This is a genomic window from Paenibacillus sp. JT31N17, assembly GCF_056269255.1.
Genome location: NZ_JBWDNP010000010.1, coordinates 115,343 through 173,013, shown reverse-complemented (window position 1 = coordinate 173,013; position 57,671 = coordinate 115,343). Strand labels below are relative to the sequence as shown.

Below are 57,671 nucleotides of genomic sequence, written 5' to 3'. Positions count from 1 at the left end.
GTTGCGAATGTAGCCGCTGTCCGTGATGGACTCCCAGCTGTGACTGCCTGACAAGGATGCGTCCTGAAGCAGCAGCGAGGTCATTGAACCGATTAACTGGCCGTCCGCCTCCGCACATATCGCTCCTTCGGGAAAACGAGTCACATGCTCTCTTAGCTGCTCTTCATTCCACCACAGCTCCGAAGGAAACGGAGGAGGAAAACAAGCCTTCTGGATAGCGATCATGCCGTCTGTGTCATCCAGCGTATAATTGCGGATCACGACTTTTACCGGACGCCCCGAAGCAAATACGATCAATTCTTTATACATGGCCTCTCCCCCATATATATTAAGGAATTCTAATGATTTTTTAATAAATTCACTGCAACCTTTGGTAACTCTATCCTTTTTCTCTCAATGGTAAAATTTGAGATGTTTTTCATCTGCTATAGTAAGCAAGTGACTTTCAACCAGAGAGATTCGAGAGGTGCAACCAACAAAATGATAAAAGCTATTCTGTTTCGCAAATTGGCTGTAGTAGGTATCAGTGCAGTTATAGGTATTTCTTCTCTGGCAGCGGGTCATGTCCCCAAAGCAGAGGCGGCAACGGCTTCCACCGGAAGCAAAGTAATCAAATTGGGCGACAATTACTTGGGCGTCAAATATAAACTGGGCGCTGCCAGCGGAATCAGCACTGCATTCGATTGTTCATCCTTCACCCAATATGTATTCAAGAAAGTCGGCATTACACTGCCCCGCACTTCATCGGCCCAGTCCAAAAAAGGAACGTATGTTGCGCGCAAGAACTTGAAAGTTGGCGATCTTGTTTTCTTCTCCACTCCCAGCTCCGGTAAAAAAGTGGGACATGCGGCTATTTACGCCGGCAACAACAAAGTACTTCATACATACGGCACTGGAGGCGTGAAATTTACAAGTCTCAGCAATTCCTACTGGAACTCCCATTATGTAACCGCTAGACGCGTTCTTTAGCTCTACTGCAGTACGTACAAGTGAAAAATAATGCCGGTCAAAACGGGAACAGCTTCGCATTCAGTACATTGAATTTGCGAGGCGGTTGCCGCTTAAAGACCGGCTTATTTTTTTTGCGGTAAAATTATGGTAATCGTGGTCCCCTGCTCATGCTTGCTGGAGACGTCGATTTGACCGTCGTGCAGCTCTACAATCCGCTTGGCAATGGATAGCCCGAGTCCGACTCCGCCGGTGGAACGGCTTCTTGCTCCATCAACCCGGAAGAAGCGTTCAAATAAATATGGCATTTCTTCCTCGGGTATACCGATCCCTTTGTCGGAAACCGCGATGCGGACGGAGGATTTGGTTAACGTGAAGGTTATGTCTATCGGCTCTTTGCTGTATTTGATGGCATTGTCCAGCAGGATGACCATCAGCTGACGGACTTTCTCCTTATCCGCTGTAATCCTAAGCTCCGGCTTGGGCGAATGCACGCGTATCAGTCGCTGGAAGGTCATATACAGCATATCGGCCGTTTCATCGGCCAGCTGAACCACATTGAAGGTCTCCATGTTCAGCCAGGCCTCCTGCTCCGCCTGTGCCAGCATCAGCATGGATTTTGTCAGGTTTTGCAGCCGCTGGGATTCTTTGCTGATCGCTTCAATCGCTTCGTCGCGGATTTTCTCGTCATCCCTTCCCCACCGCTTCAGCATGTTTGCATAGCTGCTGATCACCGTAATCGGGGTTTTCAATTCATGGGAGGCATCCGCCACAAACTGCTTCTGATGCTCGAAGGTCCGGTCCAGCCTGTTAATCATCTGGTTAAAGGCTCTGGCAAGCTGCAGCAGCTCCGCCGATTGATCCTTCTGATTCAGTTCAATCAGACGAAGCTTGCCGCTGCGGTCGATCTCCCGCATCGTCTGGACCATATGCTGAATCGGCGAAGTCAGCCTGGAGGTAAACCAGTAGGTTCCCAATATAGCAAACAAAACCGCACCGATGCTGGTAATCGAAAGCGCGATAACCAGAACCTGCAGGTAGCTGTCCAACAATGTAAGCTTGCGGTAAAGCTCGAGTGTCCCGATTACCTGAGTTTCCTGGTAGAGCGGAACCTTCATATACAGCGCTCTGCGCCCATCGATAAAAATCATGCCGGTGTCATGCTGTGTGGTAAACACCGGCTTCAAATCCAAAAGCTGCGGGTCGGAGCCCTGTACATTAATGACCTTGCCCTGCGGGTCGACAATGCGGATCAATTCGCTTACATTGTAATAGTCCCGCAGCAGATCATATTCCTTCAGTCTCAGCGGGTCGTTGATCCGCTTGTCCTCCAGCAGAATATTCACTTTGTTCGTCAGCAGCTGATCTTCACTGCGCATCGATATCTTGATCACAAACAAATAGACGAAAATGTTAAACAAAATCAGGATGAAAATTAACCAGAAAATCGTAAAGAATGTGAACCTTCTCCGTAAGGTCATGCGTCCGGCTCCTTAAGCATATAGCCTACCCCGCGGACCGTGTGTATCAGCTTATGCCGGTAGCCCTTATCGATTTTCTGGCGCAGATATCGGATATACACGTCGACAAGGTTGGTCTCTCCGATGAAATCATATCCCCAAACCTCGGATAGTATGTCCTCCCGCGACTTCTCTTCATTCTTATGCTCGGCCAAATAAACCAGCAGCTCAAACTCCCGCGGTGTCAGTTCAATCGGGATATCTTTGCGGAAGACCTTCCTGGAGCGCAGCTCAATGGAAAGATCCGCAGTCTTGAGAATATCCGGACTTTCCGTCTCCTTCGGCTGCTGCTGAAATATGCGAAGCAAATTACGAACCCGCGCAAGCAATTCCTCCATTGCAAACGGCTTCGTAATATAGTCATTGGCGCCATGCTCGAAGCCGCTGACTTTATCCGGTATCGTGTCCCGTGCGGTCAGCAGGATGATCGGTATCGGATTACCCGCGTTCCGCAGACGGCGCAATACCTCAATGCCGTTGAGCTCCGGCAGCATGACATCCAGCAGGACCAGGTCCCACTCATTCGATTCCGCTTGTGTTATTCCGCTTCTGCCGTCTGCGGCACGGCCTACGGAATAGCCTTCGTGCTCAAGCTCAAGCTGCAGAATACGGGCGATGCCATCTTCATCTTCTATAACAAGGATGCGTTCGTTCATCTGGTTGTCCTCCTACTTCTTTGCGATCAATTAGAGGCCATTATTTCCCCTATCATAATGAAGCAAAGCGTTGAATGCAAGTGGGAGTCCATGGTGACCGCAAGCAGCAGTTTACTTGTATATGCAGCGAACAGCATCGCCGGCCGGAGAGCTTCCTGGAATGGAAGGTCCGAAACATTGATTTATCATCATCAAATTGTGGATAGTAGAACATTATCGTTGACTGCTGCTCTGCATGGACCATGCCTCGACATCCCACACTTTTGTGACCCAATCCTCATAGAATTCCGGCTCATGAGAGACCAGGATGATCGTGCCTTTGAATGCTTTAAGGGCCCGTTTGAGCTCTTCTTTGGCTACTACGTCCAAATGGTTGGTCGGCTCATCAAATGCGATCCAGTTGCTCTCGCGCATCATCAGCTTGCACAGGCGGACTTTCGCCTGCTCGCCGCCGCTAAGATGACTCAGCGCCCGTGTAATATGCTCATTCTTCAGTCCGCAGCGGGCCAGCGCGCCCCGGACTTCGCTCTGGGTCATATGGGAAAACTCGTTCCAGACATCATCCAGCGGAGTCAGGCTAGGCGCTTTGGCCTCCTGTTCAAAATAAGCGGGAAAGAGGAAATCCCCGCGGTAGGTCTTCCCGTCAAGCGGTGGAATGACCCCAAGTATCGTCTTGAGAAGCGTGGATTTGCCGACACCGTTGCAGCCGACAATCGCAATCTTGTCTCCTCGCTCAATCAGCATGTTCATCTCCGGCAGCAGCGGCTTGGAGTATCCGATGGCAAGTCCTGTCGCCTCAAATACGGTTTTGCCGCTTGAACGGGATTCCTTGAAGCTGAAGGTCGGTTTCATGGCTTCATCCGGACGGTCGATCCGGTCTATGCGGTCAAGCTGCTTCTCGCGGCTTTTGGCCCGTCCGCTTGTCGAAGCGCGCGCTTTATTGCGTTGAATGAAATCTTCCTGCTTCTTGATGTATTCCTGCTGCTTCTCATAAGCATCTATATGCTGCGCTTTATTCAGATCCGCCATCTGCAGAAACTTCTCGTAGTTCGCCGTGTAGCGGGTGAGCTTGGCAAACTCAAGATGGTAAATGATATTGACGACTTCATTCATAAAGCCCGTTTCGTGGGATATGAGCACAAAGGCGTACGGGTAGTTTTTCAAATAATTCGTCAACCAGGTAATATGCTCTTCGTCCAAATAGTTCGTAGGCTCATCCAATAATAAGACCGTCGGTTTCTCCAGCAGCAGCTTGGCAAGAAGCACCTTCGTACGCTGGCCTCCGCTTAATGAGGAAACGTCGCGGTCCAGACCTATGGCATTCAGCCCCAGACCATTTGCCATCTCCTCCACCTTGACATCCAGCAGGTAGAAATCGCCGATTTCCAGCTCCTCCTGAATCTCGCCCATCCGGACAAGCAGCTCTTCCAATTTGTCCGCGTCCGCGTCCGCCATTTGAGCGGCGATTTCATTGAGCTCCTTCTCGAGCTCCAGCAGAGGGAGATATGCGTCCTTCAGCACATCGCGAATGGTTTTGCCCGGCGTCAGCTGGGTGTGCTGATCCAGGTAACCGTAACGCACCCGCGGCGTCCATTCCACTTTGCCGCTATCCTTCAACAGCTTGCCTGTCAAAATATTCATCATGGTTGATTTGCCGGTACCATTGGCGCCGACAAGTCCGACATGCTCTCCTGCGAGCAGACGGAAGGAAACGTTTCTGAATAAGGTGCGGTCACCAAAATTATGGGATAAATCTTCAACTGTCAGTAAACTCATGTTCATGTGCTCCGTTTCTGTATGGTCGTTTAACGATCGGCATGCTTCCCGCATCCGTAGAAATAAGCACTGAGCCAAATTGCGGCATTAGTGCGCTAACCGGCAGAATATCCATACCGCTCGCGTACCATTGTATCACAGGAGCTTGTCAATTGTGTCAACTTCAAGCAAAAAGGTTGCTTATAAAGGGCTGAAAGGCCTTCTCAAGCGCTTTCATCCATGACTTGCGGGTGGTTGCCCACCCACCGCTCCACATCAGCTCTGCCCATGCTTCTGCCGGCAGCAGCGGGATGGATAATGCAGGCTTGCCTGGAATCATCGACAGCCACTCTGTACGGTAATTGAATTTCATATCCTTGTTGGCAATCCACTTCGTCGCAAGACCCAGCTTATCGCGCTCGAAGCACAGGACTTGCGCCGCCTTAATCCGCGAAGGCGTCCATTTGAAGGGAAGAGGGTCCACCACGAACAATAATATATCGGCGCCCAGAAGCTGCTCCTCCGCTTCCCGCTCAGTCCATTTGCTGGATATATCGGTTATGACCACTGACTGATTGAGAGATTCCATCATCAATCTGAATTTCAGCGCATGATCCGCACTTTCCCGTGGAAGCTCAGGGAGAAGCGTGTGCCAGACGATATGATTCTCGCTGCTTGTACGCGTCCGCGTAAAGCGTGAATCCAGTGGCCTGTCCGAATCCGGGATGGATGAGGCTGCCTCCAAATTCAACAAGGCATGCCATTCAGGCTCAAGCAGCGGATGCTCCACCGCCGCGCAGTCAATACCATGCTGCTGCATCAAACGGGCAAGCGTGATGGACGTGAAGGTGGATCCGGCACCGGGTGACAACGAGGCAACGGAGATATGCAGGACAGCTTTGCCTGCTTTAAGACTATACCGCTGTCCAGCGCGTGCAGACGGTCCATGATCACTCATGGCCTGCGCGCCGGCCATGCCGTTCTTCAGGCAGTCTTCCAGTGCGCTCCGCGCTTCGAGCATGGAGGGATAACGGCAGTTGGGCCGCGGATCGACCATCTGACCGATCACACCCCGGACCGAAGCTGAGATATGCGCAAGCATACCGCTTCCCGTCATTCCGCCGCTTTGCAGTTTTGTCCCCCCGCTGAGGAGATAGAACAGCAGCGCTCCAAGCCCGAACACATCCGTTCGCGCATCGCTTTGCCGCTCCCCTTCCTGCTCCGGAGCTGCGAAGCCAGGCGTTCCCAGCTTGACTGTATCGTGCTCCTGACCGGATTTATACCTTCTGGCGATTCCGAAATCAATCAGACGCACGTATCCGCTATGGTCAAGCATCACATTGGTCGGCTTGAGATCGCGGTGAATAATAGGCGGATTTTGCATATGCAGATAGTGAAGGGCGTCACTAAGCTGAATGCCTGTCTCGAGCGCATCTTCTTCAGACATAATCCCCGTTCTGCTGCTTCTTAAACGCGATTGCAGCGTATCGCCGTCAATATAATCCATGACCAGTATTTCCCTCCCTTCATTATCAGGAGGGAAATAATCGACGATCAGCGGAAGTCGCGGATGATTGAGCCTCATCAATAAGGCAGCCTCTTCAGCGCTGTATAAACCATCCGCAGTAGGAGGCTTATTCACTTTCAGGGCGCGCAGCTTTCCCTGCAGCCGGAGATCCTCTGCCGCATACACCTCCCCCATCCCTCCCTGACCGATCAATCCTGCAATCCGATACCGCTCCCCGATTACAGCTCCAATTTCATACCCGTAATTCCCTTCTATGTCCATCTTCCGGTCCCCCCGCTGCTATCATTTATACAAACCCACCTAACTAAAAAACAAGAAGAAACAGCTCCCTCCATCCCTGGCGGCAAAAGCAACGCTTCTCCCTTTGGACCTTAAAGACATCAACAGGAGCAAGCTTGATTGATAAGATCAAAAAAAGCACCCCGAAAATACAGACTCTTGGTCTGTACGATCGGGATGCTTTCCCAAACATTAGCATATAGGTTTGTTTACCGTTTAATCAAATATAACGTAATTTCATCACGGTTGTGAAACAATTGTTTTGCTTTGATCAGCACGAATGCGGACTCCAGCTTGGCAATAACGTCACGGATCGTTTGAAGCGGTTTTTTGTGCATCAGCTTGAGGGTAATGATCGCTGTTGCACCAGGTGAAAGGGCATCGATCTGCTCCAGCACCAGCTTCGCCATTTGCATGGGGCTCCAGCTCATGTCGCAGACCAGCAAATCAAATGTTTCCGGGTTGAACTTCACATCCGAAGCATTTTTCTTCAAATAGGTCAGCCGGTGATAGCTGGCCAGTGAAGGATGCAGATCGGCGGGATCGACAGAAGTGACACGAAGACCGCGGTCAAGCAGCAAATGGGTCCACCCTCCGGGGGCCGCACCGATGTCGAGAGCTTCGCCATATTCGGCAAAATCAAGCTTGAAGGTCCGCTCCGCTTCCAGCAGCTTGAACTTTGCCCTGGAGATCTGGCCATCTTCACGCTGAAATCGGACCGCTCCGCCCGGCCAGTCCGACAGCTGCTCCTCGGGTGTGCCCCAGCCGACATAGAACTCCTCCGAGCCAGCATAAATGGATAGAATCAAATCCGGCGACTGCATTGCCGGCTCGCTGCCAAGCTCTGTCAGCACCGCATCCAGAACAGCCTTCGTATCGGCTGCCGAATAAATAAAAGGCGTGCGCTCGGCACGCCGCAGATGCACGGCAGCCGAGCAGCCTTCACAGCGAATGCGCGCACTGCGCACCAGACCGGACAGAGCCTCCAGATCATCGGCATTCCCATGAATGGGAAGCGCACGATCGATCGGCTGGATATGGCGCAGGAAAATCGGCTCCTTGGCTTGCAATACGGCCAATACCTCTTCACGGCTTTGCGGGAGCTCCATGCGAAAAATCTCCCCGGCAGCCAGCTGGGTAAATTTAATCCCATCAAATAAACGCCGCAGCTCTTCCATTGCATAACTGGCAAAGCCATGATTAGCCGTTCCGATCCACTGCGTCAACGCTCCATTCCTCCCTGCCTTGCGACAGCCCGAATCCACGGCCTGCCATCTACCCACTCCACTTCAACCGGCCAGTCATAAGCCTGACTAAGCGCCTCCGCGCTCAATACCTGTTCTTTGGGACCCGCTGCCGTCAGCCGTCCTTCATGCAGAAGGGCAACATGGGTGAACAACGGGATAATCTCCTCCAGATGATGGGTCACATAAACCACCATCAACCCCCGGTCGCTCAATCTGCCCAGATCAACCAGAAGCTTCTCCCGTTCATGCAGATCAAGACCCGCACATGGCTCGTCCATAATGAGAAGCTTGGGATTCGACATCAGAGATCGCGCAAGGAGTATTTTTTTGCGTTCCCCTTGGGATAGCGTTCCAAGCGGCTGATAGGCCATATGGCCGAGCCCTACTTCTTCAACGAGGCGTATCGCCTTCAGGCGGACTTCCTCATCAATAGCCTGATAGAAACGCAAAAATGCGTATTCTCCTGTTGCAACAATTTCCCAAACCGGATCGGTTAGCGAAAGCTTCTCGATAACGGATTGGCTGATATATCCGATTTCCTTGCGCACCTCGCGCACGTCGCAAGCGCCGTAACGGTTGCCCAGCACATCGACCGTACCGGAGGATGGAAACATATAACCGGTCATCATTTCCATCAGTGTCGTTTTGCCCGAGCCGTTGCGCCCCAGAATAACCCAGTGCTGGCCTTTCTCCATATGTAAATTAACACCGGTCAAGATATCACGCTCTTCACGGCGCAGTGTTATTTCATTCAAATGAATCATTTCGTATTCCCCCTGTTATTACACCAGCATTGGTCCATTATGAATTACAATATGGGATGGCGCATGCTGAAGCAGTAATTCCATCATCTGCGCCCGGCCTGCAGGACTGGATGTATGAAAATAAATCGTAAGCGGGTATCGGCCGCTTTCCACGATGTACCTGGCTACTTCAAGACCTGTGGGCTGACCCCATCCCAGATCGTAGTCAAGCGATAGAATATTCACTTCTTCCTGCCCCAGAAGCTGCTTGCAATCCTCGGCATTTTTGACAAGTGTGAAGCCCGCCGGACAAGCCCGGTAATCATCGAGATACACATTAATCATCGACTTCCTCCCATACTCCGAACAAGCTTGAGCTGTTCCATGTGTGTACCGTCCGCGCCGGACGGCGTCTCCAAAATAAAGGGAATCTGTGCAAGTGCAGGGTGGCTGAGCAGCCATCTGAAACCTGCTTCGGCGATGTACCCTTCGCCGATAACGGCATGGCGATCACGCTTCTCGCCGGAAGGGTATACCGAATCATTCAAATGGATGGCAATCAGATGCGGGAGAACACCGAGCTGCTCCGCCTTCTCCATCCATGGCGCATCTGGACTTCCATTCCACACTCCGCTCGCAAACAAATGACAGGTATCGAGGCAAAAGCCGATTTTCTCCTTATCCGCACATAAGCTTCGCACCTGGGCAAGCTCCTCAATCGTCGTTCCCATAAACGTATGGTCGCCCGCCTGATTCTCGATGAGCAGCTTGGCACGGCCGCTCCATTGCGTCGTTACGCTGCTTAATGTATGAACGGCATTGCGGTACCCTTCCAGAGGCTCCTTGCCTTTATATACGCCAAAATGAACCACCACGCCAAGTGATCCGCACGCCTCCGCAATGTCAAGGTCATTCAGCAGCGACAGGACCGTACGCTTCCTCTGGTCCTCGCTCTCCGCCGCCACATTCGTGGGATAAGGAGTATGTCCGATAGAGACGATTCCCTGCTTCCGGCAAAATTCCGCACAGCGGGCGCCGTCGCCGGCATCAAATGCCTTGATGCTCAAGCTTCTCGGATTCTTCGGAAAATATTGAAAGGCATTGGCACCCAGCGCTGCGGCGCGCTTGGCCGCTTCAAGGTAACCGCCCCTTGTCGATACATGAGAGCCGGCGAGCATAGGCTTACCTATCCTTTTGGCATGATGGGCAATAAAACATTTTGCGGGAGTTGATCTCCCCCTGCTCAATCGTCCCATCGCACCGAATGCAAGGCTCCCCGCCACGGTCATACACGAGGCAGTGGTCATTATAGCCGCCGGTTAATGTATCGTCAGCCGTCAAAGGCATTTCCATATATCCGCCGAGGGAAGCTGCATTCAGCAGCACTTTATGCATGGAATGATAGAGATTCTCCCAGGTTGCGGGCTCCAGATCGGATATGTGGGCGTCCGGTCGGACACCGGCGTCGAATACAATTTCGTCGGCATAGCAGTTGCCAATACCGGATACGACCTGCTGATTCACAAGCGCAGTCTTCAGCGATCCTCTTTTTCCGGCAAAACGCTTCTTGAACTGCTCGAGCGTCAATCGTTTATCCAGCGGGTCTGGTCCTAATTTGGCCAGATGAGCTTCCACTTCCTTGACCTTGTATAGGTGGATATAACCGAGCCGGAGACCGATAAAACATAATTCTCCGTTCGGAAATTCAAGCGCCACCTGGACACTGCGGTCCGGACGCTCTGCCGGCGGTCCAAAATGAATCAGGCCCCCAAGCATCAAATGAAGCAGCAGCCGCTTGCCGTTGTCCAGATGAAACAGCAGCATTTTGCCCCTTCGCTCGACAAACAGCACCGTTGCGCCAACCAGCTCCTGGGTAAAAACCTCAACGGGCACATTGATTGATTTCTCGCGGGTGACTTCAACTTTCGTAATCGGCTGCCCCGAGATGCGTTCAGCCAGCATTTTGCGATAGTTTTCCATTTCCGGCCATTCAGGCATCGGGTTCTCTTCCTTTCTCATATGCGGTGCTTTAGGATTCTAGTTTGTCAGAAATGTAAGCCATTAGGGTATGTAAATCTTCAATTACAGCGCCAGCTTCACAGCCGGCTGCTTGCAGAAGTGCAGCGTAATTCTCCTGAGTGGCAAGTCCCGTGAGAACCAGAATGGTCGGGCAGCCGGCCGCATGACCAGCCGCGATATCCGTTGCCGGGTTATCTCCAATCACCCAGGTCTCTTCGGCTGAAAGCGCCAATCGCTCCATCGCCACATTCATTAATACATCGGACGGCTTGCCGATAAGCACCGGCTCAATTCCCGTCGCAGTTCTCAGCATGGCCGCGATCGTGCCGGCACCCGGCAGGAGCTCGCCATCAGAAGGAAGCAGCACATCCGGATTAGTCAGCACGTAGCCGGCTCCGCTCCGGATATGACGGACAGCCGCAGACAATCGGGCATAAGTAAGCTTGCGGTCGATTCCCTGAACCACAAAATCCGGATTATCCTCCACAACTTGCAGACCTGCCTCGGCAGCAGCCGACTGAAGACCCTCTTCTCCAAGCACAAATACGCGCGCACCCTGCTGCCGCTCCGCAATATAAGATGCAGCCGCCTGGGCAGAGGTGCATACCTCGGAGGATTCTGCAGGAATTCCCATGCCGGTCAGACGGCTGGCCACCACATCAGGCGCTGCTGTTGAATTGTTGGTCACAAAAAGATAAGGAACCTGATTTTCACGCAGCATGCGAATGAGGGCATCAGCACCTTCAATCATCTTCTGGCCGTTATAAAGGGTTCCATCCAGATCAATCAGAAAACCCCGCATGGGGCTCACCGTTCCGGGCATTCAGGTCAACCCCTTATTCTCGGCAAGTACCCGATCTATCCAGTATTCCGCACGCACCCCATCCTCAATCGTCGGAGCCAGACCATTCCAGTTATCTTCTCCTGCATAACGCCGGATATAGTGATGAAGCGCGGCAAAATGGGTATCAACAGAGATGCCCATGGTCGCTTTTTCATCCGGAAGCAGACTTAAGGAATCAGGTGAAGGCAAAGCGGAGCGGCTGCCGCTGAGCAAATGAACGACGGGGACGGAATCGCGTTCCAGATCGCAGGTGATGGAACCCCTCGTACCGACGATCTGAATATCATAGGCATCGGATCCAAGAGCAATGCGGGATACCTCCGCCGTTCCGCTTACGCCCGAGGCTGTCGAATACGTCATCATGGCCCAGTCATCCACATCCACGGTCACAATTTCGCCGGTATCCGCGCTTGGACGCTTCCGTACATAAGTATTCGTTCGGCCGCTTACATCCGTAAGCTCGCCAAACCAGTGATGCAGCAGATCGATTACATGCACGCCAAGATCGCTGATAGCGCCGCCGCCGGACATGCCGCTCTGCAGACGCCAGCTTACAGGGCGCTCCGGATTCAGATAGCCCGAGCGGCGGTAGGAGATTTTGCATTGCAGCACATTGCCGATAATCTCCTCTGACAGCCAGTGTTTGATCCGCATGACGGCAGGATGATAACGAAACGTAAAGGCGAGCTGCTGCCTGAGATCCGGCTTCCCTCTCACTTCAGTGAGCAGAGCCCGGGACCGGCTGTAGGATTCTGTTACCGGTTTCTCGCAGTAGATGGATTTGCCGCCCTTGAGGGCAGTCAGAACATCGTCGTAATGGTTCGCATTAGGCGTACAAATATCAAAGATGTCCACTCTATCGTCAGCCGCCGCTTCGGCAGAAGATGCAGTCACATGGCGGAACCCAATGGCTTGCGCCTGGGCAAGGTGGAGATCAGGACGTCTGGTTACCAGTGTGTCGAGCACCGGTATCAGCGGCGGGTTCTTGATTATAGGCATCGCACGAAGTGCGGTCATATGCGTTTTTGCGATATTTCCAAAGCCAAGCATGGCAAATCGCAGTTCTTTCATCCGTAAAGCCTCCCTGTCTTATTCCTGAGCCGTTCAATACGTTTGCGGATATTGTCGATCTCGGCGCGGCGTTTCGCGTCCAACCGCAGTCCCGAATACCGGTGCTGAACCAGCGATAAAGCCTCTTCGGCCAGAAACAACGCTTCATCAAGCTGCCTGGTCTTATGCTCAAAGTACATGGCAAGCTCGATATGGGCATTCCAATCCGGCCAGTCGGAGCGCCGAGCCCCTTGGACAGCCTTCTGCCACAATAACACAGCACGCGGCCAATTTCCACATTTCTTGTCACGCTCTGCCAGCATGCACAGACAGGATGCGGGAGTATGCGATTCCTCTGAAAGCCGGACATACAGCGCTTCGGCATGATGCAAAGCTCCCATTTTCTCAAGCCATAAGCCGGTTCGGAGAATCTCCTCCGGCTCGGTTGGATGTACAACGTATGTTCCGATCCGCCCTTCCAGGAGGTGGCCAAAGCGGACAGCAAGACAAGTCAGAGAAAGCATATCCGATTCATTATGAAGAAACACGCCAAGCAGAGGCTGCGGATCTGCATCAGCGAGGAATTGAAAATAAATGGCCGGGGCCAGAGAGCCTGGAACATCATCTGTCCGCTGTATGCCGAGCCGCTCTTCTTCGACATGGCTAAGCTTGCAAGATACCAGGGTGTTTCGCCAGATGCTCCGCGACGGGTGAAGCAAATCGATATGCACGGGCTCCCATTTGAAGTGCCGGTAACCGTTCAGGATAAATCTGTTCTGCAGAACAGGCCAGTCGAACGTCCGTCCGTTGTAGGTGACCAGATGGGTAAAGCGCGGCAGCAGCTCCTGCAAATAAGCCAGCATCGCCCGCTCTTCAGCAGGATGGCGAATCAGCATTTGTTCAACGACATAAGCTCCCGCTTCCATGTAACCGAGTCCGACCATAAAAGGCACATTTCCCGCTCCGACTCCAAGACCGGTCGTCTCCAAATCGAGAAACAGGAGCCTTTCCGGATCTACAAAGGACGGCTCTGCGCCGCCAAGCGGTATCGTCCCTGGCTTCCCGGCCTTCGCTGCAGCCCTGGATTCCCGCTTGACTTTCACACTGTCAGCCAGCCGTTCAAAAGCGCTCAGACCTGCAGCCGTGTCCTGCAGCTCCGATAAATGGTGCAAACCATGACGATGGGATAGGGGATAACGGACCTTGCGGATCAGGAAGAAACCCTCTGATGACTCCTGAAGCACGACACCCATGCCATCCCAATCGCCCGTGAGCGAATCGGTATCGAGGGAATCATCAGACGCAGAAGACAGCTCGTCTAATTCCCCTTGATGGATGGTAGGCGAATCCGGCTGCGCCGTGTGTGCTGGTTCCCCTAATTCAGCCGCTATTTCCCGATTATATTCTTCAGATGAGACGGAGCCCGCTTCATCGCCGCCGGCAATCGAAGCTCCGGCTGCACCAGTGCCTCTAAGACGCATGATCCGGTCCCGAAGTCCGCTCATGAGCGGACTCCCGTTTCTTCAATCAAATCCAGAGCCAGCGATTTGCCGAGCAAGCCGACCTCCTCGATCGGTCCAACGCAGGCTGGACAGCCGCTAATACAGGTACAGGAGCGGATAAGCGACTTGGCATGCTGGAGCAATTCGTCGTGAACCTCATACAATCGCTCACTCAGACCGATACCGCCGGGATAGCGGTCATAGAAGTAGATGGTGGGTCTTTTGGTATGTACGGCCTTGACCTGCGGCACGACGCGAATATCGAGCGGGTCGCACATCAGATATAGCGGAGCCAGATGGACCAGCACATTGGCTAGGCCCAGCAGCGCCTGCTGCATGTCATTGCTGCTCTTGCGCGCAGCCGCTTCTTCGCTGAAGGAGAACCAGTATCCGCTCGTATGGAGCTCCTCCTCCGGTAAATGGATCGGTCCGGAGCCGATGTTCTCATGGGTGCGCAGACGGATTTTTTTGAATATGGTCGCTTTGGCGTTGATCGTAACCTCCCCGTACTGGCGCAGCAGCTCTCCGCTTTGGCGCTCTTTGTCAACATGGAGCACCTTCAGCTCCACCGCCATATTGGCATCGGTATAATAGTCGACATCAATTTCGCGTACAAAAGCCTTCTTCTCCGGATAATCGAGCTTCTCCACCTGGTACTGGACACCCTCATGAATGTATATGGCTTCCTCATGAATAAGCGTAGGCGCACTAAAACGATCCACCTCGCCAAGCACGCGGCTGCCATTGGTCATATCGATAATGATAAAATTCTCTTGCGCCGCTGACCGGAGCGATATGCCATGTGCCGGGAACGACTGCTCCATCCAGTACCAGCGGTCCTTCACCCGGTGCAGCACCTTCTCCTCCGTCAGAAATTCAAGCATATGCTCGAGCGGCTCTTCCCCGAATTTCTCGCCGGCTTCGAATGGCAGCTCATAGGCGGCGCATTTGACATGATCAATCAATATCAATAAATTATCGGGATGAATGAGTGCCCGCTCCGGCGGCCGGTTGAAGAAAAAATCCGGATTCTGAATCATATATTGATCCAACGGATTGCTGCTTGCCACGAGGAAGGTTACCGACGTGCCCTGCCGTCTGCCTGCGCGTCCGGATTGCTGCCATGTACTGGCGATCGTCCCGGGATAGCCGTTCATGACACAGGCTTGCAGCTGTCCGATGTCGATGCCGAGCTCCAGCGCATTGGTGCTGACAACGCCGCGGATCTCGCCGCTGCGCAGCCCATGCTCGATCTCTCTTCTGAGCTTGGGCAAATAGCCTCCGCGATATCCCCTGATGGTCTTAGGCCCGAGCTCATCCTTTACGAGCTCCTGCAAATAAGTCAGCAGAAGCTCGACTCTAACCCGGCTGCGCGCAAACACAATGGTTTGCACACCCTGACGCAGCAATGAGGCGGCCAGCTTGCGCGATTCCAGCACGCTGCTGCGGCGGATGCCAAGCTGTTTATTCACGATAGGCGGATTGTAGCAGATAAAATGCTTCTCCCCCATCGGCGCACCGTTGTTGTTAACCAGCCGCACACGCTCCCCGATCAGCCGCTCGGCATGCTCGCCAGGGTTATCGATCGTCGCCGAAGCGCAGATAAACTGCGGATTTGAGCCATAGAACCGGCAGATCCGCTTCAATCGGCGGATCACATTCGATACATGGCTTCCGAACACACCGCGGTAGGAATGCAGCTCATCAATTACAATATATTTGACATTTTCAAACAATTTCACCCATTTGGTATGATGAGGCAGTATGGCCGAATGAAGCATATCCGGATTCGTGACCACGATATGTCCGGCATTGCGGATAACCTGTCTGACAGTCGGCGGCGTATCGCCATCATAGGTGTGTGTCTTCAAATCCACATCCATCGCCGCTGCCAGCTCCTGAAGCTCCGCCACCTGATCCTGCGCCAGGGCCTTTGTCGGGAACAGGTACAGCGCTCTGCCGCTGTCATTCTCAAGCAGCGACTGCAGCACCGGCAGGTTGTAGCATAAAGTCTTGCCGGATGCCGTCGGCGTGACCGTAACGACGTTCTGACCCTCGCGCACCGCGTGGTACGCCTCGGCCTGATGAATAAACAGCTGGCTGATCCCCCGCCCGCCCAGCGCTTCCGCAAGCTTGGGATGAATATCCGCCGGCATGGCAGTAGACCGCGCTTCCTTGGGCGGTATGGTATGCCAATGCGTCACATTATCCATGATTTCCGGTTGCTGCGTGAGCAGCTGCAGCCATTCGTCCAAGCTTGAAGCCTTCCCCGTCCACCGGTTCATGTGGAGTTCCCCCTTAGTGTTTCTTAAATATGAATCTATGAAAATGTAATATTATACGGACATTCCTTATTAATATGATAAAGATTTGCAGAACGTAAATTCATGCCATCACTTATATTGTACAGAATGCATGTTCGGTCCGCAATCGCAAATGGCAAAGAACCGCCCTATCCCCGAGCGGGTTGAAGGGCGGCTCTATGGAATGCCGGAGCCAGGAAATTTTATGCTAGCCGGCCATTCGTATCAGGTCTTGGCACAAGAATTTCCAGATAGTCGTAAGCGGCAGCGGAGGCTGGAAATATCGACTGCGCATCGGCAATCAGCCCTTCGACAGCCTCGTCGTCAAAGCGGGAGCTGAAATGAGTCAGCACCAGCTTCCTGGCCCCTGCCCGGGAGGCGATCTGTGCGGCCTGAACCACTGTAGAGTGTCCATACGCCGCAGCTTTCTCTTCCATTCCTGCTGCAAATGTGGCTTCATGCACGAGCAGGTCAGCCCCCTCTGCCAGATGTACCGCATTCTCACAAGGCCGCGTGTCCCCAAGTATCGTGATGATTCTTCCAGGGAGGCTCGCGCCGACCACATCCGAGGAGCGGATCACTTCTCCATTCTCAAGCGTAATATCCTCACCATTCTTGAGTCTTCCGTACAGGGGACCGGGAGGAACGCCCAATTGAGTCAATTTCGCGATATCCAGATGCCCCTGCTGTGCCAGCTCCGTTATCCGGTAACCATAAGAAGGGAGACGATGCTCCAGCTCTTCCGTTTCGACCGAGAACCTTTCATCCTCCGCTACCAGCCCTGCCTCAGCTATCTCAATAATGTCCAGCTCATATTCAAGATGAACGCCGCTATGCTCGAAGACATTTTCCAGATATGCGCGCAGCCCGCTCGGCCCATAGATTTGCAGCGGCCCCGCCCCATCAAAATAGGAGCGGCTGGTAAGAAGTCCGGGCAGCCCGTAGATATGATCCCCATGCAGATGGGTAATCAGAATACGCTCCAGACGGTTGAGCTTGAGCTTGCTCCCAAGCAAACGGTGCTGGGTGCCTTCTCCGCAATCAATGAGCCAAAACCCGTTTGAAGGTTCAGGCAGCTTGAGCGCTATCGATGTGACATTGCGTGCCTTGGTCGGTCTTCCTGCGCTTGTTCCCAGAAATACGATCTGCATAGCTGCTTTCCTCCTAGTCCTATGGCAAGAAGAAACTGCCCCCGTCCATTTCACGGCTCAAGCAAGTTCCTTCCCAATTGAACTTATAGAAAAATTTATTTGGTTCGTGAAGATATAAATCCTATAAGTTTAACAATACCCTTAGCAGGACCGGTATAATACCGTTCTGCCAAGGGTATTTCTTGGGAAGCCGGGGATACTGCTCTGACCAGTTGCGACGCATTCCATTTCGCTTCGTAATGAGCTTTTGGCACAACAGTATCCATTCATATCCAGCCTTCATCCATTACGATTTACAGCTTTTCGACGTTAAAATACTGCGCTTCCGGATGGGCGAATACCATAGCGGAAACGGACGCCTCCGGCTCCATCATAAAGCCTTCCGTCAACTCGACCCCTATATCCTGCGGTTTCATCAGGTCGAACAGCGGCTCCTGGTCCTCCAGGTTCGGACATGCCGGATAGCCGAACGAAACACGAATCCCTTGATAACGCGCCCCATGGCGCTGCTTCATCGTGAAATCATGCGGATCCGGAAAGCCCCATGTATCGCGCATCATATGATGTACGCGCTCGGCAAGCCCTTCCGCCACTTCAAGCGCAACGGATTGGTAAGCATGGGAACGCAGATAATCGCCGTTGTCCTTGAGCTGACCGGCCAATTCGCGCACCCCTTCACCGGCGGTCACGACGAGGAAGCCGACATAATCCATAATGCCGCTGTCCACCGATTTCAGGAAATCCGCCAGACAGAGAAACGGCGCCACCTGCTGACGCGGGAACGAGAAGCGTTTGATTTCACGGCCAGGCTCCGCAGGGTCATAGATAATAATATCGTTGCCGGACGACTGTGCCGGGAAGAACCGGTACATGCCATGGGCATGAAGAGTCCCTTTTGCGGCGGCTTCCATCAGAATGGAATCGACCGTTTCCTTAAGCTGGACCGCTTTGCTGTTCTTCTCCGCCAGCAGCTGCTCTACACTGCCCTTGAGGCCCAGATGATGGCCCAGCAGCATCTGCATGTTCACATAAGGAACAATCTGCGGAATCGGGACATTACGCAGCACATGACGATCCAGATCCGGCGGAATGAAGACCGGTTTGTCTGTCGATACGTTGGAGCGGGTTGCCCGCGTAAGCTCCGGCAGCGGTTTCTTGACTTCTTCCTCGACGCTTCCGGCTGCCTTGAATGCGGCGAGATCGTCCTCATAAGCCTGCCTGAATTCCGGATTCATCAATTTATTGGCGATGTCCAGACCATCCATGGCGTCCTTCGCATACAGCACGAGTCCGTCATATTCCGGGCTGATCCGCGTTCTAGTGAACTTGCGGGTCAATGCTGCGCCTCCGACAAGGATAGGGGCATCAATACCGGCATTGCGCATATCCTGAGCGGTAATCACCATCTGCTGGGCGGATTTGACGAGCAGGCCGGATAATCCGATGGCATCCGCTTTTTCATTCCGGTAAGCTTCGATCAGCTTCTCCGGCGGCACCTTGATACCAAGGTTTATGATTTTGTACCCGTTATTGGACAAAATGATCTCAACCAGATTCTTCCCGATATCGTGGACGTCGCCTTTAACGGTAGCCAAAATGATCTTGCCCTTGACTGCCGTTTCATTCTTCTCCATATGCGGCTCCAGATGGGCAACCGAGGCTTTCATCACTTCGGCGCTTTGCAGCACCTCGGCCACGATGAGCTCATTGTTGTTGAACAGCCGCCCAACCTCTTCCATCCCTTTCATCAAAGGACCGTTGATCACTTCCAGCGGCGAATATTTGCTCAGCGCCTCATCCAGATCAGGAATCAGCCCTTCCTTCGTTCCCTCTACCACATACGAGCCCAGTCGCTCTTCAAGCGGCAAGCTCGACAATTTTTCTTTCTTTTCCACCTTCTTGTTGCGGAAAGCGGCCACGAATTCGGCTAATGTATCATCGTTCGTATTATAAATCAATTCCTCCGCCAATCGGCGCTCTTCTTCCGGAATGGACGCGTAGCGCTCCAGCTTCTCTGTGTTTACAATGGCGTAATCCAGGCCCGCTTTGGTGGAATGATACAGATAAACAGAGTTGAGCACCTCGCGGCCCGCATCGGGAAGACCAAAGGAAATATTGCTCAAGCCCAGAATAGTCTTGGCTTTGGGGAATTTCTCCTTGATCATTTTGATCCCTTCAAGCGTCTCCACTGCGGAACCGATATACTGCGGATCACCGGAACCAACAGGGAACATATTCGGATCAAAAATAATATCCTCAGGGTTCATCCCGTATTTGTTGACCAGCAGGTCGTAGGAGCGTGCCGCCACCTCCATCTTGGCCTCGCGGGATACGGCTTGTCCGCGCTCATCTATTAAAATACAGACGACCGATGCGCCGTAACGGTGAATCAGCGGCAGGATTTTTTCAAACTTGGTTTCGCCGTCCTCCAGGTTAATGGAGTTAATGATCGCTTTACCCTGGGAATACTTGAGCCCAAGCTCGATAATATGATCATAGGTGGAGTCAAGCATAAGCGGAACCTTGACTTTCTTGACTACCTCCGGCAGGAACATGTTGACCGCGTATGCCTCATCGATATCTGTATCCTGGAGATTGATATCAATGACATGCGCTCCGCCTTTCACCTGAGCCCGTGCAACCTCCGACGCTTCTTCAAATTTGGCTTCCTTGATCAGCCGTTTGAATTTGCGCGAGCCGGAAATGTTCGTCCGCTCTCCGATCATAATCGGTCGGTTGTCTTCTTCAACAAAGACCGTCTCAATGCCGGACAAGGCAGCAGGATGATTGCCCATCTGCCGGCGCGGCGCATAATTGGCAAGCGTCTCCGCCAGCGCCTTGATGTGCGCAGGTGTGGTTCCGCAGCAGCCGCCGGCGATATTAAGCCAGCCCTGCTCGGCAAAAGCAGCGATCTTGCCTGCCAGCGAGGTTGGCGATTCGTGATACAGGCCGTTCTCATCAGGCAGTCCCGCATTGGGATAACAGCTTACAGCAGAGCGTGAGATCTCCGACAGCGAACGGATATGATCGCGCATAAACTCAGGACCTGTCGCGCAGTTCAGACCGATCGAAATCGGATTCAAATGCTCCAGAGATATATAGAAGGATTCAATATTTTGTCCAGCAAGCGTCGTCCCCATGGGCTCAATCGTTCCGGAAATCATAATCGGCAGCGTGATGCCGGTGGTTTCAAACGCCTTGCTGATGCCGATTGTTCCTGCCTTTACGTTCAATGTATCCTGTGAGGTTTCAAGCAGAAGAGCATCTACCTTACCTTCAATAAGGGCTACCGCCTGCTCGTAATAAGTATCCACCAGACCATCGAAAGTCACCCCGCCTGTGACAGAAAGCGTCTTCGTTGTAGGCCCCATGGCTCCGGCAACAAAACGCGGCCTTTCCGGCGTGGAAAACTTGTCTGCCGCTTGACGCGCTATGGCTGCAGCAGCCAGATTGATTTCCCGCGATTTCTCCGGAATATCATATTCGGCCAGAACCACTCCCGTTGCGCCGAATGTATTCGTCTCCAGAATGTCGGCCCCTGCTTCCAGATAAGCCTCATGTATGGAAAGGATTACATCCGGACGAGTCAGAACGAGCATTTCATTACAGCCGTCCAGCTCTTCGCCCCCAAAATCCTCTGGACCCAGATCCTCCTGCTGAATCATCGTTCCCATTGCACCGTCGAGAATGAGAATGCGTTTTTGCAGCATTTGTTGTATAGTTGGTTTTGTCATCGATGCACTTCCCTTCCGCAACTGCAGACCTTCCCAAGCAATAGCAAAGCGAAGGCGCAGCGAAAAATCATTAACCTTTAGTTTATCAGATTCACAACCTGCTGAAAAGGTGTTGTCGACAGTCTTGGCGTTTTGTTTTATAATTAATCTGATCGGAATTAGCATCTATAGGAAAGAGGGATTACAACATGGCTGAAATTCGTATCCGCAACACAGAAGAGCGTATATCGGGCGAAGCAAACGTCCGTGAATTTTTGGAAAAACAAGAAGTCTTGTATGAACACTGGAATCCGGGGAAACTGCCTGCCGAGTTACATCAGAAATTCATTCTGACGGATGAGGAGAAACAGCAGATTCTATCCACTTTCGATGCAGAAATCAACGATCTGGCTGCCCGCCGCGGCTACCGGACCTGGGACATTATCGCACTCTCGGATGCGACACCCAACCTCGACGAACTGCTGAAGAAATTCGAGCAGGTTCACACCCATACGGAAGATGAAGTACGGGCTATCACGGCTGGGCGCGGCATCTTCATCATCAAGGGCAGCGACGATGTGGGCTATTTCGATGTTGAACTCGAAGCAGGAGACGTTATTTCCGTTCCCGAGCACAAACCGCATTTTTTCACCTTGATGGATAACCGCCAGATCGTTGCCGTGCGCCTCTTTATCGAGACCGAGGGCTGGATTGCTCATCCGTTCGCCGATGATTCCTTCCAGAAGGCTTAATGCCCTGACCATTCATAGTCACATAAATAGACCCGCTTCCAGGGATACACGCTTGAATGTGTATCGCAGGAAAGCGGGTCTTTATGATTCCAAAATCTTTATACAAGCAGAGGCAGCAGTTCCTCCAGATGTTTGATCTCATGTGAAGGAATAATGTCGTCGCTGCGTTTCACGCCATGGCGGTTGATCCATACCGAGGTCATGCCAACCGTATTCGCACCGAGTATGTCCGTGGTCAGCTTGTCGCCCACCATGATTCCATCCGCCGGTTCAATCCCCAACGATTCAAGTGCATGCTGAAAAATCGGCGCAGCCGGCTTCCCCTGACCAAATTCTCCGGAAATGATGATATGATCAAAATAAGGTGCAAGCTCCGGTACGCCTGCCAGCTTCTCCCGCTGCAAATCAGGAGATCCATTGGTGAGCAGCAGCAGCTTGTATTGGCCTTTGAGCTTATCCAGCACGCGGAAGGTTTCTTCATAGATCAGCGGGCGTTTGCGGCGCTCTGCGGGAAACATCTCCGCAAGCTCAGCTCCCAGCTGCTCATCAAGGATTCCCAGAGCCTTCAGCCCCCGAGTCCACGCTTCACGCCGGTAAGCGGGAGCCAGCTGCTGCAGCTTTCTGAACTCCTCCTGCTCGCCTTCAAGAAAATTCGCCCACAATCCCTCAAAGGGATTGATCCCGATCATTTTTGTAAAGGCATAGGTGTCATAAGATTCGTACAATGCCCGGGCTTCGCGACGGACAGCTTCCTCCAAATCCTGCAGGTTGACGCCAGTCTTATCCGCCGCCGCCTGACAAGTAGCTGCGAAAGCCTCGCTTACACTCCGGTCATCCCATAACAGCGTATCATCCAAATCAAATAGTACCGCTTTTTTTCCCATGACGAATTTCCCCACTCCAGTTCTTTATTTCTCCGCAAACGGAATATTGTTGGCTGCTGCAAAGGTCCGGAGCCGTTCGGTCATTTCATCCGTCGGATAACGGTTAAATAATCGCGAGAATACCCAGCTTCCGCCTTTGGGCTGCTCGATAATAACAGAGCCCTTCTGTACGCTGATTCCTTTGATTGAGCTTAAGTAAAGCGTGCGGTCACCGGTAAAGCGCCGCGATCGAACATAGTCTTTTCCGATCGCCAAATAAGGACGCCTCAATATAAACAGCAGCGCCAGAAAGATATAACAGCCGATCGTGATCCAGAACATGTTTCCGGAATCCTTGTAAGTGCCCTGTGCAATGCTGATCGAGGCGTAGACTGCCGTGAAAACCAGAAGAAAGGCGGGCATTAGAAGACTGCGCCCTTTATATGTATCAATCGGGCTGCTTGCTGTCTTGCTTGCCATCAGAGGCGCCATACCCTGCTTCTTGCGCTGTTTGTTAAGTTGACTCTGGTTCTTCTGAACCTTTCGTTCCCAGGATCTTGACAATTACGTTCCTCCTAAAAGTTTTGCGAAGCAAAACTTGCATCGTAAGCAATTTCTTGAATTTACACCTGTCTGCTGCGTGTATTTGTACCATTCCTGTCCCATCCATTCTCCTGAATGAATGACATGCATCAAATTAAATATGAGCAAGAATGTTAACAAGTTGGCCGAACGGATCGCGGACATAGAAACGACGTACGCCCCAAGGCTCATCAGTCGGACCATACTCGATCGTAAATCCGGCTGTGTTCATGCGTTCGAATGCAGCACCGACATCATCGACCTCAATGGACAAATTAGGCGTAGGCGTGTTGGAACCCACGTGCTGGGCGAAACTAATTTGAATGCCCATTTGCTCATCAGACCCATAGGTTCCAATCCATCCATGATCCATCAACAAATCGAGGCCGAGAACATCCTGGTAAAAGCTTTTGGCAGCTGCAATATTCCTGGTATCTATGTTGGCGACAATTCGTTTAACCTTCATTGCGCCCCCCAATCACAAGACTTTGTGCAAAACATTCTCATTCTCTTGAAAAAGAGTTAAAAAGGCCGGGCGAATTTGGCGATGAAACGATTCGGATACTCGGAAGGAAGCGAGCTAACTTCATCCAGCCGATTCCATATTTCACTTGGCATTGTCCAGCCCACAGCCCCCATATTTTCGGAGAACTGTTCCAATGTGCTGGCTCCGAAAATCGGCGATGTAATTCCTTTTCTTTGCAGCAGCCAGGCGAGTGCGATTTGTGCAGGTGTCTTGTCCAGTTCGTGAGCGGCTGCCTGGACGGCATCCAGAATGGCAAAGTTACGTTCCGTTGCGCGCAGACCCCATGAACTTTCTCCAACCTTTGACGTCAATCTTCCCGATGTAGGCTCTTCCCTGGAATAACGTCCCGTCAGAAATCCTCCACCAAGCGGAGCCCAGGGAATAACGCCGACATTCTCCTCTAGACAAAGCGACATCATTTCCCGATCCATCTCGCGGCTGACCAGACTATACTGCGGTTGAATGGAAATAAACCGGACATAGCGGTTGGCATCGCTAACAGCAAGGGATTTCATCAGCTGCCAGGCAAAAAAATTGGAGCATCCGATATAACGGACCTTGCCCGAAGTGACCAGATCGTCGAGAGCGCGAAGCGTCTCATCTATAGGAGTCACATGATCCCATACATGAACCTGATACAAATCGATATAGTCAGTCTGCAGACGCTGCAGGCTTTCTTCGACGCTTTGCATAATATGCTTGCGCGAGACGCCCGCCCCGTTGGGATGGTCAGCGGTATTCATCCGCACTTTTGTTGCCAGAACTACCTCTGAGCGAAAATCCTTGATCGCTTCGCCTACGATCTCCTCCGATCGGCCGGAAACATAGACATTCGCCGTATCCAGAAAATTGCCGCCCTGCTCCATAAACTGATGAATCATGCGAATGGAATCGCCTTGACTTGTTGTATTTCCAAAACTCATCGTCCCTAAACAAAGCTCCGAAACGGCAAGTCCACTGCGTCCAAGCAGCTTGATTTGCATCGTTATAACCCCACCCTGCTTATTATTTGGTGAAACCGGGCTAGCCGCAAGCAGTTTTAATGCTTGCCGCCGCTTTCTTCCTCATCTTCCACAAATTTGATGGTTTCGATTTGATTCTTGAAATTTTGCTTGAAATTCTCCAGATATTTCTGACGCAGAGCATCGCGCTCGATTGTTTCCTCCGGAGTTAATCCGACAGCTTTATTCTTTCGTGACAACTCATTAATCCTTGCAATAAGCTCTTCCAAACCGATACGCTCCTCTCATGATGCTGTAAACATTCACCCTTTACTTTGACATTTTTAATCCTCAATTGTCAAGAAAATACGACCTTTGTCCTGTAGATGGAAATAAAAAAAGCGGACTGCATCAGTCCGCTGGTATAATCAATGTTTGTCCGGCCATAAGTGTGCTGGAAGTCAGGTTGTTCCGTTCCTTCAAGTCATAAATGATTCGCCGGATATCTTCGCCTTCCTTACGCAGATCCCCTGCTATTTCCCAAAGTGTCTGGCCCTCACTGATCGAGATAACTTTCTCGCCCGCAGCGGGCTCCGCTGGATGCTCGCTCGTTGCACTTCCCTGCATTATAGAAAAACCAACGAATAAGAGGGAGAAAAACAATATTGCCGCTATCATCCGCATCACAAGCTTCTTTGGCCTACTTTTAGCTGATGCAGATTTCATGTAACCTTTATCAGCTTTATTCTCTGAATTCATAGAAGAGTAAGAAGATATTGTTATCATCATTTCCCAGCACCCCAAACGTTTGTTCTGTTTTCGATAAACCGATATTAACACGAACACCCGTTTGCAGTCAACTGTTTTCGGAACATTTGTTCCCCACAAAATACGAACTCTTGTTTCTCGAACTTATGTTTGTACGAACTCCGGTTCTGTGTTATAATTTGACACAAATGAACCTTTGGAGTGATTCTGGTGTCGAAACTATCGAACCGCCAACAGGCGATTCTGGAATTCATCAAGACGGAGGTGCGGGAGAAGGGATATCCCCCATCCGTCCGGGAAATCGGTGAAGCTGTAGGACTTGCTTCCAGTTCAACCGTACACGGACATTTGGACCGTCTGGAGAAGAAAGGCTTAATCCGCCGTGACCCGACGAAACCGAGAGCGATTGAGATATTAGATCAAGCGGACAATGAGATTCCTTTTCCAATCGCAATCACCAAAGTTCCCATTGTGGGCAAGGTTACTGCAGGGGTGCCAATTACAGCAACCGAGAACATTGAGGATTACTATCCTCTGCCTTCAAGCAAAGTCGGCGATCATAATGTCTTCATACTTAACGTAATGGGAGAGAGCATGATTGACGCAGGCATTCAGGACGGCGATTATGTCATTGTGCGGCAGCAGCAATCTGCTATCAACGGCGACATCGTGGTTGCAATGACGGAGGATGACGAAGCGACGGTGAAAACCTTTTATCGTGAACGTGATCATATCCGGCTGCAGCCTGAGAATCCGACAATGGAGCCGATTCGGCTTCGCAATGTAACGATTTTAGGTAAAGTTATCGGACTTTTCCGCGATATTCACTAAGTGACTTCTTATGAAGCAGAGACTGGCGTCGCCTTCAGGGCTTCGCCAGTCCTTTTTATTTTACATATTGGGTTTTATCGGATTACCTCAAAATACTCAAAAATACATTTAGACCGTCGTTGGCATGACCATTGTCTTTATTGGATGGAGTTTTCCCTTGTAGACAAACGACGCATCCCCGCTTTCTTCCGATACAACCAGTACAAGCGCATCTGTTATTTCGGTCAGTCCGATCGCGGCGCGATGCCGCATTCCAAATTTCTTGTCCACATCCGATGCATTGGATACAGGCAGGACATTGGCGGCGGAAATAATTTGATCCGACTTGATGAGAACGGCCCCGTCATGCAGCGGATTACCCGGATAAAAGATCGCCTCCAGCAGGGAATAGCTCAATTTGGCCACAAGGGCAACCCCGGAATGAATGATGGCATCCAGGTTATCATTTCTCTCGATGACAATCAAAGCCCCGTGCCGGCGCTCCATTAGGTTCTGAATGCATATGGAAAGATCCAAATAGTTGGATGTAAATGAGGATAAGTAACATTGCAGATAGAATGAAGCAGCCAAGGATTCAACTTCTTTAAAAGTTCTGCCAATATTATCAAAGTCACTCAGAAGACAGTGATTTTCAGCATCAATATTATCCAAAATACGTTGTGATTCATTGACAATAAGATGGATATGCTGTTTCAGCCGTTCCTTTAAAGGAGTCTCATCGCAATTACCCTGCCCCATTTCATACACCCCGCACACTTTAATTTTTTACCGCCCAAACCCGTCCATGGTACTTTAGTATTGACGAGAAGCTTCATTTTAATTATGACACTAAACGAACAAATACCCGCCAGCCGAAGCTCGCGGGGAATGAATACCAGTCAGGGGCAAGCTTATAAGTACCGGAGCCTTGGACTATTTCAACGCTTTGTCATAATCCTTCTCTTAAATTTATCAAGAGGCATTTTGGGGGCACTATGGGGGGCGCTATCCCGAGTGAGCTGTCATTTTTCAATATACCCCCAAAGAAAAAATCCCTCGACGCTAATAGCGCCAAGGGATTTCCGGTTTTAGTACAAAGTCAAATATTGATCGCGTTCCCACTGGTGAACCTGTGTGCGGTACATGTCCCACTCAATTTCTTTCAATTCGAAGAAATGAGCAAGTGCATGATCGCCAAGCGCGTCACAAATAATGTCATCACGCAGCATTTCATCGAGCGCTTCCTTAAGACTCTCAGGCAAGCTTTGAATACCTTCGTCGATACGCTCTTCCTCTGTCATAATGTAGACATTACGATCGGTTGGAGCAGGCAGCGGAAGTTTGTTTTTGATACCATCCAGACCGGCTCTGAGCATGACCGCCAGTGCCAGATAAGGGTTGGCAGCGGGATCCGGATTCCTCACTTCAATACGGGTGCTGAGACCTCGCGATGCCGGAATACGAATCATCGGACTGCGGTTGCTTGCGGACCATGCTACATAATTTGGCGCCTCGTAGCCTGGAACCAGCCGTTTGTAGGAATTGACTGTCGGGTTCGTGATAGCTGCGAATGCGCGGGCATGGCGGAGAACACCAGCCATGTAATAACGGGCATCCTGACTTAACCCGACTCTGTCGTTCTCGTCGTAGAACGCATTTTCCTTGCCTTTGAACAGGGATTGGTGGCAGTGCATTCCCGAACCATTTACGCCAAACAGCGGTTTAGGCATGAAGGAAGCATGCAATCCATGCTGACGGGCGATAGTCTTAACAACGAGTTTGAATGTTTGGATCTGGTCAGCCGCTTTAATGGCATTGGCATATTTGAAATCAATCTCATGCTGGCCCGGCGCGACTTCGTGATGGGATGCTTCAATTTCAAAGCCCATTTCTTCAAGCGTAAGTACGATCTCGCGGCGGCAGTTCTCGCCCAGATCCATCGGCGCAAGGTCGAAATATCCGCCCTGATCGTTTAATTCGGTGGTAGGCTCACCTTTGTCGTCGGTTTTGAACAGGAAGAACTCCGGCTCAGGCCCAACGTTCATTGCGGAATAGCCCAATTCTGCAGCCTCTTTCAGCGCCCGTTTCAGGATACCGCGGGGATCTCCTGCGAAAGGTGTTCCGTCAGGCATATAGATGTCGCAGATTAATCGGGCAATCCGATCTTCAGCAACCCAGGGGAAAATCACCCAAGTATCCAGATCGGGGTATAAGTACATATCGGATTCCTCAATACGGACATAACCTTCAATGGAGGAACCGTCAAACATCATTTTATTATCAAGGGCTTTTTCCAGTTGGCTTACAGGAATTTCCACGTTCTTGATCGTTCCCAGAAGATCGGTAAATTGCAGTCGGATAAATCGAACATTCTCTTCTTTGGTCGCACGCAGGATGTCCTCTCTGGTGTAGCTCACTCAATCATCTCCTCTTCGAATAGTAGTGCGTATTTTACTTTTTGTTATAGAATCGAGACAGTTGGCCTTGAATCATGGAGGCTTTGCCCGGTCTCTTCTCCAGCAGCTGCTGCTTCAGCAGACGATGCAGCTGTGCGTCTGACAATTCACGACGCTTCACCTCAGATTGCTCACTCAGGACAGTCGCTTCCTCCGATTCCTTGGAAACGGGATTCATGACCTGCTTGATACCGGCAATATTGACGCCCTTCTCAATGAGTGATTTGATTTCCAGCAGCCTTTCCACATCATTGAACGAAAATAACCGCTGGTTGCCTCCCGTACGCGCGGGAATAATCAGCTCATGCTGCTCGTAATAACGAATTTGCCGAGCAGTCAGATCGGTTAGTTTCATGACGATTCCGATTGGAAAAAGCGCCATATTTCTACGTATATCGTCAGCCATGTCACATCAACCTTCCAGTATCCGAGATATGCCCCTATTGTACCCCTCTCCCAAAAATCTGTCAAGATGTGTGAGGTTTAATTACAATTAACTCTCGTTCTGCAAGAGTCGACAAGGCCTTCAGAACACCGTATTTGACATGGGCATACGTAAGCCCGCCCTGCATGTAAGCAATGAATGGCTCACGAATCGGAGCATCTGCCGACAGCTCCAAGCTTCCCCCCTGCATGAATGTTCCCGCTGCCATAATGACGGGATATTCGTAGCCCGGCATGTCCCATGGCTCGGGAACTACATGGGAATCAACCGCAGCAGCGCGCTGAATCCCCTGGACGAATGCGATGAGCTGTTCCGTGTTTGTAAAACGCACCGCCTGAATGAGATCAGTGCGTCTCGCGTCCCAGGATGGATGGGTCTCAAAGCCGATACGCTCGAACATGGCAGCCGCAAACGCGCTGCCTCTCAATGCTTGTCCAACCAGATGCGGCGCTAGAAACAATCCCTGGAACATGGCGCGCAGCGTACCGAGCGTAGCGCCGACTTCCCCGCCGATTCCCGGCGCTGTCAACCGGTAAGCCGTTTTCTCGACCGCATCCTTCGTTCCGGCCACATAACCGCCTGTAGGAGCCAATCCGCCGCCCGGATTCTTGATCAGCGAGCCTGCAAGCAAATCCACTCCAACTTCCGTAGGCTCCAGTTCTTCCGTAAATTCTCCATAGCAGTTATCGACAAACACAAGAAGCTCCGGCTTAACCGCTTTTACCCGTTTCACCATCTCGGCTATTTCAGCAACCGTGAAGGAAGAACGCCATTCGTATCCGCGGGAGCGTTGAATCCCGATTACTTTGGTTTTTCCGGAAATGCTTGCGGTGACCCGTTCCCAATCAATGGAGCCATCTGCGGTCAAATCCACCTCCGAATACCGGATTCCAAAATCCTGAAGAGAGCCCGTCCCGTCTCCCGGTTTGCCGATCACCTTATGCAGCGTGTCATACGGTCTTCCCGTTATGTACAGCAGCTCATCACCCGGCCGCAGAAGCCCGAACAAGGCGCAGCTGATCGTATGCGTGCCTGAGACAAAATGCGGACGCACCAGCGCCGCCTCTGCTCCGAAAACATCGGCATACACCAGATCAAGCACTTCGCGTCCGCGGTCATTATAGCCATACCCTGTAGATCCATTGAAATGAAAGTCGCTGACGCGGTGTTTTTGAAAGGCCTTAATGACCTTCCATTGATTCCGCTCGGCAATTTTGTCCATCCTGCGAAACACAGGAGCAGCTTGGTCCTCGGCGGCATCCGCCCACTGCTCAAGTGTTCTCCAGTCCTTATTCTCCTCAACCAATTGTTTTGTCGCTCCCCTGATCATATCCGTGCTGTCAGGCTCTTGAAGAACCTCTATTGTTCGGAATAGGCTTCCAGCTTGTACCCGTGCACTTCATAATCCTGTTTATTTAATTCAACAGTCAGTCTGAGCAAATCGCCGTCCACTTCCTGCTTCGTAACTTCTCCGGTCCGGTAAGCTAAAGCGATCAGATCGCCGCGCTCCGCCGGAAGCACAAATGTCCGCGTGTCTCCCGTCATATTCTCCTGGATGGCTTCGCGCAAACGAAGCAGATCATCGGCAGAGAATGCGCTGATTTCCAGAGCATCCAGCCCCTTGGTGGGCAGCATCCCCAATTCATCGCGGTTGTATTTGTCAATTTTGTTGAAAATCGTCAGCTGCGGCTTACCAGCTGCACCCAGGTCCGTAAGGATCTTGTCCACCACAGCCATCTGTTCGTCCCGCATGGGGGATGAGCTGTCGACGACATGCAGCACAAGATCCGCCTCGAGCACCTCTTCAAGCGTGGCCCGGAAAGCCGCAATCAGGTCATGGGGCAAATTCTGAATAAAGCCGACAGTGTCGGTCAGCACTACTTCTTTGCCGCTTTGGAGCTCCAAGCTGCGCGAGGTCGGATCAAGCGTGGCAAACAACTGATCCTCCACATACACATCCGCCTTGGTCAATTCGCGAAGCAGCGTGGACTTTCCCGCATTGGTGTAGCCCACCAAGGCAACCTGCTGGACACCTGACTTGCGGCGGCGTTCCCGGTGCAGGTTGCGATGACGGACAAGCTCATCCAGCACAGACTTCAAATCATTGATTCGATCGCGGATATGCCGGCGGTCTGTCTCCAGCTTCGTTTCACCGGGACCTCTCGTGCCAATCCCCCCGCCCAGACGCGACAGATTCTTGCCTTGCCCGGATAAACGCGGCAGCAGATAGCTTAGCTGAGCAAGCTCCACCTGGATAATTCCCTCGCGGGTTTTGGCGCGCTGGGCGAAGATATCCAGAATCAGCTGGGTACGGTCAATGATTTTCAGATCAAGCGCCGCTTCCAGGTTTCTCACCTGCGCCCCGGACAGCTCCTGGTCAAAAATCACTGTAGTCGCGCCAAGCTCCTCCGCTACAGCCCTGAGCTCCTCCACTTTCCCTTTGCCGATAAACCACTTCGGGTCTCTTGTTTCCTTGTTCTGCGTCATGGTGGAGAGCACATCACTTCCAGCCGTCTCCGCCAGGCTCACAAGCTCCTGAAGGGACAGCTCGGGATCGGCATCCCCTCTCTTTACCTCGGAAGTAACCAGACTGACAAGTATGACGCGGTCGCGCAGCTCATTGTCTGTATCATATGTTGTTTGTCTCATATCAAGCGCCTACCCTTTCCGGCCTTTATTTCTGTTCCCATTTCAAGTCCTCGGGCCTGATAGCCATTAATTCCATTTTACTTGGCGAACCGCTCGGATACTGATTCAACAATCTCACCGCTTGATAACGAAAAGCCTTCTCGATCGAATTGCGGACATAACGGGCATTGCTGAACGAATACAGGGAAGCCGTCTTCTCCTGCATAAGGTGCTGACGCAGCTTGAAGAGCGATTGCGGCATCAAGGTATAGTCCCGCTGGGCGGCCATCAGCTCGGCGATTTGGATCAGCTGATCGATGGAATAATCAGGAAAATCAATTTGGATCGGAAAACGGGACGGCAGGCCTGGATTGGTCATCAGAAAATCCTCAATTTCCAGAGGGTAACCGGCCAGGATCAGCACAAACTGATTGCGGTGATCCTCCATGGCTTTGACAAGCGTATCGATGGCTTCCTTGCCAAAATCCTTTTCTCCGCCCCGGGCCAGACTGTACGCCTCGTCTACAAAAAGCACGCCGCCCAGAGCCTTCCGCACGAGATCACGCGTCTTTTGCGCCGTGTGGCCAATATATTCGCCAACCAGATCAGCCCGCTCCACTTCAATCAAATGTCCTTTTGTAAGCACGCCCATTTTGTTCATTAGTTTGGCTATGATGCGGGCAATGGTCGTTTTTCCCGTTCCGGGATTGCCTTTGAATATCATATGATAAACATGCGATCCCCCGGACAAGCCTACGTCAGAGCGCATTCTGCTGATTTGAAGCAGCGCAAAAATTTCATAAACCAGCAGCTTGACATTCTCAAGTCCCACCATTGGATCGAGCTCGCGTTGAATCTCGGCGTACGGGTCGTTGGCAGGAATAGCTTTAAGGGCAGATGCGGCAGGTTCCGTCTCCAGCGTCTGGGCGGAGCTTGCAGCCGCGTTAGGCTCCTGGCCGCGCAGCACGACATTGATTTGTCTTGAGGGCCTGGAAGCACCGGATTGCCCTGAAGATACGACACGTTCGTTCATCTATACGATCACCCATCCTTCGCATCCACATAATCGGTCATCATGCGTGCGAGAGGATACAAGGACCGCTTAAAGCTCGCATGCGCCGCTTGATCCATTGTATTCTAGCGAAACCAGCCATATTAACAGTTTCCAAAGACAAGGTCGGGAATGATGTTTAAATGGTGTTTAGAACGGTGTATCGGGAGATTGAAGACCGAAGCGCAGCAGCAGAGAATCCAGCTTCCACTTGGTAAATGCCAATAATTCACGCGACTGGTTCTTCGCGACGGAAAGCACCTGCGATTTGAAGCCTACTACCACTGCATCAGGATAGCCAACATATTTGGCAATGTCAGCTGCCCTCGCAGAATGATAATCATGCGTAACGATGAGCAGGCTGTCCCAGCCCTTCCCTTCGCCAAGCGGTTTGCTGAACAGTAAATTCTCATAGGTGCTTCTTGCATCCTTCTCAAGGATCAACCGGCTAGCCGGGACTCCCTTTGCGACCAGGTAGTTTTTCATACCTTCCGCTTCCGTAATTGTCGATCCGTTATGGTCATGTCCGCCGGTTAATATAAATTGCTTCGTTATGCCCTGCTTGTACAAGGTTAGCGCATAATCAAGCCGCTCCTTTAGTCCGGGGCTCGGAACATTATCCCACAACGCCGCTCCAAGCACGATCGCAGCATCGGCCTTGGGAATCGGCTTTGGCATTTCATAGCTGTTGATGAGCCAGAACAAGTATCCGAACCAGAACGCAGCAAATGCCGCCACCCAAACAGCGATTCGCAAAATAATTCTGATCATGCGGAATTTTTTGCGGGATCGCTTTTTGGCGCGCGGCTTTGACTTCACAACTTGGGGACTCAAGACTCGCTCACTTCGCCGCTCTGCATGACGAGGGCTTTACGGTGCTTCAGGCTGAGTGTGAAATATCGGAATCGTCCGCTCCGGATGGTGGACAGGACCTTCCCGGCAGTTTTGCGGGCAAGAGCGGCATCCTTATTCGTAACCACTCCCTGCTGCAAAGCCTCTTCAAGTTCGTCCTCGTCGAGCAGAAAAACTTCTCCGCTGGGCAGAACGACAACATCCAGATACAAATCATCGAACCAGGGAACCTGCTGGTCCGTCAGTCCCTGTGTTTTGCAGATATCGATATACCATTGAACGACACGGTTCTTGTCATCAAACATCGTGGTGACGACGAAATGCTCGCCGCGGGGAAAATGCTGCATCCATAGATATCCACGGTCTGCCAAACAAAGCTTTCGTCCGTTATATTCTTTCCACAGCGGCTCACGCAATTCGTGAATGCGGTATAACGTCACCATTCCTTTAAACTCATCGCCGTCCATATTCATGCTGGTATAGCTTCTGCGGAGAATGCGGCGCCAGTTGGCTCGGTCAGAAAATTTTCGTTTCATACGGAACGACCTTTCCGTTAGGATCACTTAAAGAATTAGGCATCTGCAAAAGAATAGACAGCTTTGAGAAGAAACAAACACCCGCTCCTTGCAGCGGTATGCCGGTCAATTCCCAACTGAAGTATCATAAAAGGTCAAGTGTAAATTCCAGCCATTTATAATATTTCAAAAAAAGCTTACCATAACTTCTCAACCATCTCCAGCAGACTTGATAAATAACTCATTTTCGGTTTAAGCAAGGCAGCCGCATATGCAAAGGACTTTCCTGCCCTTATTATATGGCGGGAGGTAACATCTGTTGCTCAACAATAGGTTCTATATAGAACTATTGTGCCTCAATGCGGTGTTACTAAACCAGAAATGCAAAGGTTGCTAATTTATCCAGCAGTGTTTGGATCGGTGACGCCCTCTCCTCCATCAGGAGGAATAATACCGTCCGTCCCTTCAACTGCGCCCTGATTCCCGTTTCCCCCGAGATTTAAGCCGTCAAATGTTTGCTGCCCCTCCGTTCCGCTGCCGTCGTCCGGCACATTGCTGTCAGGCGGGTTTCCATTACCTGGATTCATCGTTCCATTATCCGGATTCTGTCCGCCATTGCCGGGGATTTCCGGATTACCGCTGCCCGGATTGCCGTTGCCAGGTCCGTTATTCCCTGGACCGCCATCGTTGCCCGGATTGCCGGTGCCCGAATCGCCATTGCCCGGATTGCCGGTGCCGTTACCATTGCCGGGCCCGCCATTACCGTTGTTGCCGGTGCCGTCATCCGGGATGCCGATACCCCCATTGCCATTACCTCCATTACCCGGATTGCCATTGCCCGGATTGGATGGATCTATGGGATCGGTTGGCGCATTGGGATCAAGGGGAGGAACCGGCTCATCCGTACCCGGGGGATTCAGCTCCTCCGGCGGTATCTCCACCTTCACCGTTGCCGATGGGGCGCTCTCCAGCTCTTCCTTGGCATTATATGCCGTCACATAATACTCATAGGTCAGTCCCGGAGCAACATTCATATCATCAATTCCGGTCGCCACCAGCGAATCCATTAAGCGTGTGAACTGCGGCTCATTAGCTTCTTTGCGATAGACACGGTACGTATTATCCGCGCCATCCAGCGCATCCCAGGATAATGTGACCGTTACGCTTGCCGGATCGTATACCGCATTCAGGTTCTGAACGGTTGTCGGCGGTTTCGGCTCATCCACCTGAATATCCGGCGGTTTCTTAAAGTCGTTTACCGGCATCCCTTTCATTGCCGGCTCCATGACTTTTGCGAATAAAGCAGCTGATTGGCCGCTGCTTTGCTTCAGCAGATGCTCTTTGTCCGTTTTGTCATAGCCCATCCATACTACGGCCGTCCATTCCGCAGTAAAACCGGAGAACCAGGCATCGCGGTTATAGCCGGAGCTGTAATTGGGAATGCCATGCTGTGTTGTTCCGGTTTTGCCCGCTACAGGACGGTCAATTCTGGCTCCTGTTCCCGTTCCGCCTTTCTCCAGGACGCCCTGCATAATATCCGTCATGTAATAAGCGGTTTCCTTCTTCATTACCTGCTTCGCTGCCGGCGGATCATACTCATAAACGGTCTCGTCATTCGTATCTACAATCTTCTGCACCGTATGAGGATCAACGGATTTGCCGTCATTGGCAAAGGCGCTGTATGCCGCCGCCATCTGAAGCGGCGTCACGCCATTCGTGAGCCCGCCAAGTCCAATCGCCAGATTGCGGTCTTTCTCCTCATCGAGATGGAAGCCCAGCTTGTCGGCAAAATCAAGTCCTGTCTTCACGCCAATCTCATTGAGCAGCCATACCGCAGACGCGTTGCGGGATTCCTTGATGGACTGCCGGATGCTGATCGGTCCGATATATTTGTTCCCATTGGAGTCGCTTGGGCAGTAATCGCCGTAGCATTTCTTCTCATCCAGCACAGTCGACCACGGGAACCAGTCCCCAGAATCGATTGCCGGCCCATAGACGGTAACCGGCTTGAAGCCCGACCCCGGCTGACGCGGCACATTAACTCGGTTCAAGCCTTTCTTCTCATAATCGCGGCCTCCGACGAGACCCTGAATGTTCCCGTTGCGGTGATCGACAATAACCATCGCACCCTGCACCTGCTGATCATCCACGCTTTTCTCAAAATTATCCGGATCTGCGAATTCTTTTTCCATAATGGATTGCGCAGTCGTGTTGAGTGTCGTGTAGATTTTATAGCCGCCCTGGCGCAGCTCCTCTTCGGTCAAACCTGATTTATCCTCTGCCTCACTGACCACAAAATCAATAAAAGCGGGATATTTCTGGCTGTTGGCCGTCGTGGTGTTCGGATTATATACTTTCGCATTGGCCTCATCCATCTGTTCCTTGGTGATATAGTGTTGATCATACATCAACTGGAGCACGACGGACCGGCGCTCCTTGGAACGCTCGGGATCGCTGATTGGATTATAATTGCTCGGCGCTTTCGGAATGCCGGCCAAGGTCGCAATCTCCCACAGCTCCAGCTTGTCTAGCGGCTTGTTGAAATAAACCTTCGCAGCCGCCTTGACGCCGTAAGCGGTTTTGCCAAAAAAGATACGGTTCAAATACATCGTTAATATCTCATCTTTTGTTTTCTTATGCTCAAGTGCGACGGCAATGGAAGCCTCCGTCGCTTTCCGGAAGAACGTTTTATCCTGCGTTAAAAACAGGTTTTTGGCCAATTGCTGCGTAATCGTGCTTCCGCCCTCGGCCGCGCTGCGTGATACGACGTCCTTCACGAGCGCCCGGCCGATTGACCATAAATCGATACCGGAATGTTCTTCGAAACGCCTGTCCTCAGTTGCAATGAACGCATCTCTCATCATTTCGGGAATTTCGGCAAATTCCACATTTTCGCGATTTTCCCTGTACAGCTTGGTCACTCCCTGGCCGTTCGCATCATAAATGATCGAAGCCTCGGGCATCTCGAATTTATCCTGGTTGTCCGCGAGAATCCGTTCTCCGTTCAAAATAACTAACAAGTATGCAATAATCCCGCAAATAATGGCGACAGCGCCGGTAAAAAACAACCAGACTGCTGCCTTCTTGCCCGAAAATTTTCTCTTAGCTTTTTTCTTTACCGGTTTCTTCTTGGTGCGCGGTGCATCAGCCATAGCCCGGTTCCCCTCCTGCTCGCAGCGAGTGATCTCTCGCTTTATGTGTATACGTCTATAGTGCTTAACTACTGCAAAAGCAATCCATCCTGGAGCAGATTTACCCAAGCTGCAGCAAGCGTACTCATCGGCGGCCGCAAATAAACGAATAATGGGCCATAAACGAAAAGAACAACCCTGCACGTGGGCGGGTTGCTCTGTCGTGCCGCTATCCAATTAAACGAAACCCGTTTAGAAAAAGTTTCAAAACGGGTTGGTTGAAGGCTTATGCCTCGTTGTTCGTGTCCTGCTGGACCAATGATACATTGCGCTGTGGGGTAAACGTGGAAATCGCATGCTTGTACACCATCTGCTGGCGTCCTTCACTATCGATGACGATGGTGAAATTGTCGAATGCTTTGATGACTCCGCGAATCTGGAACCCATTGGTCAAATATACCGTAACCGGGACGCTGTCTTTACGCAATTGGTTCAGAAACGTATCCTGAATGTTGATTGATTTGTTCATTATCCGTTACCCCCATCATTAAAAAGATTGGTTAGAAGTATATTCAAGCTCGCCCCTAAACTTTCCTGCTATTATATCATGAATTGCAAGCAAATTCTTGTGAAAATTTTCAGATGAATCGATCCAGTGGATATCCTTCATTCTTCGAAACCAGGAGAGCTGGCGTTTGGCATACCGGCGCGTATCCCTTTTGAGCAGAACGATTGCTTCCTCTAGCGACAAATGGCCTTCAAGGTAGAGGGCGATTTCCTTGTAGCCCAATCCCTGCATGGAGACTGCACCGGGCTTGACGCCCTGCTGCAGAAGGCCTCTCATTTCGTCGACAAGCCCATCGGCAATCATCGCGTCCACTCGTTCATTGATGCGGGCGTAGAGCATTGCGCGGTCCATGGTAAGCCCGAGGAAGCACAATTCGTAAGGCGAGATCCTCTTCTGACCCTCCAGCTGTGCGGAATGAGTGATTCCCGTCAGATGAAGGACCTCCAGTGCGCGTATGATGCGGCGCTGATCATGGGGATGCAGCCGCTCGGCGGACTCGGGATCGACAGCCCAGAGCCGCGCATGAAGCGCCTCTGCGCCATGGCTCAAGGCATATTCCGCCTGCTCCTCCCGGAAAGCCTCATCCGACCCGCTGTCGGCAAATTCGTAGCCGTATGCGACGGATTCCACATAAAGGCCAGTTCCCCCGACGATAAACGGGAGCTTCCCGCGGCTCGTAATATCCAGGATCAAATCCGCGCAGCGATCCTGAAATTCAGCCACGGAGAACGGATAATCGGGATCGCAAATATCAATCAAGTGATGAGGTATGCCTTCACGTTCTTCTTCCTTGATTTTGGCCGTCCCAATATCCATCCCTCGGTATACCTGCATGGAGTCTCCGGATATAATCTCGGCATTCCACGACTTGGCAATTTCCAGGCTCATACGTGTTTTGCCTGAAGCCGTGGGACCGATAAGCACAAGCAGCCGCGGTTTCGTATTGAGGTTGTTGTCGGCGCTCATCGCGTATTGATCACTCCATAAGCAATTTTGTTTGCATGTTCTCTGGAAAAGCCCAGGCGCTCGAATTCGCGGCTGTCCTTATGTTCTTTCATCACGACTGATTTGCGGGCAATCCGGACGGCTTGTGCGACTGATTCAGGATCGAGCGGAAGCGGATTGGCAAGTCCGCGCAGCGGTACAATCGAAGATGAATCGTGAAGCGGCCTTCGGAACATGGGATCAAAATAGACAATATCGACACTCTTGTCAGGCTGTTCCGCCAGCCAAGTCTTGTGATCGATGCAGCGCATTTCAATCCGGCGGAGCGCCTCATTCACATCAGAGTGGCTGGTTTGATAGCTCTGCAGCCCCTCTCTGACTACAGCGAACAGCACCTGCTCGCTTTCCAGCGCGGTAACCCTGCCTTCCTGGCCCACGGCGTAAGAGAATACGATGGCATCCGAGGCGAGGCCAGCCGTGCAATCCACCACATGATCGCCCGGCCGGCAGCCGGTCAACTGAATCAATGGATCTGTCTCGCCCTTGCGCATCCGCTTGACTCTGACATAAGCCATGCTGGGATGGAAATACAGCGGATTGTCCGATTCCTCATAATAACGCAGTCCGCGGTCATCTGCAACAAGGAGGCGGTTATCCCCATAGCGCAGCCGCAGCCGCGTCAGGGATTCCTGCTTGCGCGCGACAAAACGGGCGCCCAGCTCGCTTGCCAATGAAGCGGCATAATCCTCGAGCGCGGAGGATGGCTTATGCGGTGTGGTGATGATCATGACATCACCCGCTTGAACATTTTCTCCAGCTGATAGGTCGACATATGCACAACGATCGGTCTCCCGTGAGGACAGGTATAAGGCTGCCGGCAGCTGGCAAGCCGCCGGATCAGACCTTCTCCCTGCTCGCGGGTCAGGCGGTCATTGGCTTTGATCGAAGCTTTGCAGGAGCACATGATGGCCGATTTCTCGCGCAGCTTCCCGATATCTACGCCCGCTTTTTCACTCAGCAGCCACTCTATCATTTCCTCAATGACTGACTGCTCGTCCCCTACCGGAAGCCACTGCGGGTATGCCCGCACAAGAAAAGCATGGCTGCCAAAAGGCTCCAGCTCAACTCCAGCCTTCTCTATAATCGGCAAACGGTCTCGCAGCACCGCCGCTTCGGTGGGCGTGAATTCCAGTGTAATCGGCACCAGCAGCTGGGTGCTGGCCTGCTCGGGATGGCTGAATTTCTCGAAATAATATTCATAATGAATGCGCTCGTGAGCCGCATGCTGATCAATCAGGAACAGCCCGTCCTCATTTTGCGCAACAAGATATGTGCCGTGGAGCTGCCCGACCCAATAAAGCTCGGGAAACAGCCCGTTGCCGGATGGAGACTCGGACATGCTGCCGGCTGAGCCGGCGACGCCGGAGGCATCAGCTGATTCTGGAGGAAGAAAGGAATGTTCCGGCCTGTCCGGCTCAGAAAACGACTTTTCCTCACCACTCCCGGAATCTCCGAATATATGGGGAGCAGGCTCACTGCCTGTCATACCGGTTAATCCTCCGGCAACCGTTGTGCTTGGTTTCCGCTCAATCAGCGAGCCTGCGGCCGTTTCCCGGATTACACTGTCGCTGCGCGCCGCGGGCGGCGCATAAAGCCTCTCCGTCGCGTCTCTGGGAATAACCGTGCGTCCGCTCTGCCAATCAAGCGAGCCGCGTCCGGCAGCGGCTCGTGATGGCTGCGCACTGCCGCCCGGTATACCGGGAGCATTCCCCCTCTGCGGTTCATCGCGGATATCCCCGGCCGAGCTTATTCTGACATCCGGTGAGGCGGACGGCTCCGGCTGGTGGAACGATATCCGATCCTGAACAAATGCGGGCTTCGAACGCTCGTTCGTAGCCGGGCCTGGAATATGGCGCTGCTTGCCGAGCGCCTCGACGATGATTTGTTCAATAAATTGGCGGAGCTCAGGCTCCTTGCTGAAGCGCACTTCCATTTTGGAGGGATGCACATTGACATCCAGCAGGCTTGGATGCATCCCCAGCTCCAGCACGGCAAACGGATAACGGTTAATGGGCAAAAGCGTATGATAAGCCTGCATAATTGCCTGATTGATGATATAGCTTCTGATATAACGGCCATTGACGACAATGGTAATCCCGTTGCGGTTGGCCCTGGTTTGCTCCGGCTTGGATATGATACCGCGCAGGTCATAATCGGGATGCTCTCCATCAATGGCCAGCATGGCTTTGGCTGTTGTCGTCCCGTATATCGCGGCAAACGTCTGCAGGCGGTCTCCGCTGCCCAGTGTGCGCAGCAGGAGTCCGCCATTGTGCTTGAGCGTAATCGCAATACCGGGATGCGCGAGCGCCAGCCTGTTCACATAATCGGCGATGTGGCCGATCTCGGTCTGGATGGTCTTCATATACTTCAGACGGGCCGGTGTATTGTAGAATAAATCCCGAACGGAAATATCCGTCCCTTGCGGAGCATTATGCTCCTCATTCTGGACAATGCTGCCTCCCTCGATAACGAGTCTCCTGCCAAGTCCGGTTGCATCCGGTGAGGAAATGCACTCGACCTTGGCAACCGCAGCGATACTTGGCAGCGCTTCGCCGCGAAAGCCCAGGCTTGAAATACGGAACAGATCCTTGCCGGAGGAGATTTTGCTGGTTGCATGGCGGTAGAACGCCATGGAAATGTCCTCCGGATCGATCCCGGAGCCGTTATCCGTGACGCGGACCAGCGTCAGGCCCCCCTCCTCAATCACGATGTCTATCGTCGTGCTGCCTGCGTCGATCGCATTCTCGACCAGTTCCTTCACTACCGAAGAAGGCCGCTCCACGACCTCTCCCGCCGCAATCTGATTCGCCAACTGCTCATCCAGCACATGGATTTTAGCCACAAGGGCCACCTCCCTTTAACTCTCGATATACATGTCACTTCTCTGCAACAAGCTTCATCTTCATTTCATTAAGCAGCTGCATGGCCTGCATGGGAGTAATATTGAACAAATCAAGCTTTCGCAGCTGCTCGGCAACCTGCTCGGCCTTGGGATTCGTCTTCCGGGTCCGTGTCTGCAGGGCAGCGGAATCCTCAAAGATCGACAGCTGAACCACCTCTGGAGACTTATCCGGCGTCAAGGTGCTGCCGCTCTGCGAATCAGCTTGATGGTCGTCGGTTGATTGCGGAGCTTTCTCCGATTGCTCCACGCTCTTGTCAGCTCCTGCGCTGACGGAAGAAATGTCAGATCCGGCCATCATTGATGCGTCGACCGCCGGTGCATAAGAGGAGGCGGTCTCCCGCAAAGCATCAATCACCGCTGCCCTGCCGGGCGGATCCTCCAGGGCCTCCAAGGACGGCAGCCTGATCGCCTCGTCAGCGTGAGAGGCAAGCAGCGTATACGCGCGGGAGATGATCCGCTCCGGCAGTCCGGCCAGCTGCGCGCAGTAAATCCCGTAGCTGCTGCTGGCAGCGCCGGGGACCATCTTGCGCAGGAACGTGACATTATCGCCGGTTTCCTGGACAGCCATGCATACGTTCCGCAGCAGCGGAAGCGTATCTTCCAGATGGGCCAGCTCGTGAAAATGGGTGGATACCAGCGCCTTGCAGCCAATCTCGTGATGCACATATTCGATAACAGCCTGCGCGATGGACATCCCTTCGCCGGTTGAGGTGCCGCGGCCCAGCTCATCGATAATAACAAGGCTTTGCCTGGTTGCCTTATCCGTCATGGTCTGAATATCCTTCATCTCTACCATGAAGGTGCTCTGCCCGCCGATCAGATCATCGGCCGCGCCGATACGGGTGAAGATCCGGTCAATCAGCGGGATAACGCCGCGCTTGGCCGGAATAAAGCAGCCAATCTGCGCCATGATGCAGATCAATGCAACCTGGCGCATATAGGTGCTTTTACCCGCCATATTCGGTCCGGTAATCAGCAGCATCGAAGCCCCGCCGCCTTCCAGCGAAGTGCCGTTCGCAATGAACGGGGAACCGTCGATAACCGCCTCTACGACAGGGTGACGGCCATCTTCCACGACTAGATCGAAGGCATCGGTGACCGTTGGCCTGACATAGCGCTGCTCCGCGCTCACCGTCGCATGCGACTGGAACACATCCAGCATGGCCACTGTTTCAGCCAGCTTCTGGAGCCGGTTCAAGTGGACGGTAAGATGGTCGCGGAGCTCAACGAATTTGCTATACTCCAGATCGACCATCTTCTCTTCCGCTTCGAGGATGAGCCGCTCTTTCTCTTTCAGCTCTGGGGTTACGTACCGCTCCGCATTGGTTAAGGTTTGTTTGCGCTCATAACGCCCCTCGGGCAGCATGGAGATATTGGCCTTGGACACTTCAAGATAGTAGCCGAAGACACGGTTGTAGCCGATCTTCAGCGATTTGATGCCGGTTGCCTCCCGCTCCTTGCGTTCCAGCTCGGCCAGCCATTTCTTCCCGTTCACGCTCGCTTCCCGGAGCTCGTCCAGATATGGATCGTAGCCCGAGCGGATAAGACCGCCCTCCCGGACCGAAATCGGCGGATCATCCACGATAACGGTCTCAATCATATCGGCAAGATCGGTGCAGAGGTCAATCTCCTCCACCAGTCTGCGCAGCGTGGACGATTCGGAATCCGCACATAAGGCGGTAAGTGCAGGCACGTGCCGCAGCGATGACTTGAGCGCATTCATATCCCGGCCATTCGCGCTTCCGAACGCCACGCGGCCAACCAGCCGCTCCAGATCGTAGATCTCGCTCAGCTCACGGCGCATTTCATCCCTCAGCATAAAATCGCGATGGAGCAGATCCACCGCTTCCAGGCGTACATCGATCATATTGACCGAGAGCAGCGGCTTGTCAATCCATCTTCGCAGCATCCGCGAGCCCATCGACGTCCGCGTACGGTCCAGCAGCCAGAGCAGCGAGCCCTTCTTGCTGCGGCTTTGCACGGTCTCCACCAGCTCCAGATTGCGGCGTGTAAACGGGTCCAGAATCATAAACTGATTGGGCTCATACGCTCTGATCTGTCTGACATGGCCGAGGGAGCGCTTTTGCGTCTCTTCGAGATAACCCGTAAGAAGGCTGATCGCCCGATACCGCGCCGGAGCGAGTTGGTGCAGGTCATCTCCATCGAATTGTCCGCTCAGCTTCTGCTCGTCCATTACCTCGCGGACCGTAAACAAAACAGGCCTGTTCCAAGCGGCAGCCTGCGGCTTCAACAGTTCAATCAATACCGCATCGCCGACAATTTCTACAGGGTGATAAACATTGATTTCGTCGGTCAAAAGCTCAAGTCTTGCAGCGAAGGACGTAACATACAGCTCGCCTGTCGTCAGATCGCAGGCTGCAATTCCGTATGAATCGCCCTGGACTGAAACGCCAACGATAAAATTATTGGCCTTGTCGGTGATGGATTTGGTCTCCATAACGGTCCCCGGAGTAATAACGCGGACGATTTCGCGCCGAACCACTCCCTTGGCTGCAGCCGGATCCTCCACCTGCTCGCATATCGCCACCTTGAAGCCTTTTTCTATCAATCTTGCTATGTATCCTTCAGCGGAATGATAAGGCACGCCGCACATCGGTATACGCGTCTCGCCGCCGCCGCCGCGCGCTGTCAATGTAATTTCAAGCTCACGGGACGCCGCGATGGCATCGTCAAAGAACATCTCGTAGAAATCGCCAAGCCGAAAGAACAGAAATGCGTCCTTCGCCTGCTCTTTTACCGCCAGATATTGCTGGATCATCGGGGTATGTACTGTCACTTCTCGCCCCTCCTAGGTAGGGAATATTCAATTGGGAACATCAGACCTTCAGTATAACAGAAAAGCCCGCACGGGTGGAATGCGCGGCTGACGCTGATATAGGGCAGCAGGCTTCCATTATTGAAAAGGGGCAATCCGCCATTTTTGCCGGATGTCCATCGATACATCCCAAATGCTCCCCCGACGCGCCGCTTCAAGCAGCGGCTCGATATAAACCTTGAGTTCCCTGTATGCGGGCGTGCCCGCCATCACCTTCGCCAGCGGCTCCAGACAACGGGTGCGCAGCAGCTCCCTGTCGCCCTTATAATAGGCAGCGGCAACTTCCGCCTCCTCCGAGGGGCGGTAGCTGAGCCTGGCGCTCTCCCGGGCGCACAGCAGCGACAAGGCAAACACAGCCTTGGCGGCGGCGGGAGAATGCAGCCAGCTCGGCAGCGTACGGTATTCAAAGCCTCCGTGCGGCTGCATGCGAAAATCGCCCAGAAAGCCGTATCGCGGGCGCCTGGCATGCTCGGCGGGTGATTCCACCATCGCAAGCGGCAGCGCCACATAGCTGTCCAGCTGACGCAGCAGCCTGCCGGTCATCCGCACGCCGCTCAAATGAATATGCCCGCCCAGCGCAAAGCCCCGCACGGGCATGCCTCCCGCGCTCCACCGCAGCGTCGGGTCCGTGATGCGCACTGCAGCCTGCCCCAGCAGCCGGCGGATGTTCCCCGCCAGCCCCATTACCGTCGAGGCGGGCTCCGGGCGCAGCTCCGCCACGGGATACCTCACGCGGCCGCCGATGAGCACGGCATCGCAGCCGGCTCCCTGGCCGCCTTCCAAATAACGGGCGGCCGATATAACCCTGCCGCCAGAGCCAAGCAGCAGGAATTCAGGATCTGCCCCCAGCATAATCCCGGCCCCCTGAGCCCCGCTGCCTGCTGCAGCATCCCCGGCTATATCTGCGGCGAAGTCAGCTGCGGCAGTCTTCCATACGGTCTGCTCCATATCCTCAGCGCTTGGCAAGCGCGCCTCGACGACCGCATATCGTCCTTGTTCATTGGCCTGGAGGGTTATGAGTCCCATATCCAATCCAAGAGCGTACAGCGCTTTGACGGCCATCCGCGTGAGTGGGCGATAAAGGCTGCTTGACGGCTCAAGCAAGCGTGAAGCCTGCTCCCCCCTCCAGCCTTTCAGTCCGCCGTCAGACAAATGTCTGCTAACCGAGATCGGCTGCAAATTGAACAGCGCTACCGTAAACAAGCGCAGATACTGACCGTCGGAGCGGCGCGTCTGATCCTCTTGCTCGAGAGGAGCGGTGGCCACACCCGCCTGCTCAAGTCTGCGCTGCGTCTCCTCTGCGTCCCGCAGCGCGAAGGCGGCTGCGCCCCCGTTCAGCATCAGAGGCTCCCCTTCCCGCCGCCAATCCGCCGGTAACGCGGATTCACCGCATACAATGACGGCATCGCCTGCAAGCGGGATTCCGTCGCTCCACGCCTGCGGCATGCTCCATACTGATCCGCTCCCACCCCAATACCACACCCTGCCGCCCATGTTTCTCGCTCCGATCCGGCAATTTGCATTCAGCCGCTCCTTTACGGAGCACCGGCAAAATTAAACCTTAGAAAGGTAAAAAAAAGAGGGCTCTCGCCCTCGAATCTGTTGCCTCTGCCGCATAGGATACTTTATCCCGCTGTAACCCGCTAAAATTACAGCTCGTCGTCCAGAAGCTCCGGATCCAGATCTTCATATTCGCCGTCCTCGTCACCGTACTCAAGACCCTTGCCGTCATGATCGCAGCCGCCCTGGCAAACCGCGACGCATACTTTCGTTTCCGCGATCATCTCTACCACAAATTCCCGTTCGACACGAATAACGACGCTCGAGCCGCTCGCCGATATATTCGCCTCCACACAATTAGGTTCTTGTGTCGATTCAGCCGTTACTTCTTCTGTAGAAGCGCGGTGCTTCGGATCGAGGTAGGAGAGCGGCACATGCTCAACATAAGACAGGGTCTCTTTGGCTACGTCCGTTTCCGAATTTTTGTTGTAAGAATACCAGATGTTGATATCGTAAGTACCGATGACCTCAATACCATCGCCCGAACGTACCGCTTCATACTGGTGATTGATGACCCAGGCTCCCAATATGCTTGTGGGATGATGAGGCGGCGTAACGGTATGGGTCACTGTTGAAAACTTACGACCTTTGCCGCAGACAGCTTTCGTTATAATTTCTCTGCACTGAAGCTGTTTATCTGCTATTGCCATGTATTTAACCTCCTCCATACAATCATTCAATAAAGTGTATGCAGGACATAGGCATTTGTTGATTAAACTTAAGAGGAACAAAAATATATTGTTCTAAACTCTGTATGAAACCAAAGGTTTTCCCTCCCGGGAAATTAATGCGGATAGACGATTGCCGCTCCAAATACGCCGCTGATTCCGACCTATTAATGAAGTATCCCGCGCAGCTTTAGTCAGCTGGCAGGAGGTTATCTGCAAGGACAAACCTGTTATAATTCTTTGATCTGAAAATACTTTGCCGTGCTATTGATATGAGGGAAATTGGGAAATAGGATCAAGAAGGAGCAGCCTTCTGGCCTCTTTTCTGTTTCTTCCAGCGCTTGGCGATGCTCAAATACCGCTCCAGCTCATGCATCAGCTGCAAAATCGCTGCACGGATCTCGAATTCCTCCCGGCTCACAGGCAGAGCCATGGCGCGGAACCGTCCCTCAAGCACGGACAGCTTGCGCTCGATAGATCCCTCGTAGACATCGGACTTCACATCATCCGGCAGACTTTCGAACAGCTCGGCCACCAGCTCCCCCTGCGGAAGCTTTTCATAGACAAAAGCCAGCAGGACAAGCATCTGCTGAATGGACTCCAGCTGCTGCCGGCGCATTTCAAAGTAGGTCGGCCAGTATTTCCACGAATCGTCAGACTGGCCCCACAGGCGGTTTTCCTTTCTCATATCCGCTCGCCTGATCCCTTCGTCGATAGCTTGTCCGGCTTTGAGAAGCTCTTCCCCGTTCCAGACCAGTGAAGGACTCCGCAGCGTCTGGCCCATATAATGAAAAATCTCGCTGAACAGCCGCTCCGTCTCATGCCGCAATGACGTCAGCCGCTTCTCGTCCTTGGGCATATAGATCAGATTGATGACCGTCGCCCAGCCCAGGCCTGTCAGCAGCAGCAATACTTCATTACCAATCAGCGCACCCGTCACTTCTTCTCGTGCATATATATGAAAAACGATAACGGCGCTTGTTGCGATGCCGTCCTTCAAATGCAATCTCGAAAGGATCGGGAAAGCCAGCAGCACAAAAATCGAGATCGTCCATAAATGAAAGCCAAGCACGATAAACAGGAAGGAGGCAAAAATAAGTCCAAGCACAGAGGCCATAAAGCGCACAAAAGCGCTTTTCAGCCCTTTCATGCGCGTCACTTCGACTCCGAGTATGGCAAGCAAGCCCGCCGAAAGCGCCGGATCCAGACCAAAATAATGGGCAGTATATAACGCTGCCAACGCGGCTATAGCGGTTTTGATGACGCGGATTCCCATAATAACCCTCTTCAGGCAGATGCCAACGATGTTAGAAACGCAAGAATATCAGCTTGCTCCAATATCTGCTTGCATTTCTTCAGTTTCATCCTAACGCCCCGTCCGGCCCCGCGTCAACCACTGCTCCAGCGCTACGACCAGACGGTACATCACAGTCGCGACAACGGCTATTACCACCAAGCTGGAGAGCACCAGAGTGAAATTAAATACCTGGAAGCCGTATACGATCAAATACCCAAGGCCTGAACGCGACGTGAGAAACTCGCCTACGATAACGCCTACCCAGGCAAGCCCTACATTCACCTTCAACGTGGATATAATGGTTGCAAACGAGTCCGGCATAATAATTTGAGTGAATACCTGGCGCCTCGTACCGCCGAACAAACGAACTACCTTGATCAGTCCGGCATCCACCTCACAGAAGCGGCTGTAAATGCTCAGCGTCGTGATAATCACCGTTACCGAGAGAGTAGTGGCCACGATAGCAGTGAAGCCCGCCCCGAACGCAATGATGAATAAGGGCCCAAGCGCGACCTTCGGCATGCTGTTCAGCACGACCAGGTAAGGGTCCAGCACACGCGAGACAAAAGGAAACCACCAGAGCATGGCGGCAAGCGCCGTCCCGAGGATGGTGCCCAGTACAAAACCGACAATCGTTTCCGCCGAGGTTATCCCGATATGCGGGATCAGACTTCCATCAAGAATTGTCGTCCATAACTGGTTGAACAGCTTGCTGGGATAGCTGAACAGCAGCACATCGATCCAGTCCCGGCGGCCGGCTGTTTCCCACAGTCCGATAAACAGCACAAGGAGCAGCAGCTGTACCGAGAGGACCTTCCACTTGATACGCCTCATCCCGCTCAGATAGGTGCGGTGCAGATTGCTCAGACGGGCAGCCGAATAGGTCCCATCAGGCTCGGCAGAGCTGTCCCTGCCTTCAGCATGATCGTCAAAGGCTTCATTGGCGTAAGACTTGCCGTCCTCTTCTTCACCGTGGTTCATCAAGCTTCTCCTCCCTTCCCGCTTGCCTGCTCCAGAGCCTGCCAAATCTCCTCGAACCGCTCTTGAAACTCCGGCAGCTTCCGCGCCTCAGTCGGCAGCAAGCCGCTGATGCTTTCCGGCATATCGAATACGGCGCTGACATGTCCCGGATTTGCGCCAAGCACAAATACCCTGTCGCTCATGGCTGCCGCCTCGCCAAGATCGTGGGTGACCAGCACAGCGGTTTTGGAGAGTCTCCGCAGGGTCGTCTGCACCAGGTCTTCAAGCTGCAGCTTGATCTGCAGGTCAAGCGCCGAGAAGGGCTCATCCAGCAGCAGCACATCGGGCCTTGTGGCAAGCGTCCGGACAAGCGCGGCACGCTGCCTCATCCCCCCTGACAGCTCATGCGGCATCCGTCTTTCCATCCCGCCGAGGCCAAGCTGCTCCAGAAGCGACCGGGCATAATCAACAGCTTCAGGCGTCTGGCTGCCGCTGATCTCAAGGCCCAGCAGCACATTGCTCAGAATGGTGCGCCACGGCAGCAGATAATCCTGCTGCAGCATATATCCGATCTTCGGAGATGGCTTCAGAATTTTCTCTCCGCCCACCGAAACAATTCCTTCTGTTGGGAGGATCAGCCCGGCGAGAAGACTGAGCACGGTGGTTTTCCCGCAGCCGCTTGGCCCGACGAGACTGACGAATTCTCCTTTGGCAACGGATAGATTGAGCCTTTCGACAGCAAGCGTCGTTCCGCCTGCATTCACGTAGACATGCGTGACATCTTGAAGCTTCAGAACGTTCTCCATGGATTCATCTCCTTCTCCCGCGGGCTGCTTAAGCGGCATTACTTCATGGCTTGCTCGGCGAACGTATTGTTAACCAGTGCCGCATGATCCGTCTTAGCCGCAAGCTCGCCTGCTTCTGTCATGACATTCTGCAGGTTATCCCATTCCTGTTCGTCCACAACAGGATCGGTTGCAAAAGAACCCTGCTGCTTGTAGCGGTCAATAACACGGATGACAATGTCGCGCTCCGTATCCGGGAAATACGGCAGAACAACATCGGCAATCTCCTCGGCGCTGTGCGAATTCACCCACTGCTGCCCCTTATAGACGGCATTGGTGAACTTTTGCACCGTGTCCTCGTTTTTGTCAATATAGCTCTGCTTCGTCATAAACACGGTATATGGCAGATGGCCGCTCTCAACGCCAAAGGAAGCGATGACATGTCCTTTGCCCTCTTTCTCCATAATCGATGCCTGAGGCTCGAAGAGCTGCACATAATCCCCTGTACCGGATATAAAAGCCGCCGGGATGTTGGCAAAATCGACATTTTGAATCAGCGTCAAATCCTTCTGCGGGTCAATTCCCTTCTTCTTGAGCGTAAATTCTCCGGCCATTTGCGGCATACCGCCCTTGCGCTGACCCAGAAATTCACTCCCTTTCAGCTGATTCCAGTCGAAGTTCTCCACAGGCTCGCGCGATACGAGAAATGTGCCGTCCGTCTGGGTCACCTGCGCAAAATTGATCACGGGATCCTTGCTGTCCTGCTGGTAGACGTAAATCGAGGTTTCCGAGCCCACCAGCGCCACGTCAATCGCATCTGTGAGCAGAGCCGTCATCGTCTTGTCGCCCCCCGGCGTTGTCTGCAAATCAATCTCCAGGCCCTCATCCTTGAAAAAGCCTTCCTCCACCGCCACATACTGCGGTGCATAGAATAAAGATCTGGTAACCTCGCCGATCCGCACCTTGACTGGCCCGTCAGCCTTCTGGCCGCATCCGGCCATAACCGCCGCCAACAGGAGCAGAGCCAGCAGCAATGGCAGCCTTTTTGAAATCCGCATATGAAAATCCCTCCCCTGAAAAGCAAACTATTCTGTAGAACAGCCTATGCAGAGGGAACCCTTGTGGTGAAACAAACATCAAGACTTGTGAAAAAAAATGGAGATTACCTGACATCATAGACCATAGGGAAGCCTTCGCAAAAACAAGCTTCCCGCACAATTGTCCCGGCAGCAAAGCAGCCCGGCAAGATAAGAAGAACCGGCTGCGCCGTCCTTTGCGGCAACGTTAGTTTCTTCCCTCAAACCTTATAGACCTTTAGACGTGAAACTTATAAATGCTATAAGGTCAAAAAAAAGGCCAACCAGATTGATTCTGGTTGACCTCTTTGCTCAATATCGGCAGATCCCAACGACGGTTCAATTATAATTTGTAAATATCGCTGTATTTCTTCTCCAGGTAAGCGACCAAATAATCCGGATCAAGCGGCTTGCCGGTAATGGCATTAATGAGCTCCGAAGGCGTCCGCAGCTTGCCGTATTGATAGACCTTGTCCGTCAGCCATGCTTTAATGGGAAGAAGCTCGCCGCGCTCGACCAGGCCCCAGAAGCCCGGAATCTCCTGCTCCATGGTGACGGTTATTTGAGCGGCATACATGTTGCCCAGCGAATAGGAAGAGAAGTAGCCGAATGCCCCGCCGGACCAGTGGACATCCTGCAGCACGCCTTCCCCGTCGTTTTGCGGCACAACCCCCAGATATTCACGGTACTTTTCGTTCCACAGCGCAGGGAGCTCGGAGGCTTTGACCCCTTCGTTGAAAATAAGCTTCTCCATCTCGTAGCGGATAATAATATGGAGATTATAGGTCAGTTCATCCGCTTCGATACGGATAAGCGAAGGCTTCACCACATTGGTGGCGCGGTAGAAATCCTCCACACCCACATCCAGCTGACCGGGAAAATGCCGCTGCAAATCTCCGAAATAACGGCCCCAGAACGGCTTGCTGCGTCCGATCACATTTTCCCAGAAACGGGACTGCGATTCGTGAATCCCCATAGAAGTACCGGTGCAGAGCGTCGTTCCAATCAGTTCTTTCATGATGTTCTGCTCATAAAGCGCGTGACCGCCCTCATGGATCGTTCCGAACAGTGCGCTTGTCACATCATCCGTCAAATAACGGGTCGTAATCCGCACATCCCCCGGGTTCAGACCGGTTGCGAACGGATGCACGCTCTCATCAAGCCGTCCACCCGTGAAATCAAAGCCCATCTGCTCCAGAATAAACAAACTGAATTTCTTCTGGGCTTCCTTGGCGAAGGTTTGTTTCAGGAATCCGCGCTCGGGCTGATGAGGCGATGCGGCAATAGCCGCAGCAAGCGGAACGAGCTTCTCTCGGAGTCCTCCGAATACCTGATCCAGTTCAGCGGTAGTCATACCCGGCTCATAAGCATCAAGCAGCGTATCATAGCGGGTAGCTCCAGGGCCCCACAGATCAATGAACTGATTATTATATGTAATGATTTTATCCAGATAGGGCTCAAACGACGCATAGTCGCTTTTTTCCTTGGCCTCTTCCCACATGGATTCGGCTTGCGAGGTCAGCACCACATATTCCTGATAAAGCTTGGGCGGGATTTTCACGCTGCGGTCGTAATCCTTGCGCGTTTCCTTGACCAGCCTGCGGTCTATCTCGCTTAAGTCCCCGAGGTTTCCTTCCTGCTCCAGCTCCGTCAGCCACTCGCCAAGCTCCGGCGCGGTGGAGAGCTTGAACATTTGACCGGACAGCATGCCGATCGCTTCGCTCCTGGCCTCCATTCCCTTGCGCGGAGCGCCGGTGCGCAAATCCCAATACAGCACGCCCAATGCTTCCTCATAGCTCTTGATTTGGGCAATCCGCTCGCGAAACGAGCTCAATGCCTGCTCAACGCTTGTCGTCATACAGATTCCACCTTTCCGGAAATGATAATCGTATTTCTGCAAAAAAACCGCCGTCTTCATATCCATGGCCTTATCCAAATAAAGCCCCTACTTGATCATACTTTTCTCAAAACGTATAATCAACTTTAATCCATGTTTAGTTTAAGAGATCCCATCATTCGAGAGGAGCTTCATTCCATGCATTTTACCTTTACCCCCTCAGCCGTGGAGCAATTGTCCGAACAGATAAAAGATGATGATCGAAGCCTGCGGCTAATGTATGATACCGAGGGCTGCGGCTGCGCCGTTAACGGCGTCCCCACCCTGCAGCTTATCAAGGCTCCTGCGGCTGACAACAAGCTGGGCGAAGGGGATCCCTTCTCCGTCTGGTACGATCCGAATGACGAGGTTTTCTTCGAGCCAAGCCTGCGCATCGACTTTGACAAGTCGCGGCATGCCTTCAGCCTGAAGAGTGACAACCAGATCTACACTACGAACCTGAGATTGCTGAAAGAAGATATTCAAAACGTTCAATTTTGATCATGAGTTAAACAATTTGAATTTGAATTGAAAGACAACCGGATTACATTACTAGAGAGATTAGGATTGGTGAATAAACGTGAAGAACATCGAGAATATTTTATCCTTTAATGATCGTTTTGTTGAAAATCGCGAGTACGAGCAGTATCTGACCGACCGTTTTCCCGACAAGAAGATGGTTATTGTAACTTGTATGGACACCCGCTTGACCGAGCTGCTGCCAAAAGCGTTGAACCTGCGCAACGGCGATGCCAAAATCATCAAAAACGCCGGCGGCATCATCACCCAGCCCTTCGGCAATATTATGCGCAGCGTGCTGATCGCGGTTTATGAGCTTGGCGCTGACGAGGTGCTCGTCATCGGACATCATGAATGCGGCATGACCGGACTCGACCCGGAAAACGTCATCCAGCATATGACGGAGAACGGGATCAAGGATGAAACCATCAACACGCTGCTGCATTCCGGAATGGATCTCAAGCGCTGGCTTACCGGGTTCGACGATGTCCATGACAGCGTGCTGAAGAGCGTCAGCATAATCCGCAATCATCCGCTGCTGCCGCCCAAAACGCCGGTTCATGGCCTGATTATCCACCCCGGCACCGGAAAGCTGGATCTGCTGACCAAAGGCTACGATATAGTGGAGGGCCAGCAGAACTAGGATGTTTTTCTGGAGCGCGCCACTGCCCCCTGTTTTATAGATTCCGATTTTACAAACAAAAAAGTGTGCAGCCGGCCTGTCTGGGACAGGAGCTGCACACTTTTTTTGTTTCGGCTTGTTATTTTACGAGCATTTTGAGTGTATCGTCCATAATCTGCCCGCCTGCTTCGAAACCGCTGTAAAGCCAGCTGCTGGTTGAAGGCATCTCATAAACATGACCAGCCTTAACGGCAGGGAGATTCTTCCAGATTGGGCTATCCAGTGTTTCCGTCGTTTTGTCGCTGTTCACCAGGAAGATATGCTCCGCATTAAGTCCAGCCAGCTTCTCCAGTGATACGGGACTCCAGGTAGCTTTCTGCTCAGCCGTAATATCGGACACCAGATTCGGAGGCGTCATGCCCAGATCGCCATACAGAACGGCGCCGCTGGAACGGGTTTCGTCCACGATATAGAACTGCTTCTGCACCAGCCACAGGATCGCCGCGGATTGTGTGCCGATGGATTGCTGAAGCTTTGCCTTGGTATCGGCCACCTTCTGGTCATAAGCCTTTAGCGCCTGTTCGGCCGACTCCGACTTGCCAAGCAGCTCGCCTATCTTGAGCAGCGTCTTGCGCCAGTCTTTATTGATTTCATCACCAATCACGTAGGTCGGCGCTATTTTGGCATATTGCTCATAAAGACCTTTTTGAACCTGCGACTCGGAGCCTATCAGGATCAGATCAGGCGAGAAGCTTGCCACCGCCTCGAGCGGCAGATCGTAGCTGATAATCGGAATGCCCTTCAAATCCCCCTGCAAATAATCCTGGACACTTTCCGGCCCAATCGACCATTGGGCTACGGGCTTGATGCCCAGTGCGACCAGATGATCCTCAAGATAAGAAGCAAGAATCCGCTGCGGATCAGCCGGAATCGTCACTTCATGACCCATCGCATCCGTCACGATTTTCTCCGTTTGCGCTTCGTTGGGCGTGTCTGTGCCGCTGCCTTCCGGAGCTGCCGGATCTCCTGTTGGGCTGGTGGCGGAATTGCCTGCTGACGGTGTACTGGCGCCGCTGTTATTGTCAGCCTTGCCTGCCCCGCCGCATGCCGCCAGAAATACGGTCATCACCAGCAAGACGCTCAATGCCAAGGTGAATTTTAAAGAACGTTCTTTACGCGAATGATTCATGAGTTCCTCCTGCTTTTCTCTGTAAGTTATAGAGCGTCCATTATGTAAGATGATGCGTTCATCGCCCTCAAACTATGATAATGATAATCAATATCATTGTCAATGAGAAAATTGGCTCCCATTCCTCATGCGGTCAAGATTCCTCTTCCGTCCTTACTTGTCCGTTTGACCGTCTTCTTGTTTTCTTGGCCGCCGCGGCTGCCGCTCTTGCTGTGATGACATCGCTCCGATCCCGCAGGGTATGACGGTGCAATAGTTCTTGATCCTCCGGGCTCTCTGCGCCCCATACCAGATTCCGGGAGCTGCAAATCTCTTCGCATTCGAGCCTCAGCGCTTCATCCGCAAGCGGCAGGTTCATATCGCGGAACGGCCCCCCCACTTCCAATCCGGCAAGGCGCTCTCTCACCATACGAATCAGTTGATGTCCGTCCAGGCCGAGCCCTTCCAGATGTTCAGGAACCAGCCGGTCCAGCGATTGCCGGAGCATTTTGTCCGCGCCGCGCAGATTGCCACGGCGGTGATGATAGGAGCCAACCGCAATTTGTATCAGACCGACCCAGGTATCTGCATACGCATCACCAGGATGCTCTTTCCAATACTCCTCCAGCAGCTCATGACATTCAAAGTAATCCCGCGTTCCATGAAATTCCACTAAATATAAAATATAGGCCTTTGGGTAGTTGACATCTCCCATTGCTATCCTCCTGAATTTCGACGTGATACGCATTAAAAGTGAAACCTTTGATCATATTAGACGTAATTGAAGGGAAAGGCAATGATCCTTTCATCGCCTAAATACCAGAAGGAGAATGACAGATGAAAAAAGGTTTAATGTTGTTCATGGCGTTCACACTCTTCTTTGCTGTCAGTGTGGGATCGGTAGATGCCAAAAGAGGCGGAGGCTTCAAGTCTCCCAGACAAGGCTTTACCCAACATCCCGCAAAGAATCCCGATAGCGGAATAAATAAATCGACAGGCGGGACAAGCGGTGCCGTAAAATCAGGTACGGCTGCAACAACCAAACGCGGTTTTTTCAGCGGCGGCAGCTTAATGCGAGGTTTGATGATTGGCGGTCTTGCCGGCCTGCTGTTCGGCGGAATATTCGGAGGAATGGGGTTCCTGGGCAATTTTCTGGGATTGATCGTCAACGTGCTCGCCATCTATATTCTGATTGCGGCCATACGGGGTATCATCCACTACTTCCGTAATCGGCGCAGGCCATCCAATCCGAACAACCGGGGTACCTATTAATAATGAGGATCTATACGGATGAGATCATCAATGCGATTTGCCTGAATATAGCGGATCGCAAAGGCCTTCCTCCTACCGCGGTAGAAGCGCAATTGTCCTGGGACGAGCAGTATGGCTATACCGCCGAGGTTTGGGTGCAGGGCCGCAGCCAGTATCTGGTCGAAGCCAACCTGCTGGAAGCGATCGAGCAGTATATGCTTAAGCAATACCAAAGACGCGTGTTCCGCTCCCAGATCAAATTGGATGTGGACGAAGAGTTTTGGGCAGATATTGAGGATTAATTCAGGTTAAGCGTATTGTTTATCACAAGAAGATCGGACATGGAGGAACAAAAACCTTCGTGCCGGTCTTTTTTTTATGGGTTTGACAAAAAGGTTGCAGCTGTCAGCGATGTAAATAATGGAAGACCGCTATTCTGCCGAAACCTCCTCTCTATTCAGGCGTTTAATCTACTAGACTAGTAGAGGAGGAGCTGAATCAATCTTATGCGTCAACGATGGAAGCTGATCATTGCGATCGCGATGATTCTGCAAGCTGCATACGGAGCAGCCGCTTCTTCTGTAAGCGCCTCCGATCTTACGACCAATTACCGCGTCTATCAGAATGACCAGGCGGTTAAGGAATTTTCGACCGAAGCGGGGGCAATCGCTTTTGCGAAAAATTTAACTTACAGCCATGTTGAGCTGATAACGGGTCGAGTATGGGTATGGGATAATTTTCCCAAATACAAGGTTTATGAGAATGGGTATTCCACAGGAAACCGGGAATTCAGGACGCTGGCCGAAGCGAAAACCTTCGCCGGGAAGCTTCGTTTTCCGCAAATCCGCGATCTGGAGCAGCCAGGATGGATATCCGGCACCTACCCCCGCTTTCAAATGTACCAGGGAGACAAGTCGCTGCCGGGATGGAGCTATGCCTCTCTTGACGAGGCCAAGCAGGCCGCAAAGGCTTACAGCAATATTCACATTGTCGAGCTTGC

53 protein-coding genes (2 of these 53 running past the window's edge) are annotated in these 57,671 nt (G+C 52.5%); 8 read left to right on the top strand and 45 right to left on the bottom strand.

Annotation, left to right across the window (positions count from 1 at the left end; all coding sequences use genetic code 11):
* On the bottom strand, positions 1-309 hold the start of the coding sequence (locus AC0YOB_RS26310; protein WP_475795282.1) for a GNAT family N-acetyltransferase. The gene continues 363 nt to the left of window position 1, outside the view; the window shows 309 of its 672 coding nt (coding positions 1-309); the start codon lies at positions 307-309; its stop codon lies beyond the left edge, outside the window.
* Between the two features lie 171 nt (positions 310-480).
* Between AC0YOB_RS26310 and AC0YOB_RS26305 the strand changes: the two genes are divergently transcribed.
* Complete coding sequence (locus AC0YOB_RS26305) at positions 481-969, top strand: C40 family peptidase (RefSeq protein ID WP_210040581.1); 489 nt, start codon at positions 481-483, stop codon at positions 967-969.
* Between the two features lie 104 nt (positions 970-1,073).
* On the opposite strand, the gene AC0YOB_RS26300 is transcribed toward AC0YOB_RS26305, so the two are convergent.
* The 15 genes from AC0YOB_RS26300 to metH form a co-directional block, all read right to left on the bottom strand.
* Complete coding sequence (locus AC0YOB_RS26300) at positions 1,074-2,429, bottom strand: HAMP domain-containing sensor histidine kinase (RefSeq protein ID WP_475795281.1); 1,356 nt, start codon at positions 2,427-2,429, stop codon at positions 1,074-1,076.
* The gene (locus tag AC0YOB_RS26295) at positions 2,426-3,124 is read right to left on the bottom strand and encodes a response regulator transcription factor (RefSeq protein WP_210040577.1); all 699 of its coding nucleotides are present in this window, start codon (positions 3,122-3,124) and stop codon (positions 2,426-2,428) included. The genes AC0YOB_RS26300 and AC0YOB_RS26295 overlap by 4 nt, the downstream gene beginning before the upstream one ends.
* A gap of 213 nt (positions 3,125-3,337) precedes the next feature.
* Positions 3,338-4,900: an ABC-F family ATP-binding cassette domain-containing protein gene (locus AC0YOB_RS26290; protein WP_210040575.1), complete on the bottom strand. Its 1,563-nt coding sequence runs from the start codon at positions 4,898-4,900 to the stop codon at positions 3,338-3,340.
* A gap of 163 nt (positions 4,901-5,063) precedes the next feature.
* Positions 5,064-6,668 carry a serine/threonine protein kinase gene (locus AC0YOB_RS26285; RefSeq protein WP_475795280.1) on the bottom strand — a complete coding sequence of 535 codons (1,605 nt, stop codon included), beginning with the start codon at positions 6,666-6,668 and terminating at the stop codon, positions 5,064-5,066.
* A 227-nt stretch (positions 6,669-6,895) separates the two neighbouring features.
* Positions 6,896-7,912: an SAM-dependent methyltransferase gene (locus AC0YOB_RS26280; RefSeq protein WP_475795279.1), complete on the bottom strand. Its 1,017-nt coding sequence runs from the start codon at positions 7,910-7,912 to the stop codon at positions 6,896-6,898.
* Positions 7,909-8,697, bottom strand: a complete 789-nt coding sequence (locus AC0YOB_RS26275; protein ID WP_475787167.1) for an ABC transporter ATP-binding protein — start codon at positions 8,695-8,697, stop codon at positions 7,909-7,911. Before AC0YOB_RS26275 ends, AC0YOB_RS26280 begins: the two co-directional genes overlap by 4 nt.
* An 18-nt stretch (positions 8,698-8,715) precedes the next feature.
* Positions 8,716-9,021 carry a cyclic-phosphate processing receiver domain-containing protein gene (locus AC0YOB_RS26270; RefSeq protein WP_475795278.1) on the bottom strand — a complete coding sequence of 102 codons (306 nt, stop codon included), beginning with the start codon at positions 9,019-9,021 and terminating at the stop codon, positions 8,716-8,718.
* On the bottom strand, positions 9,018-9,854 hold the full coding sequence (locus tag AC0YOB_RS26265) for a deoxyribonuclease IV (RefSeq protein ID WP_475795277.1): 837 nt from the start codon (positions 9,852-9,854) through the stop codon (positions 9,018-9,020). Before AC0YOB_RS26265 ends, AC0YOB_RS26270 begins: the two co-directional genes overlap by 4 nt.
* A gap of 4 nt (positions 9,855-9,858) precedes the next feature.
* Positions 9,859-10,674, bottom strand: a complete 816-nt coding sequence (locus tag AC0YOB_RS26260) for an Fpg/Nei family DNA glycosylase (RefSeq protein ID WP_475795276.1) — start codon at positions 10,672-10,674, stop codon at positions 9,859-9,861.
* Between the two features lie 31 nt (positions 10,675-10,705).
* Complete coding sequence (locus AC0YOB_RS26255) at positions 10,706-11,518, bottom strand: TIGR01457 family HAD-type hydrolase (RefSeq protein WP_475795275.1); 813 nt, start codon at positions 11,516-11,518, stop codon at positions 10,706-10,708.
* Positions 11,519-12,610, bottom strand: coding sequence for a Gfo/Idh/MocA family protein (locus AC0YOB_RS26250; protein ID WP_475795274.1), 1,092 nt, complete (start codon positions 12,608-12,610; stop codon positions 11,519-11,521).
* Positions 12,607-14,094 carry a ribonuclease H-like domain-containing protein gene (locus AC0YOB_RS26245; protein ID WP_475795273.1) on the bottom strand — a complete coding sequence of 496 codons (1,488 nt, stop codon included), beginning with the start codon at positions 14,092-14,094 and terminating at the stop codon, positions 12,607-12,609. Before AC0YOB_RS26245 ends, AC0YOB_RS26250 begins: the two co-directional genes overlap by 4 nt.
* Entirely contained in the window at positions 14,091-16,376 is a 2,286-nt protein-coding gene (locus AC0YOB_RS26240) for a DEAD/DEAH box helicase (protein ID WP_475795272.1), read from the bottom strand. Before AC0YOB_RS26240 ends, AC0YOB_RS26245 begins: the two co-directional genes overlap by 4 nt.
* 221 nt (positions 16,377-16,597) lie before the next feature.
* Positions 16,598-17,545, bottom strand: a complete 948-nt coding sequence (rnz, locus tag AC0YOB_RS26235; protein ID WP_475795271.1) for a ribonuclease Z — start codon at positions 17,543-17,545, stop codon at positions 16,598-16,600.
* Between the two features lie 293 nt (positions 17,546-17,838).
* Positions 17,839-21,279 (bottom strand): methionine synthase, encoded by a 3,441-nt coding sequence (gene metH / locus AC0YOB_RS26230; RefSeq protein WP_475795270.1) that lies wholly within the window; start codon positions 21,277-21,279, stop codon positions 17,839-17,841.
* A gap of 188 nt (positions 21,280-21,467) precedes the next feature.
* Here metH and AC0YOB_RS26225 point away from each other — a divergent pair, with 188 nt between their 5' ends.
* On the top strand, positions 21,468-22,010 hold the full coding sequence (locus AC0YOB_RS26225) for a 1,2-dihydroxy-3-keto-5-methylthiopentene dioxygenase (protein ID WP_475795269.1): 543 nt from the start codon (positions 21,468-21,470) through the stop codon (positions 22,008-22,010).
* A 98-nt stretch (positions 22,011-22,108) separates the two neighbouring features.
* Here AC0YOB_RS26225 and AC0YOB_RS26220 read toward each other — a convergent pair whose 3' ends face one another.
* The 6 genes from AC0YOB_RS26220 to AC0YOB_RS26195 form a co-directional block, all read right to left on the bottom strand.
* Positions 22,109-22,894, bottom strand: a complete 786-nt coding sequence (locus AC0YOB_RS26220; RefSeq protein ID WP_475770586.1) for an HAD family hydrolase — start codon at positions 22,892-22,894, stop codon at positions 22,109-22,111.
* Positions 22,895-22,918: 24 nt separating this feature from the next.
* Positions 22,919-23,437: a hypothetical protein gene (locus tag AC0YOB_RS26215; RefSeq protein ID WP_475770587.1), complete on the bottom strand. Its 519-nt coding sequence runs from the start codon at positions 23,435-23,437 to the stop codon at positions 22,919-22,921.
* Positions 23,438-23,570: 133 nt separating this feature from the next.
* On the bottom strand, positions 23,571-23,921 hold the full coding sequence (locus tag AC0YOB_RS26210) for a VOC family protein (protein ID WP_475795268.1): 351 nt from the start codon (positions 23,919-23,921) through the stop codon (positions 23,571-23,573).
* Positions 23,922-23,977: 56 nt separating this feature from the next.
* Positions 23,978-24,964 carry an aldo/keto reductase gene (locus AC0YOB_RS26205; protein ID WP_475795267.1) on the bottom strand — a complete coding sequence of 329 codons (987 nt, stop codon included), beginning with the start codon at positions 24,962-24,964 and terminating at the stop codon, positions 23,978-23,980.
* A 56-nt stretch (positions 24,965-25,020) separates the two neighbouring features.
* Positions 25,021-25,212, bottom strand: a complete 192-nt coding sequence (locus AC0YOB_RS26200; protein WP_475770590.1) for a DUF896 domain-containing protein — start codon at positions 25,210-25,212, stop codon at positions 25,021-25,023.
* Between the two features lie 121 nt (positions 25,213-25,333).
* Positions 25,334-25,711, bottom strand: a complete 378-nt coding sequence (locus AC0YOB_RS26195; protein ID WP_475795266.1) for a LysM peptidoglycan-binding domain-containing protein — start codon at positions 25,709-25,711, stop codon at positions 25,334-25,336.
* Between the two features lie 189 nt (positions 25,712-25,900).
* Between AC0YOB_RS26195 and lexA the strand changes: the two genes are divergently transcribed.
* The gene (gene lexA, locus AC0YOB_RS26190; RefSeq protein WP_210040539.1) at positions 25,901-26,521 is read left to right on the top strand and encodes a transcriptional repressor LexA; all 621 of its coding nucleotides are present in this window, start codon (positions 25,901-25,903) and stop codon (positions 26,519-26,521) included.
* A gap of 108 nt (positions 26,522-26,629) precedes the next feature.
* On the opposite strand, the gene cdaS is transcribed toward lexA, so the two are convergent.
* The 21 genes from cdaS to AC0YOB_RS26085 all read right to left on the bottom strand — a co-directional run bounded on the left by cdaS (position 26,630) and on the right by AC0YOB_RS26085 (position 53,093).
* Positions 26,630-27,259 (bottom strand): sporulation-specific diadenylate cyclase CdaS, encoded by a 630-nt coding sequence (cdaS, locus tag AC0YOB_RS26185; RefSeq protein WP_475795265.1) that lies wholly within the window; start codon positions 27,257-27,259, stop codon positions 26,630-26,632.
* 329 nt (positions 27,260-27,588) lie between these two features.
* A complete protein-coding gene (gene glnA / locus AC0YOB_RS26180) occupies positions 27,589-28,917 on the bottom strand; it encodes a type I glutamate--ammonia ligase (protein ID WP_475795264.1) in 1,329 nt (442 codons plus the stop codon).
* Between the two features lie 34 nt (positions 28,918-28,951).
* Positions 28,952-29,362, bottom strand: a complete 411-nt coding sequence (locus tag AC0YOB_RS26175; protein ID WP_210040531.1) for a MerR family transcriptional regulator — start codon at positions 29,360-29,362, stop codon at positions 28,952-28,954.
* Between the two features lie 61 nt (positions 29,363-29,423).
* The gene (locus AC0YOB_RS26170; protein ID WP_475795263.1) at positions 29,424-30,731 is read right to left on the bottom strand and encodes a methionine gamma-lyase family protein; all 1,308 of its coding nucleotides are present in this window, start codon (positions 30,729-30,731) and stop codon (positions 29,424-29,426) included.
* A 29-nt stretch (positions 30,732-30,760) separates the two neighbouring features.
* Positions 30,761-32,050 carry a GTPase HflX gene (gene hflX / locus AC0YOB_RS26165; RefSeq protein ID WP_475795262.1) on the bottom strand — a complete coding sequence of 430 codons (1,290 nt, stop codon included), beginning with the start codon at positions 32,048-32,050 and terminating at the stop codon, positions 30,761-30,763.
* A gap of 25 nt (positions 32,051-32,075) precedes the next feature.
* Positions 32,076-33,062: an AAA family ATPase gene (locus AC0YOB_RS26160; RefSeq protein ID WP_475795261.1), complete on the bottom strand. Its 987-nt coding sequence runs from the start codon at positions 33,060-33,062 to the stop codon at positions 32,076-32,078.
* A gap of 168 nt (positions 33,063-33,230) precedes the next feature.
* Positions 33,231-33,899 carry a YdcF family protein gene (locus AC0YOB_RS26155; RefSeq protein WP_475795260.1) on the bottom strand — a complete coding sequence of 223 codons (669 nt, stop codon included), beginning with the start codon at positions 33,897-33,899 and terminating at the stop codon, positions 33,231-33,233.
* 11 nt (positions 33,900-33,910) lie between these two features.
* Positions 33,911-34,468, bottom strand: a complete 558-nt coding sequence (locus AC0YOB_RS26150; protein ID WP_210040522.1) for a ribonuclease FAU-1 family protein — start codon at positions 34,466-34,468, stop codon at positions 33,911-33,913.
* A gap of 377 nt (positions 34,469-34,845) precedes the next feature.
* Entirely contained in the window at positions 34,846-37,599 is a 2,754-nt protein-coding gene (locus AC0YOB_RS26145; protein WP_475795259.1) for a transglycosylase domain-containing protein, read from the bottom strand.
* A gap of 265 nt (positions 37,600-37,864) precedes the next feature.
* Positions 37,865-38,107: an RNA chaperone Hfq gene (gene hfq, locus AC0YOB_RS26140; RefSeq protein ID WP_210040518.1), complete on the bottom strand. Its 243-nt coding sequence runs from the start codon at positions 38,105-38,107 to the stop codon at positions 37,865-37,867.
* Between the two features lie 18 nt (positions 38,108-38,125).
* Complete coding sequence (gene miaA / locus AC0YOB_RS26135; protein ID WP_475795258.1) at positions 38,126-39,112, bottom strand: tRNA (adenosine(37)-N6)-dimethylallyltransferase MiaA; 987 nt, start codon at positions 39,110-39,112, stop codon at positions 38,126-38,128.
* The gene (locus AC0YOB_RS26130; protein ID WP_475795257.1) at positions 39,109-39,879 is read right to left on the bottom strand and encodes a class I SAM-dependent methyltransferase; all 771 of its coding nucleotides are present in this window, start codon (positions 39,877-39,879) and stop codon (positions 39,109-39,111) included. The genes miaA and AC0YOB_RS26130 overlap by 4 nt, the downstream gene beginning before the upstream one ends.
* On the bottom strand, positions 39,876-41,993 hold the full coding sequence (gene mutL / locus AC0YOB_RS26125; RefSeq protein WP_475795256.1) for a DNA mismatch repair endonuclease MutL: 2,118 nt from the start codon (positions 41,991-41,993) through the stop codon (positions 39,876-39,878). The genes AC0YOB_RS26130 and mutL overlap by 4 nt, the downstream gene beginning before the upstream one ends.
* Before the next feature lie 34 nt (positions 41,994-42,027).
* Positions 42,028-44,850, bottom strand: a complete 2,823-nt coding sequence (mutS, locus tag AC0YOB_RS26120) for a DNA mismatch repair protein MutS (protein WP_475795255.1) — start codon at positions 44,848-44,850, stop codon at positions 42,028-42,030.
* A gap of 117 nt (positions 44,851-44,967) precedes the next feature.
* Positions 44,968-46,383 carry a putative amidoligase domain-containing protein gene (locus tag AC0YOB_RS26115; RefSeq protein WP_475795254.1) on the bottom strand — a complete coding sequence of 472 codons (1,416 nt, stop codon included), beginning with the start codon at positions 46,381-46,383 and terminating at the stop codon, positions 44,968-44,970.
* Between the two features lie 155 nt (positions 46,384-46,538).
* On the bottom strand, positions 46,539-47,099 hold the full coding sequence (locus AC0YOB_RS26110) for an outer spore coat protein CotE (RefSeq protein ID WP_210040506.1): 561 nt from the start codon (positions 47,097-47,099) through the stop codon (positions 46,539-46,541).
* A gap of 313 nt (positions 47,100-47,412) precedes the next feature.
* A complete protein-coding gene (locus tag AC0YOB_RS26105; protein WP_475795253.1) occupies positions 47,413-48,393 on the bottom strand; it encodes an aromatic acid exporter family protein in 981 nt (326 codons plus the stop codon).
* 90 nt (positions 48,394-48,483) lie between these two features.
* The gene (locus AC0YOB_RS26100) at positions 48,484-49,395 is read right to left on the bottom strand and encodes an ABC transporter permease (protein WP_475795252.1); all 912 of its coding nucleotides are present in this window, start codon (positions 49,393-49,395) and stop codon (positions 48,484-48,486) included.
* Positions 49,395-50,180 carry an ABC transporter ATP-binding protein gene (locus tag AC0YOB_RS26095; protein WP_475795251.1) on the bottom strand — a complete coding sequence of 262 codons (786 nt, stop codon included), beginning with the start codon at positions 50,178-50,180 and terminating at the stop codon, positions 49,395-49,397. Before AC0YOB_RS26095 ends, AC0YOB_RS26100 begins: the two co-directional genes overlap by 1 nt.
* 38 nt (positions 50,181-50,218) lie before the next feature.
* Complete coding sequence (locus AC0YOB_RS26090) at positions 50,219-51,217, bottom strand: ABC transporter substrate-binding protein (RefSeq protein ID WP_475795250.1); 999 nt, start codon at positions 51,215-51,217, stop codon at positions 50,219-50,221.
* Positions 51,218-51,578: 361 nt separating this feature from the next.
* The gene (locus AC0YOB_RS26085) at positions 51,579-53,093 is read right to left on the bottom strand and encodes a carboxypeptidase M32 (RefSeq protein WP_475795249.1); all 1,515 of its coding nucleotides are present in this window, start codon (positions 53,091-53,093) and stop codon (positions 51,579-51,581) included.
* A gap of 177 nt (positions 53,094-53,270) precedes the next feature.
* Here AC0YOB_RS26085 and AC0YOB_RS26080 point away from each other — a divergent pair, with 177 nt between their 5' ends.
* Positions 53,271-53,612: an iron-sulfur cluster biosynthesis family protein gene (locus tag AC0YOB_RS26080; protein ID WP_210040494.1), complete on the top strand. Its 342-nt coding sequence runs from the start codon at positions 53,271-53,273 to the stop codon at positions 53,610-53,612.
* A 79-nt stretch (positions 53,613-53,691) separates the two neighbouring features.
* Complete coding sequence (locus AC0YOB_RS26075; protein ID WP_475795248.1) at positions 53,692-54,273, top strand: beta-class carbonic anhydrase; 582 nt, start codon at positions 53,692-53,694, stop codon at positions 54,271-54,273.
* A 118-nt stretch (positions 54,274-54,391) separates the two neighbouring features.
* On the opposite strand, the gene AC0YOB_RS26070 is transcribed toward AC0YOB_RS26075, so the two are convergent.
* Entirely contained in the window at positions 54,392-55,441 is a 1,050-nt protein-coding gene (locus tag AC0YOB_RS26070; RefSeq protein WP_475795247.1) for an iron-hydroxamate ABC transporter substrate-binding protein, read from the bottom strand.
* A gap of 133 nt (positions 55,442-55,574) precedes the next feature.
* The gene (locus tag AC0YOB_RS26065; protein WP_475795246.1) at positions 55,575-56,135 is read right to left on the bottom strand and encodes a DUF309 domain-containing protein; all 561 of its coding nucleotides are present in this window, start codon (positions 56,133-56,135) and stop codon (positions 55,575-55,577) included.
* 122 nt (positions 56,136-56,257) lie between these two features.
* On the opposite strand from AC0YOB_RS26065, the gene AC0YOB_RS26060 reads away from it, so the two are divergent.
* From AC0YOB_RS26060 to AC0YOB_RS26050, 3 genes are all read left to right on the top strand, one after another.
* A complete protein-coding gene (locus AC0YOB_RS26060; protein ID WP_475795245.1) occupies positions 56,258-56,692 on the top strand; it encodes a hypothetical protein in 435 nt (144 codons plus the stop codon).
* Between the two features lie 2 nt (positions 56,693-56,694).
* Positions 56,695-56,973 (top strand): YxcD family protein, encoded by a 279-nt coding sequence (locus tag AC0YOB_RS26055; protein ID WP_210040483.1) that lies wholly within the window; start codon positions 56,695-56,697, stop codon positions 56,971-56,973.
* A 204-nt stretch (positions 56,974-57,177) separates the two neighbouring features.
* A protein-coding gene (locus tag AC0YOB_RS26050; protein WP_475795244.1) for a glycosyl hydrolase family 18 protein crosses the window boundary here: on the top strand, positions 57,178-57,671 show its 5' portion. Its footprint extends 1,420 nt past the window's final position; the window shows 494 of its 1,914 coding nt (coding positions 1-494); the start codon lies at positions 57,178-57,180; the stop codon falls past the right edge of the window.

What these genes read in the sequence shown, in the direction of transcription:
- AC0YOB_RS26095 (WP_475795251.1), bottom strand. Translation starts at nt 50,180, where the DNA reads ATGGAGAACGTTCTGAAGCTTCAAGATGTCACGCATGTCTACGTGAAT.
- hfq (WP_210040518.1), bottom strand. Translation starts at nt 38,107, where the DNA reads ATGAACAAATCAATCAACATTCAGGATACGTTTCTGAACCAATTGCGT.
- AC0YOB_RS26105 (WP_475795253.1), bottom strand. Translation starts at nt 48,393, where the DNA reads ATGGGAATCCGCGTCATCAAAACCGCTATAGCCGCGTTGGCAGCGTTA.
- hflX (WP_475795262.1), bottom strand. Translation starts at nt 32,050, where the DNA reads ATGAGACAAACAACATATGATACAGACAATGAGCTGCGCGACCGCGTC.
- AC0YOB_RS26305 (WP_210040581.1), top strand. Translation starts at nt 481, where the DNA reads ATGATAAAAGCTATTCTGTTTCGCAAATTGGCTGTAGTAGGTATCAGT.
- AC0YOB_RS26065 (WP_475795246.1), bottom strand. Translation starts at nt 56,135, where the DNA reads ATGGGAGATGTCAACTACCCAAAGGCCTATATTTTATATTTAGTGGAA.
- AC0YOB_RS26160 (WP_475795261.1), bottom strand. Translation starts at nt 33,062, where the DNA reads ATGAACGAACGTGTCGTATCTTCAGGGCAATCCGGTGCTTCCAGGCCC.
- AC0YOB_RS26205 (WP_475795267.1), bottom strand. Translation starts at nt 24,964, where the DNA reads ATGCAAATCAAGCTGCTTGGACGCAGTGGACTTGCCGTTTCGGAGCTT.
- AC0YOB_RS26100 (WP_475795252.1), bottom strand. Translation starts at nt 49,395, where the DNA reads ATGAACCACGGTGAAGAAGAGGACGGCAAGTCTTACGCCAATGAAGCC.
- AC0YOB_RS26220 (WP_475770586.1), bottom strand. Translation starts at nt 22,894, where the DNA reads ATGGGAAAAAAAGCGGTACTATTTGATTTGGATGATACGCTGTTATGG.
- AC0YOB_RS26055 (WP_210040483.1), top strand. Translation starts at nt 56,695, where the DNA reads ATGAGGATCTATACGGATGAGATCATCAATGCGATTTGCCTGAATATA.
- AC0YOB_RS26195 (WP_475795266.1), bottom strand. Translation starts at nt 25,711, where the DNA reads ATGATGATAACAATATCTTCTTACTCTTCTATGAATTCAGAGAATAAA.
- AC0YOB_RS26285 (WP_475795280.1), bottom strand. Translation starts at nt 6,668, where the DNA reads ATGGACATAGAAGGGAATTACGGGTATGAAATTGGAGCTGTAATCGGG.
- AC0YOB_RS26210 (WP_475795268.1), bottom strand. Translation starts at nt 23,921, where the DNA reads ATGAAGGTTAAACGAATTGTCGCCAACATAGATACCAGGAATATTGCA.
- metH (WP_475795270.1), bottom strand. Translation starts at nt 21,279, where the DNA reads ATGACAAAACCAACTATACAACAAATGCTGCAAAAACGCATTCTCATT.
- AC0YOB_RS26290 (WP_210040575.1), bottom strand. Translation starts at nt 4,900, where the DNA reads ATGAGTTTACTGACAGTTGAAGATTTATCCCATAATTTTGGTGACCGC.
- AC0YOB_RS26170 (WP_475795263.1), bottom strand. Translation starts at nt 30,731, where the DNA reads ATGATCAGGGGAGCGACAAAACAATTGGTTGAGGAGAATAAGGACTGG.
- AC0YOB_RS26115 (WP_475795254.1), bottom strand. Translation starts at nt 46,383, where the DNA reads ATGGGCGGCAGGGTGTGGTATTGGGGTGGGAGCGGATCAGTATGGAGC.
- rnz (WP_475795271.1), bottom strand. Translation starts at nt 17,545, where the DNA reads ATGCAGATCGTATTTCTGGGAACAAGCGCAGGAAGACCGACCAAGGCA.
- AC0YOB_RS26110 (WP_210040506.1), bottom strand. Translation starts at nt 47,099, where the DNA reads ATGGCAATAGCAGATAAACAGCTTCAGTGCAGAGAAATTATAACGAAA.
- AC0YOB_RS26245 (WP_475795273.1), bottom strand. Translation starts at nt 14,094, where the DNA reads ATGAGCGGACTTCGGGACCGGATCATGCGTCTTAGAGGCACTGGTGCA.
- AC0YOB_RS26270 (WP_475795278.1), bottom strand. Translation starts at nt 9,021, where the DNA reads ATGATTAATGTGTATCTCGATGATTACCGGGCTTGTCCGGCGGGCTTC.
- AC0YOB_RS26275 (WP_475787167.1), bottom strand. Translation starts at nt 8,697, where the DNA reads ATGATTCATTTGAATGAAATAACACTGCGCCGTGAAGAGCGTGATATC.
- AC0YOB_RS26255 (WP_475795275.1), bottom strand. Translation starts at nt 11,518, where the DNA reads ATGCCCGGAACGGTGAGCCCCATGCGGGGTTTTCTGATTGATCTGGAT.
- AC0YOB_RS26240 (WP_475795272.1), bottom strand. Translation starts at nt 16,376, where the DNA reads ATGAACCGGTGGACGGGGAAGGCTTCAAGCTTGGACGAATGGCTGCAG.
- AC0YOB_RS26225 (WP_475795269.1), top strand. Translation starts at nt 21,468, where the DNA reads ATGGCTGAAATTCGTATCCGCAACACAGAAGAGCGTATATCGGGCGAA.
- AC0YOB_RS26090 (WP_475795250.1), bottom strand. Translation starts at nt 51,217, where the DNA reads ATGCGGATTTCAAAAAGGCTGCCATTGCTGCTGGCTCTGCTCCTGTTG.
- AC0YOB_RS26300 (WP_475795281.1), bottom strand. Translation starts at nt 2,429, where the DNA reads ATGACCTTACGGAGAAGGTTCACATTCTTTACGATTTTCTGGTTAATT.
- AC0YOB_RS26295 (WP_210040577.1), bottom strand. Translation starts at nt 3,124, where the DNA reads ATGAACGAACGCATCCTTGTTATAGAAGATGAAGATGGCATCGCCCGT.
- AC0YOB_RS26145 (WP_475795259.1), bottom strand. Translation starts at nt 37,599, where the DNA reads ATGGCTGATGCACCGCGCACCAAGAAGAAACCGGTAAAGAAAAAAGCT.
- AC0YOB_RS26130 (WP_475795257.1), bottom strand. Translation starts at nt 39,879, where the DNA reads ATGATCATCACCACACCGCATAAGCCATCCTCCGCGCTCGAGGATTAT.
- cdaS (WP_475795265.1), bottom strand. Translation starts at nt 27,259, where the DNA reads ATGGGGCAGGGTAATTGCGATGAGACTCCTTTAAAGGAACGGCTGAAA.
- AC0YOB_RS26070 (WP_475795247.1), bottom strand. Translation starts at nt 55,441, where the DNA reads ATGAATCATTCGCGTAAAGAACGTTCTTTAAAATTCACCTTGGCATTG.
- AC0YOB_RS26080 (WP_210040494.1), top strand. Translation starts at nt 53,271, where the DNA reads ATGCATTTTACCTTTACCCCCTCAGCCGTGGAGCAATTGTCCGAACAG.
- AC0YOB_RS26060 (WP_475795245.1), top strand. Translation starts at nt 56,258, where the DNA reads ATGAAAAAAGGTTTAATGTTGTTCATGGCGTTCACACTCTTCTTTGCT.
- AC0YOB_RS26175 (WP_210040531.1), bottom strand. Translation starts at nt 29,362, where the DNA reads ATGGCTGACGATATACGTAGAAATATGGCGCTTTTTCCAATCGGAATC.
- AC0YOB_RS26150 (WP_210040522.1), bottom strand. Translation starts at nt 34,468, where the DNA reads ATGAAACGAAAATTTTCTGACCGAGCCAACTGGCGCCGCATTCTCCGC.
- AC0YOB_RS26250 (WP_475795274.1), bottom strand. Translation starts at nt 12,610, where the DNA reads ATGAAAGAACTGCGATTTGCCATGCTTGGCTTTGGAAATATCGCAAAA.
- AC0YOB_RS26085 (WP_475795249.1), bottom strand. Translation starts at nt 53,093, where the DNA reads ATGACGACAAGCGTTGAGCAGGCATTGAGCTCGTTTCGCGAGCGGATT.
- AC0YOB_RS26260 (WP_475795276.1), bottom strand. Translation starts at nt 10,674, where the DNA reads ATGCCTGAATGGCCGGAAATGGAAAACTATCGCAAAATGCTGGCTGAA.
- miaA (WP_475795258.1), bottom strand. Translation starts at nt 39,112, where the DNA reads ATGAGCGCCGACAACAACCTCAATACGAAACCGCGGCTGCTTGTGCTT.
- AC0YOB_RS26265 (WP_475795277.1), bottom strand. Translation starts at nt 9,854, where the DNA reads ATGCTCGCCGGCTCTCATGTATCGACAAGGGGCGGTTACCTTGAAGCG.